At 37.6% G+C, this 57,671-nt stretch carries 47 protein-coding genes (2 of these 47 cut by a window edge); 32 read left to right on the forward strand and 15 right to left on the reverse strand.

Annotation, left to right across the window (positions count from 1 at the left end; translation table 11 throughout):
- Positions 1-131 carry the 3' portion of a ComF family protein gene (locus tag ACFIKQ_RS03695; protein ID WP_012754790.1) on the forward strand. Its footprint begins 655 nt before the window's first position, so 131 of the gene's 786 nt are visible here — the last part of the coding sequence; the start codon falls outside the window, past its left edge; the stop codon is at positions 129-131.
- A gap of 47 nt (positions 132-178) precedes the next feature.
- Complete coding sequence (gene grxC, locus ACFIKQ_RS03700) at positions 179-433, forward strand: glutaredoxin 3 (protein ID WP_273787883.1); 255 nt, start codon at positions 179-181, stop codon at positions 431-433.
- A 20-nt stretch (positions 434-453) separates the two neighbouring features.
- On the opposite strand, the gene ubiG is transcribed toward grxC, so the two are convergent.
- Entirely contained in the window at positions 454-1,197 is a 744-nt protein-coding gene (ubiG, locus tag ACFIKQ_RS03705) for a bifunctional 2-polyprenyl-6-hydroxyphenol methylase/3-demethylubiquinol 3-O-methyltransferase UbiG (protein WP_375655973.1), read from the reverse strand.
- A 189-nt stretch (positions 1,198-1,386) separates the two neighbouring features.
- On the opposite strand from ubiG, the gene ACFIKQ_RS03710 reads away from it, so the two are divergent.
- Positions 1,387-2,643, forward strand: a complete 1,257-nt coding sequence (locus tag ACFIKQ_RS03710; RefSeq protein ID WP_012754793.1) for an aspartate kinase — start codon at positions 1,387-1,389, stop codon at positions 2,641-2,643.
- Between the two features lie 2,422 nt (positions 2,644-5,065).
- Here ACFIKQ_RS03710 and nhaA read toward each other — a convergent pair.
- Positions 5,066-6,424, reverse strand: a complete 1,359-nt coding sequence (gene nhaA / locus ACFIKQ_RS03715; RefSeq protein ID WP_375635794.1) for a Na+/H+ antiporter NhaA — start codon at positions 6,422-6,424, stop codon at positions 5,066-5,068.
- A gap of 146 nt (positions 6,425-6,570) precedes the next feature.
- Entirely contained in the window at positions 6,571-8,277 is a 1,707-nt protein-coding gene (locus tag ACFIKQ_RS03720; protein WP_375647194.1) for a hypothetical protein, read from the reverse strand.
- A gap of 374 nt (positions 8,278-8,651) precedes the next feature.
- On the opposite strand from ACFIKQ_RS03720, the gene ACFIKQ_RS03725 reads away from it, so the two are divergent.
- The 8 genes from ACFIKQ_RS03725 (at position 8,652) to ACFIKQ_RS03760 (ending at position 16,875) form a co-directional block, all read left to right on the forward strand.
- A complete protein-coding gene (locus tag ACFIKQ_RS03725; RefSeq protein WP_375652837.1) occupies positions 8,652-10,424 on the forward strand; it encodes an SLC13 family permease in 1,773 nt (590 codons plus the stop codon).
- Positions 10,425-11,006: 582 nt separating this feature from the next.
- Positions 11,007-11,678 carry a tetratricopeptide repeat protein gene (locus tag ACFIKQ_RS03730; RefSeq protein ID WP_012754797.1) on the forward strand — a complete coding sequence of 224 codons (672 nt, stop codon included), beginning with the start codon at positions 11,007-11,009 and terminating at the stop codon, positions 11,676-11,678.
- A 4-nt stretch (positions 11,679-11,682) separates the two neighbouring features.
- Positions 11,683-13,107 carry a ribosome biogenesis GTPase Der gene (der, locus tag ACFIKQ_RS03735; RefSeq protein WP_375644557.1) on the forward strand — a complete coding sequence of 475 codons (1,425 nt, stop codon included), beginning with the start codon at positions 11,683-11,685 and terminating at the stop codon, positions 13,105-13,107.
- Between the two features lie 1,078 nt (positions 13,108-14,185).
- Positions 14,186-14,620, forward strand: a complete 435-nt coding sequence (locus ACFIKQ_RS03740) for an AtpZ/AtpI family protein (protein WP_375638711.1) — start codon at positions 14,186-14,188, stop codon at positions 14,618-14,620.
- A gap of 7 nt (positions 14,621-14,627) precedes the next feature.
- Positions 14,628-15,386: a F0F1 ATP synthase subunit A gene (locus ACFIKQ_RS03745; protein ID WP_375635839.1), complete on the forward strand. Its 759-nt coding sequence runs from the start codon at positions 14,628-14,630 to the stop codon at positions 15,384-15,386.
- 54 nt (positions 15,387-15,440) lie between these two features.
- Entirely contained in the window at positions 15,441-15,671 is a 231-nt protein-coding gene (locus ACFIKQ_RS03750) for a F0F1 ATP synthase subunit C (RefSeq protein WP_005773968.1), read from the forward strand.
- 131 nt (positions 15,672-15,802) lie between these two features.
- Positions 15,803-16,369, forward strand: a complete 567-nt coding sequence (locus ACFIKQ_RS03755; protein WP_375644558.1) for a F0F1 ATP synthase subunit B — start codon at positions 15,803-15,805, stop codon at positions 16,367-16,369.
- Positions 16,370-16,380: 11 nt separating this feature from the next.
- Positions 16,381-16,875: a F0F1 ATP synthase subunit B gene (locus ACFIKQ_RS03760; protein WP_375638709.1), complete on the forward strand. Its 495-nt coding sequence runs from the start codon at positions 16,381-16,383 to the stop codon at positions 16,873-16,875.
- Positions 16,876-16,999: 124 nt separating this feature from the next.
- On the opposite strand, the gene glyS is transcribed toward ACFIKQ_RS03760, so the two are convergent.
- The 4 genes from glyS to ACFIKQ_RS03780 all read right to left on the reverse strand — a co-directional run bounded on the left by glyS (position 17,000) and on the right by ACFIKQ_RS03780 (position 23,122).
- Positions 17,000-19,222, reverse strand: coding sequence for a glycine--tRNA ligase subunit beta (gene glyS, locus ACFIKQ_RS03765; RefSeq protein WP_375644559.1), 2,223 nt, complete (start codon positions 19,220-19,222; stop codon positions 17,000-17,002).
- Positions 19,222-20,163 carry a glycine--tRNA ligase subunit alpha gene (locus ACFIKQ_RS03770; protein WP_375655975.1) on the reverse strand — a complete coding sequence of 314 codons (942 nt, stop codon included), beginning with the start codon at positions 20,161-20,163 and terminating at the stop codon, positions 19,222-19,224. Before ACFIKQ_RS03770 ends, glyS begins: the two co-directional genes overlap by 1 nt.
- A 92-nt stretch (positions 20,164-20,255) precedes the next feature.
- Positions 20,256-21,950, reverse strand: a complete 1,695-nt coding sequence (locus tag ACFIKQ_RS03775) for a tetratricopeptide repeat protein (RefSeq protein WP_375635786.1) — start codon at positions 21,948-21,950, stop codon at positions 20,256-20,258.
- Between the two features lie 95 nt (positions 21,951-22,045).
- Positions 22,046-23,122 (reverse strand): polyprenyl synthetase family protein, encoded by a 1,077-nt coding sequence (locus ACFIKQ_RS03780; protein ID WP_375644561.1) that lies wholly within the window; start codon positions 23,120-23,122, stop codon positions 22,046-22,048.
- A 180-nt stretch (positions 23,123-23,302) separates the two neighbouring features.
- On the opposite strand from ACFIKQ_RS03780, the gene ACFIKQ_RS03785 reads away from it, so the two are divergent.
- The 7 genes from ACFIKQ_RS03785 (at position 23,303) to ACFIKQ_RS03815 (ending at position 30,163) form a co-directional block, all read left to right on the forward strand.
- Positions 23,303-24,091 (forward strand): tRNA1(Val) (adenine(37)-N6)-methyltransferase, encoded by a 789-nt coding sequence (locus ACFIKQ_RS03785; protein WP_375655977.1) that lies wholly within the window; start codon positions 23,303-23,305, stop codon positions 24,089-24,091.
- A 191-nt stretch (positions 24,092-24,282) separates the two neighbouring features.
- Positions 24,283-25,131: a S49 family peptidase gene (locus ACFIKQ_RS03790; protein WP_375635783.1), complete on the forward strand. Its 849-nt coding sequence runs from the start codon at positions 24,283-24,285 to the stop codon at positions 25,129-25,131.
- 240 nt (positions 25,132-25,371) lie between these two features.
- Positions 25,372-26,280, forward strand: coding sequence for a 4-(cytidine 5'-diphospho)-2-C-methyl-D-erythritol kinase (locus ACFIKQ_RS03795; protein ID WP_375655979.1), 909 nt, complete (start codon positions 25,372-25,374; stop codon positions 26,278-26,280).
- 198 nt (positions 26,281-26,478) lie between these two features.
- Entirely contained in the window at positions 26,479-27,120 is a 642-nt protein-coding gene (locus ACFIKQ_RS03800) for a ribonuclease HII (RefSeq protein WP_375635838.1), read from the forward strand.
- The gene (locus ACFIKQ_RS03805; protein ID WP_375635781.1) at positions 27,117-28,097 is read left to right on the forward strand and encodes an L-threonylcarbamoyladenylate synthase; all 981 of its coding nucleotides are present in this window, start codon (positions 27,117-27,119) and stop codon (positions 28,095-28,097) included. Before ACFIKQ_RS03800 ends, ACFIKQ_RS03805 begins: the two co-directional genes overlap by 4 nt.
- On the forward strand, positions 28,082-29,491 hold the full coding sequence (locus tag ACFIKQ_RS03810) for an FAD-binding oxidoreductase (RefSeq protein ID WP_375635780.1): 1,410 nt from the start codon (positions 28,082-28,084) through the stop codon (positions 29,489-29,491). The genes ACFIKQ_RS03805 and ACFIKQ_RS03810 overlap by 16 nt, the downstream gene beginning before the upstream one ends.
- Positions 29,492-29,635: 144 nt before the next feature.
- Positions 29,636-30,163, forward strand: a complete 528-nt coding sequence (locus ACFIKQ_RS03815; protein ID WP_012754813.1) for a DUF6101 family protein — start codon at positions 29,636-29,638, stop codon at positions 30,161-30,163.
- A 1,162-nt stretch (positions 30,164-31,325) separates the two neighbouring features.
- Here ACFIKQ_RS03815 and purD read toward each other — a convergent pair.
- Entirely contained in the window at positions 31,326-32,600 is a 1,275-nt protein-coding gene (gene purD / locus ACFIKQ_RS03820; RefSeq protein WP_375635779.1) for a phosphoribosylamine--glycine ligase, read from the reverse strand.
- Positions 32,601-32,690: 90 nt separating this feature from the next.
- Between purD and ubiA the strand changes: the two genes are divergently transcribed.
- The gene (gene ubiA, locus ACFIKQ_RS03825) at positions 32,691-33,695 is read left to right on the forward strand and encodes a 4-hydroxybenzoate octaprenyltransferase (protein ID WP_375635778.1); all 1,005 of its coding nucleotides are present in this window, start codon (positions 32,691-32,693) and stop codon (positions 33,693-33,695) included.
- A gap of 252 nt (positions 33,696-33,947) precedes the next feature.
- Here the strand turns inward: ubiA and pdxH are convergent, their stop codons facing one another.
- Entirely contained in the window at positions 33,948-34,571 is a 624-nt protein-coding gene (gene pdxH, locus ACFIKQ_RS03830; RefSeq protein WP_375635777.1) for a pyridoxamine 5'-phosphate oxidase, read from the reverse strand.
- 293 nt (positions 34,572-34,864) lie between these two features.
- Between pdxH and ACFIKQ_RS03835 the strand changes: the two genes are divergently transcribed.
- The 8 genes from ACFIKQ_RS03835 (at position 34,865) to ACFIKQ_RS03870 (ending at position 43,486) form a co-directional block, all read left to right on the forward strand.
- Entirely contained in the window at positions 34,865-35,767 is a 903-nt protein-coding gene (locus tag ACFIKQ_RS03835; RefSeq protein ID WP_012754817.1) for a DnaJ C-terminal domain-containing protein, read from the forward strand.
- A gap of 128 nt (positions 35,768-35,895) precedes the next feature.
- Positions 35,896-36,714, forward strand: a complete 819-nt coding sequence (gene fabI / locus ACFIKQ_RS03840) for an enoyl-ACP reductase FabI (RefSeq protein ID WP_375655981.1) — start codon at positions 35,896-35,898, stop codon at positions 36,712-36,714.
- Positions 36,715-36,862: 148 nt separating this feature from the next.
- On the forward strand, positions 36,863-37,951 hold the full coding sequence (aroC, locus tag ACFIKQ_RS03845) for a chorismate synthase (protein WP_375635776.1): 1,089 nt from the start codon (positions 36,863-36,865) through the stop codon (positions 37,949-37,951).
- 15 nt (positions 37,952-37,966) lie between these two features.
- Positions 37,967-39,070, forward strand: coding sequence for a 3,4-dihydroxy-2-butanone-4-phosphate synthase (gene ribB / locus ACFIKQ_RS03850; RefSeq protein WP_375655983.1), 1,104 nt, complete (start codon positions 37,967-37,969; stop codon positions 39,068-39,070).
- Between the two features lie 7 nt (positions 39,071-39,077).
- Entirely contained in the window at positions 39,078-39,332 is a 255-nt protein-coding gene (locus tag ACFIKQ_RS03855) for an exodeoxyribonuclease VII small subunit (protein WP_273787907.1), read from the forward strand.
- A 236-nt stretch (positions 39,333-39,568) separates the two neighbouring features.
- Positions 39,569-41,476: a 1-deoxy-D-xylulose-5-phosphate synthase gene (gene dxs, locus ACFIKQ_RS03860; protein ID WP_375655985.1), complete on the forward strand. Its 1,908-nt coding sequence runs from the start codon at positions 39,569-39,571 to the stop codon at positions 41,474-41,476.
- 16 nt (positions 41,477-41,492) lie between these two features.
- Positions 41,493-42,236 carry a TlyA family RNA methyltransferase gene (locus tag ACFIKQ_RS03865; RefSeq protein ID WP_375655986.1) on the forward strand — a complete coding sequence of 248 codons (744 nt, stop codon included), beginning with the start codon at positions 41,493-41,495 and terminating at the stop codon, positions 42,234-42,236.
- Positions 42,233-43,486, forward strand: coding sequence for a class I SAM-dependent RNA methyltransferase (locus ACFIKQ_RS03870; protein WP_375655989.1), 1,254 nt, complete (start codon positions 42,233-42,235; stop codon positions 43,484-43,486). The genes ACFIKQ_RS03865 and ACFIKQ_RS03870 overlap by 4 nt, the downstream gene beginning before the upstream one ends.
- Before the next feature lie 545 nt (positions 43,487-44,031).
- Here ACFIKQ_RS03870 and tldD read toward each other — a convergent pair.
- Both tldD and ACFIKQ_RS03880 read right to left on the reverse strand, forming a co-directional pair.
- Positions 44,032-45,456: a metalloprotease TldD gene (tldD, locus tag ACFIKQ_RS03875; protein WP_375655991.1), complete on the reverse strand. Its 1,425-nt coding sequence runs from the start codon at positions 45,454-45,456 to the stop codon at positions 44,032-44,034.
- Positions 45,457-45,565: 109 nt separating this feature from the next.
- Positions 45,566-46,141: an invasion associated locus B family protein gene (locus ACFIKQ_RS03880; RefSeq protein ID WP_375655993.1), complete on the reverse strand. Its 576-nt coding sequence runs from the start codon at positions 46,139-46,141 to the stop codon at positions 45,566-45,568.
- Positions 46,142-46,452: 311 nt separating this feature from the next.
- Here ACFIKQ_RS03880 and cyoE point away from each other — a divergent pair, with 311 nt between their 5' ends.
- From cyoE to rnhA, 4 genes are all read left to right on the forward strand, one after another.
- Complete coding sequence (cyoE, locus tag ACFIKQ_RS03885; protein WP_375655995.1) at positions 46,453-47,388, forward strand: heme o synthase; 936 nt, start codon at positions 46,453-46,455, stop codon at positions 47,386-47,388.
- A 181-nt stretch (positions 47,389-47,569) separates the two neighbouring features.
- Positions 47,570-48,625, forward strand: a complete 1,056-nt coding sequence (gene ispH, locus ACFIKQ_RS03890) for a 4-hydroxy-3-methylbut-2-enyl diphosphate reductase (RefSeq protein ID WP_375635767.1) — start codon at positions 47,570-47,572, stop codon at positions 48,623-48,625.
- On the forward strand, positions 48,625-49,584 hold the full coding sequence (locus tag ACFIKQ_RS03895; protein WP_375655997.1) for a homoserine kinase: 960 nt from the start codon (positions 48,625-48,627) through the stop codon (positions 49,582-49,584). The genes ispH and ACFIKQ_RS03895 overlap by 1 nt, the downstream gene beginning before the upstream one ends.
- 5 nt (positions 49,585-49,589) lie before the next feature.
- Positions 49,590-50,057, forward strand: coding sequence for a ribonuclease HI (gene rnhA / locus ACFIKQ_RS03900; protein ID WP_375635765.1), 468 nt, complete (start codon positions 49,590-49,592; stop codon positions 50,055-50,057).
- Positions 50,058-50,084: 27 nt separating this feature from the next.
- Here rnhA and ACFIKQ_RS03905 read toward each other — a convergent pair whose 3' ends face one another.
- Positions 50,085-50,963, reverse strand: a complete 879-nt coding sequence (locus ACFIKQ_RS03905) for a protein-disulfide reductase DsbD domain-containing protein (protein ID WP_375635764.1) — start codon at positions 50,961-50,963, stop codon at positions 50,085-50,087.
- Positions 50,964-51,034: 71 nt separating this feature from the next.
- Here ACFIKQ_RS03905 and ACFIKQ_RS03910 point away from each other — a divergent pair, with 71 nt between their 5' ends.
- Positions 51,035-51,619, forward strand: a complete 585-nt coding sequence (locus ACFIKQ_RS03910; protein ID WP_375655999.1) for a YqgE/AlgH family protein — start codon at positions 51,035-51,037, stop codon at positions 51,617-51,619.
- A gap of 42 nt (positions 51,620-51,661) precedes the next feature.
- On the opposite strand, the gene ACFIKQ_RS03915 is transcribed toward ACFIKQ_RS03910, so the two are convergent.
- The 3 genes from ACFIKQ_RS03915 to thrC form a co-directional block, all read right to left on the reverse strand.
- On the reverse strand, positions 51,662-54,547 hold the full coding sequence (locus ACFIKQ_RS03915; RefSeq protein ID WP_375656001.1) for an EAL domain-containing protein: 2,886 nt from the start codon (positions 54,545-54,547) through the stop codon (positions 51,662-51,664).
- Between the two features lie 400 nt (positions 54,548-54,947).
- Positions 54,948-56,222 carry a M16 family metallopeptidase gene (locus ACFIKQ_RS03920; RefSeq protein WP_375635762.1) on the reverse strand — a complete coding sequence of 425 codons (1,275 nt, stop codon included), beginning with the start codon at positions 56,220-56,222 and terminating at the stop codon, positions 54,948-54,950.
- Between the two features lie 83 nt (positions 56,223-56,305).
- On the reverse strand, positions 56,306-57,671 hold the 3' portion of the coding sequence (thrC, locus tag ACFIKQ_RS03925) for a threonine synthase (protein WP_375635761.1). 32 nt of this gene lie beyond the right edge of the window; only the last 1,366 of its 1,398 coding nucleotides appear in the window; its start codon lies off the right edge, out of view; the stop codon is at positions 56,306-56,308.

Genomic DNA, 57,671 nt, shown 5'->3' on the forward strand with positions numbered 1-57,671 from the left:
ATGATGTATTTACAACAGGTGCAACAGTTACAGCAGCAGCTGCTGCATTAAAATATGCAGGTGCGCGACAGGTTGATGTGCTAACATTTTCGCGTGTTCTCAAAGAAGATTCTATTTTTCCCTCCTCGTAAGAGGAATTTAAAGTGAATATTATTAAAAAATATTGGAGGATAATACTATGAAAGAGATAATAATTTATACACGCCCTAACTGCCCTTATTGCACAAAAGCACGTGATTTGCTTAATAAAAAAGGCGTAAAGTATACAGATATTGATGCTTCCACATCCCTTCGCCAAGAAATGGTACAGCGTGCAAATGGACGTAATACATTTCCACAAATTTTTATAGGTGATTATCACGTTGGCGGTTGTGATGATCTTTATGCTTTAGAGGCTGAGGGAAAGCTCAATTCTTTATTACAAGGCGTATAATATTTGTAAATTACATATCCTTAAGACCGTTTTGCGAGAAGGAGATAGTTAACGCTCATGTCTTTTGAGCGATTCCAGCTGTCGTTTAATGGGTTATAAGTAATCCCTATCTCATCAATGATAGTTAGGGCGTTTTTTGATAAGAAATTTTTAAGTTCTAGAGGTTTTAGGAATTTTTTATAATCATGTGTTCCTTTAGGAAGCCAATGTAGAATATATTCAGCGCCTACAATAGCAAGCCCCCATGATTTCCACGTGCGGTTGAGTGTTGAGACAAACATTAACCCTTGTGGTTTCAACATTTTTGCTGTAGCTGCTATGAAGAGATTAACATCAGCGACATGTTCAACAACTTCCATATTAAGGATGATATCAAATTTTTCTCCTTCATTGGCAAGAGCTTCTGCTGTCATCGTGCGGTAATCAATGGAAAGATCATTTTGAGCTGCATGGGTTTTTGCGACTTCAATATTTGTTTGTGCAGCATCAACGCCTACGACCATAGCGCCAAGACGTGCCATTGGTTCACATAACAAGCCTCCTCCACAGCCAATATCAAGAATTTTCAAATTATCAAAGGGCGTAAATGAACAAGGGTCACGATTAAACTCTAAACAGATTTTTTCTCTGATGTAAGCAAGGCGTGTTGGGTTAAATTGGTGAAGAGGTCGAAATTTTCCTTGTGGATTCCACCATTCTGTAGCAATACGTGAAAAATGATCAATTTCACTTTGATCAATAGTTGTTTGTGTTTCATCTATCATGTTGCCTGCCTTTTATTTTTAATGATCAAGTCCAGTAGATTTTATACAAAGTCAAGAGAAATTAATATAATCATAATGAAACTTGCACAAATGATAGATATTCGCTATGTCGAGAAAATGGTTAGTTGATACAGCATCTAATTCTCATTACCGTTTGAGATAAAAGATGTAAAGGTAAGAGTGTTATTAATGGCGCGCATTGTCATGAAATTCGGTGGAACATCTGTAGCAAATATTGAATGTATTCATAATGTTGCACGGCATGTCAAAAGAGAGATTGATGCAGGCAATGAGGTTGCCGTTGTCGTATCTGCGATGGCTGGTAAAACCAATGAGCTTGTTCAGTGGACGTGTGATGCTTCCTCCAAGCATAGAGATGCTCGTGAATATGATGTTGTGGTTGCTTCTGGTGAACAGGTTACTTCAGGTTTGTTGGCTTTGACACTTCAAGAAATGGGTGTGAATGCACGTTCATGGCTTGGTTGGCAAATTCCTATTCATACAGACAATGCGCATGGACGTGCACGTATTACTGATATTGATGGATCTTTTTTAATCGAGTGTTTTCAGGAAGGTCAGGTTGCCGTTATTGCTGGTTTTCAAGGGTTAGCTCCAGATAACCGGATTTCTACCTTAGGGCGTGGGGGATCAGATACAAGTGCTGTTGCTATAGCCGCGGCTGTACAAGCTGATCGCTGTGATATTTATACGGATGTAGATGGTGTTTATACAACGGATCCACGTATAGAACCGAAAGCGCGTCGTTTACCAAAAGTAGCTTTTGAAGAAATGCTGGAAATGGCTTCTCTTGGTGCAAAGGTTTTACAGGTTCGTTCTGTTGAATTGGCAATGGTTCATAAGGTTCGTACCTTTGTGCGTTCAAGTTTTGAGGATCCTGATGCGTTAGGCATGGAGGATCCAATGAGTTCTTCTGGAACACTTATTTGCGATGAGGATGAAATCGTGGAACAACAAAATGTTACTGGTATTGCTTTTGCTAAGGATGAAGCGCAAATTTCCCTTCGTCGGCTTGCCGATCGTCCAGGGATTTCGGCAGCAATTTTTGGTCCCTTGGCTGAAGAGCGCATTAATGTTGATATGATTGTGCAAAATATTTCTGAAGATGGCTCAAAAACTGATATGACTTTTACTGTACCATCATCAGATGTAGAAAAAGCCGTTGCACTACTTGAGAAGAATCGCAAAGAAATTGGATTTGATGTTCTCCAATTTGAAAGTGATCTTGCCAAGGTATCTGTGATTGGTATTGGAATGCGTAGCCATGCAGGTGTTGCCGCTACAGCATTTAAGGCTTTGGCTGAAAAGGGTATTAACATTCAAGCAATTACGACCTCAGAAATTAAAATTTCTATTTTGATTGATAGTGCTTACACTGAACTTGCGGTTAGAACATTACATGCTGTTTATGCACTTGATAAGGGATGAGCATTTTTTAGTTTTAACAAAGTTTCAATAACATAAAGCTTTAATATATATTAATAATTTTTGTTAAGGACAATTTATATTTTTAACTTAAATAGAATATTTAATACAGCAAAACTCTCTCATTTTAAACTTGTTCATGATGAATTTAAAAATGGTTGCTTATACATGACAAGAGAAAGATGTTTAGGTAAAAAATGTTTAAGAAGGGATATAAAATATGCCGTCTATAAACGTTTTAAAGCCTATAGAGAGGGATAGTGAAGTCTTCACAATAAGCTTTAATAGAATAAGGAACAATGGCACTGCGTTTATTCAAAGGATGCATGTGACATGAGGGACAGCCTTGTGAATACAGATTTAATATTATAAATCTTAGAGAAATTTGAGCTCATTGGATTAGTGACGGAATTATCAAAAATAGAATCGAAGATGTATTTCCTAGAAATATTTAGCTTGTCTCAAATGGTTGTTTATAGCTTTATGTGTATCTTGTAAATTTATTTTTTTCCGTATTATGAGGCAATAAAAATATATCTCTATAGACAATATTTATGTTGCGCTATAAGTTGTAGAATTACTATATCTTATGCGTTTACGGCTTATAGCTCTTCGGAAGCACTTTTCATAAAATCATGTAACGATAGATCAAAATTAAATGATAATGTTATAGCGTGCTGCTTTCATGATTTCATTACTTAAATTTTTTCTCATGTCTATTTATCTTTTTTTGAATTATGACTAATATTTTCAGAGTTTTCGATACCTCTATATGTTCTTTAGGTTAACTTTCTTCCCTTAACTACTCTATTACAAGTATTTTCTTTGTCATACTGCCACTCACGCATGAAATACATTCTTTCGTTTGTGCCGTATATCGTGCTAGTTTCTTATCATGTTTACATATTTTTCAAATGGTTGTTTTTGTAATTAAAACTCTTCTTGTAAGAAATATAGCCATTTTTATTATTCTAATTTTGTTAAATATTTTTTCTCACAATTTGTTTTTATTCAGTATATGAATGTGAAACGTATTCTCTTGTTTTGTAATTACTTTTTAATAGCATAATGCATTCGAATGGGGATATCCATTTGAAGTGAATATAAGATATGTTATCAAAGTGCAGTAATTAATACACTTATTCCCAATAAATCTTTTGTTTTTTGTTACCTGTATCAATATCTAATGTCAGCGCAGATGCACGTTTGATGATATATATATTGAGACGGATAAGGGGACTACGAGCAACTCCTGTTTTTGTATGCCAGATAGGAACAAGGGTGTTGCGTATACTTGTTGGGGGAACCTCTGAAATGGAGATAAAACCTAATTGGGGGAGAATATGAAGCCATAAAAGTGAAAACCAGTTTCCATTTTACAACTTCCTTTTAATTCTGCTTTACAACTTTCAAAGATATTGACAGAAATATCTTTGAAATAATGGATATTATATATTGATTCACGTTTTGTTTATTGCGTTATTTAAATCGTATATGCCTTTCACGTAAAACAAAACGCTATTATATTGCCAATTTACGCGCTTGTTTTAAATAAATATTTCTCCCCAAGCCCATTACGGCGCTTGTGGATGGCGTAACGTAAAATTTATTGGGGACCATCTCCTTTACTTAGATCAAAGGTGTCAGTTGGTCGTCATCATTTTATTTTTAGTTTTCGTGTTGAACAGCTCTTGTGTTGATATGAAGCATTCTTATTTCTTTCTTCAAATAATGTGACTCCATATTCCTCCTTGGCTGGTGACGTGTAAGGGAATAGTCTTGATTGATTGATCATGTACAGATTTGAAATGAGCAAATCTTACGATATTTGGAGTCCATTCAAGATTTATAATGATAAAGTATCATTATAAATCGAATATTTTTACCAAAAAATAATGTGCCTTTTAAGAAGATAAAAATTAAAGTTTTTAGAATACCGGCAATAATCAGTAACGAGGAGGGTGGTTTATTGGGAAAAAATAAGCCATGGAATTACTTAACTGATTACGGAATTTTGCTTATTCTTATCTGTTTCGTATAATTAAAGATAAGATATTGATTTATAATAATTAAATTTTTCTTTATAGTGAATAACTTCCCGACGAAAGGCCGCTTCTCTGAAACCACGAAGCCTTTTATATTGAAACAATTAAAATCATTCTTGTGTATATCACGATTGGAGTTAGTGTATGAATAAAAGATTATTGAAGAAAGGAATAAAAATATTTCTTATGAATCTTCTTAAGTGTCAAAGGTGTTGCGACATTAGAGACTAGTAAATAGTATGATGATATTAGTTTTCTCCTTCATAAGTGTAAAGATGAGGTGAGACAACGGATTTCACATTAAATATTGTCCGAATCCAACAAATGAGCAAAATCACTTTTTAAGAGTTTTGCATAAAAATGTATTTTCAGTTAGTTTGTTAGGAACTATGAGAAATTCCTTTATTGCGCTTAATATAAATAAATCCATATCCCAGACCGATAAGAGCAGATAAACCAGAGCCACAAAGGACCCCAATTTTTGCAGCATCAAGCAGAATAATATCTTTAAAAGCGAGCATTGAAACAAAGATAGACATTGTAAAGCCAATTCCTGCTAAAAAACCAATGAGTAAAACACCTGTCCATGTCATATGAGGGGGTAGGCGGCATAGCCCTGATTTTACGGCTATATAACTGGCTGTGATAATACCAAGAGGCTTACCAACGAAAAGACCAATGACAACACCCAAAACAATCAAGAATGATTTGTCAGAAGAAAGATCAAAGTTTGCAAAACTTACTCCTGCATTTGCGAAGGCAAAGACCGGCATGATACCGTATGCAACCCATGGATGCAACGCTTTTTGAACGCGTGTTACTGGAGCAATCATGGCCCGTTGTCCTTTGCGCATTTTTTTCAATGCGGTTGAAATATGATGCAGATCTGTTTTTGTATTTTTTTCTTGAAGAATTTGCATAGCGTTACTGAGCATGGTGAGTGGCGCCACAAGAGTACGGGTAGGAAGAACGGGAGTCATCATTCCTAAGATTACACCAGCAAGTGATGGGTGAACACCTGTTACCATTAAACCCCACCAGATGATTGCACCAGGTAAAATGTAAAGCCATGCTGATGCAAGTCCGATCCACTGAAAAAATAGCACCAAAGCAATACCTGCTCCTGCAATCATTAAACCGCTAGGATCAATGTTTGTTGAGTAGAAAAAAGCAATAATAAGAACAGCGATAATATCATCAATAATCGCTAATGATAGAAGAATAATATGAAGATTAGAAGGAATTTTTTTTCCAAGAAGAGCAAGAATACCTAGAGCAAAGGCAATATCTGTTGCTGTTGGCACAGCCCAACCGCGTATATGTCCCTCGTTAAAGTTGAAGATAAAGTAAATAATTGCGGGAACACAAACGCCTCCTATTGCGGCAACAATTGGTAAGATTGCTTGTCTAAAATCGGCAAGAGCACCTTCATGAATTTCGCGTCGAATTTCCATTCCTGCGACGAGAAAGAAAATAGTCATAAGAGCATCATTAACCCAGAAATGTAAATCCCATGAAAGAGTGAAATGACCCAAATTAAAGCCAAGAGGTGTATGCCAAAAAGATTCATAGAAAGCAGCATATTTAGAATTGGCAAAAATAAGTGCAGCAGCAGCAGCTAATAAAAGAACAATACCACTAAGAGCTTCAATATGGAGAAAACGCTCGATCGCAGAAAGCGCTTGATTGGTGACACGAGAAGCGCGATTAGGTAGGCGATTTGAAGATAAATCAGACATGAACAACTCCAAGCATCGACAATTTTAGATTCTATATTCTCTGTGTAAATGACTTTGTATGATACCTTCTGTATCATATAAAAGCAAAAAGAGGAATAAAGTTCTTAATTTATAGACAAAATCATCATATTTAAAGCACAAAATGTTTAAGGTGATGCTTCATTTTTAATAGTGAGATGTACTTTGTTTAAAGCCTTGGATAGATCATTTTGTAGAGCAGATTCGAGATCAACCATCGTGAGCGCTTTATTATCTTTTGCTTTAATTTTAACAATCAATGTTTGTGGATTTTTAGCAAATTCCCCTAAGGATTTTGAAATTTTTTCTGCTTCGTCATGATTTTTTAGAAGCATTTTTGGGGTCTGCGTCATCATTAGATAGAAATCGTCATAGAGCTCCTTTTTAAGATCATGTTGGTTGTCATTAAGATTTTGCGCAAGATAAGAAAAAAGCTTCTCAATGAAACCTGCATCCCTATATTGCACATCAATTTCATTGATGCCAAAGTCTTGAGAAGCAGCAATCATTACATTTTGCTGACCAGAAAAAAGCTTTTCATCAACATCAATAACCTTAGCTGATATGTTCCCAGATCCAACGTCTCTCATATTGAAAGACATTGCATCAAGAAGGAGCATACGTTTTTTTTCATCGTAAGAAATATCAATTTTTCCTGAAATGTCAAAGCGCTCAAAGTTCAGATTTTTGAAGAACTCTAAGTCTTTTTCATTCATTTTTTTAGGTAAAACAGAAAGGTTATTGAGAGAAAGAAAAAGCTTTTTGGGGATAGGTTGTTTCCACAAGGTTGGTTTAAATTGGAGTGATTCGAGTGTTGCTTTCAACTGCGGTATATCAACGGTGATATTATCAATTTTGGCATCCGCTGAGGTAATGGCGAGCAGTATGTTTAGAAGAAGACCATTTTGTGCTATTTTTTCAGCGATTTTATTATTCTCTTTTCTTGCATTAAGATAAGCTTTGATCAATTTTTCAGGAGTTTGTTCAAGCGGCTTCATTTTTAAACCAGATGTTTTAAACTGTCCGAGGAAGAAAGAACTGCTTTTTTCCGCTTCTTCTAAAACATCGACACTTACATTATTCAGAGAAATGGGGCCAGTGACGGTTTTACCTTGGTTGAGAGCATTGTTTTTTCCAAAAATGATAGAATAGGCATAGTTGATGTCGATATCATGGGCTTTTATTGTATCACTTTTAGCCATAAGCTGCATCTGTTTGGCACCATTTACTGCAACTGTTTTAAGATCCATATTTTTAATACTAACTGAATGGATATGGCCATTTTTAAAATCAGAAAGCTGGAAATTCTTGACTTCAACCGTTTCTATTCGGTTGTTTTTATTTTCTATAGAAAGTTGTATATTGGGAGCAATAATTGAGGAAAGCTCAATACGCATCATTGATTGTAAAAGCCGTGATGTTATCGTTCTATCTTTTTCTTTTAAGGATACACTCCGAAGAGAAATTTGGGGAATTTGCACATGAATATTATTATGCTTTAAATCAACATTATAAAATGTAAAAGTTCCGGGAATAAAGGAAAGGGGAGGACGGGCAGAAATGGCACCAATTCTAAGTGATGTACCAGCTGGAACAGGTAATGTCACATTCTTCAAATTGACTCTACCTAGAATGCTTACTTCAGATGTTCGGGCTTTTATGCCACGACGGGCTATTTCTTGTTTTACAAAACTGTCAAGATAGGGTTTTGCGATATAAAATCCACCAACAATTATAATTGCCAAAATAGCAACAAATCCAATAATGCAAGTGAGCCAATATCTGAGGTTACTTTGATACCCACTATTAAGATTGAGCATTCTTTCTTCTTTCATTTTTATCACTCTTTGAATTGAGAGTGAAGATAAATTCTTTTAAGCAACGACAAAGGTTTAAATATAGCGTGTACCAGTTTCAACAATTATCTACTCTCTATATTAGAGTTATTCTCATCTTTTTTGCAATAGAGCTTTATCAACTTTTATCAATTTTCTTTGAGTTTAGCTCTTTATAGAAAAGAACGCATAATAACGCATAATAACGCATAATAAGGAGAGGTAAGTTTATGCGCATCATAATTTTTTATCATTTTAAAATTATCCTAAAATATTCCGATGTCTGTTTTTATCTTGCTGCTGTTTATAGGAATATTTAAAACATAAAAAATATGTTTTTGTGCATTATAATTTAATGGGGAGAGGTGAGTGTTATGACAGAAAATCAAATAATGGCTTTTTCGATCATTGGTCTCATGATGGTTGTTTTTATTTGGGATCGATTTCGTTATGATCTTGTTGCTATTTGTACGTTATTAATAGCTTGTGCTCTTGGTCTTGTCAGTCCGAAGGAAGCTTTTAGCGGTTTTAGTAATGATATTGTTATTATCGTGGGGAGTGTGTTTGTTGTCAGTACGGCCGTATCGCGCTCTGGTATAATGGAATTTATTATTCAACGGATATGGCCAGATGTGAAATCTGTGCGTCTTCAATTAGCCTTTTTAGTTCTTTCTGTTGTCGTATTATCAATGTTTGTTAAAAATATTGGTGCTTTGGCTATTATGCTTCCGATAGCTTTTCAGTTTGCACGTCGGTCTCAGGTTTCTCCTTCTGTCTTTTTGATGCCCATGGCCTTTGGTTCTTTGTTGGGGGGGCTTATGACACAGATAGGAACATCTCCCAATGTTGTTATTTCAGCGATGCAAGAACGTTTAGCAGGAACACCTTTTACTATGTTTGATTTTACACCAGTTGGTGCGGTTATTGCGGCGGCTGGTGTTGTATATTTAGTCTTTTTTTATTGGCTTTTGCCTGTACGTGTGCGTTCAGGTGTATCATTTGATGATGCCATTGATATTCGTAATTATGTTGCAGAAGTGCGTATTCCAATAAATTCACCGATTATAGGGAAAAATATTGTTGATTTGGTTAAGCCATCAAGTGGTGACGTTATGGTGATTCAAATCATCAGAAACAAAGTATCTATTTCACCGTTACCAGATTTTGTTTTGTCTGAAAATGATATTATTTTGCTGGAAGGGTCGCATACAGGGTTAGATAGCGTGATGAACTCTGCTCGTTTAGAGTTTTCTAAGGGGCGAACTATTGCTGCAGGTGATAAGGACAGTGACATCGATATTATTGAAGCAGTCATCACCCATAATTCACCTCTTATTGGTATTAGTGCGAAAGAGTTTTCCCTATTTGATCACTATAATGTAAATTTGCTTGCATTAAGTCGTCAACATGAAAGGGTGCGGGGAAGACTTGATGATATTATTTTCCATCTTGGCGATGTGATTGTTTTGCAAGGACAGGATGCAGTTATTCCAAATTTATTAAGAGAATTGAAATGCCTGCCCCTAGCAAAACGAAATATTGTGTTTGGAAATTTACGACATGGTTTCATCTCTTTAGCTGTTTTATTTATAGCAATTATTTTTACAGCTTTTCATATTGTTCCCGTTGCGTTTTCTTTTTTTTCTGCTGCTGCTGCAATGGTTATCTTTCGCGTTTTGCCCGCGCGTGATCTGTATCAGGCATTAGATGGCCAAATATTAGTACTATTAGCGGCTCTTATTCCAGTAAGTGAAGCGTTAGAGAAAACAGGATGTACGGATCTCATTGGTCAATGGCTGAGCCAATTGGCAATATTTTTCCCGCCATCTGGTGCCTTAGCACTTATGTTGGTGACAGCTATGTTGGTCACGCCATTTTTGAATAATGCAGCAACAGTGATGATGGTAGCACCAATTGCGTCAAGTTTTGCTCATTCCCTACATTATAAGCCTGAAGCTTTTTTGATGGCTGTTGCAATTGGTGCGGGCTGTGAGTTTCTTACACCTATTGGACATCAAAGTAATATGCTCGTGATGGCACCAGGAGGATATCGTTTTAGTGATTATCCACGTTTGGGTGCTCCATTGGCGGTGTTGATCATTATTATTGCTGTTCCAATGCTTATGTGGGTTTGGCCCCTACAATAGGATATTTTTAGAAACTTTAAGGATCAATTACAAAAGGTTGTTAATCGTATAAAGATAAGTTGAAGGGATACATTTTGTATAAAGAGCTTTAACTGAAGATTTGAAATTATACCACACTTTTATTATGGTACTTCGGTATTTTTGATACAGATAAGATTCATCTATTTGGTTTTAGTAGGTGTTCGTGGAAATTTATTTTTTGTTCAAGTTTTTAAAAGAATTGTCTTTTCTATTATAATTCTATAATCCAATATTATCAACGATTGCGTTGAAGACTTTAAAAGATTATCTCTCTATATAATGGGGAGAAAGTCCGCTTGAGATGATAGGCAATCATGATAAATATTAAAACAGTGAATTTTTTATAAGACTCAAAACAATATATAAAAGCTGTAATGTGAACAAACAGGGCGGTTACATCATTTTCGATTAAGACTGTTGCAAAAATCCGATTGATTTGGCTACTGTTGATTTAAAATAAATAAACGAGCAATTTAAAGATTTTTAGTTAATTAGGACTACCATCTTTGTCCATTTATGCGTAAAAGCACAGGGAAAGTAACTTTTTTCAAGGTATGATATATGTCGTATGATAGTTTTATTGCTGAAGTGAATGCAGAATTTCGTCAGGAAAAGGCGCTTGCTTTTTGGAGGCGGTATGGTTTTTCAATTATTGGAGCAGCTATTCTTTTTATACTCATGATAGTTGCTTATCAAATTTACCATCATCAGCAAATAAAGAAAGCCGGTTATATTGGTGATGCATTTGTAAAAAGTCTTGATTTTGCGGATACACGTCATTTTGATAAAGCGATAAAGCAATTAGAAACTGTTAAAACCTCTCATTTTGGGGGGTATCCTTTTCTTGCTCGTTTACGTGAGGCTTCTTTACTCATGGAGAAGGGTGACATTATTAAGTCAGTGGAGATTTTTGATTCTGTTGCAGCGGATGAGAAAGCACCAGAGATTTTGCAGAAAGTTGCAAAAATTCGGGCGGCTTATATCCTAGTTGATACAGGGACATTAGCTGATGTTGAAAAGCGTATCAAAGATATGACAAGTGATACCGATCCTATGCATATGTCTGCAAGAGAGGCTTTAGGTTTAGCTGCTTATAAGGCGGATAAAATGGATGAGGCGGTTTATTATTTTAAGAAAATTTCTGAAAAAGGTGCTTTGGGTTCAAAAATAACAGATCGGGCTCGAATAATGCTTGAGCTGATACAAGCTGAGGGCAAGGCAAATAAGGAATAAATCGATGAGCCTTACCATTGCTATCGTTGGTCGTCCCAATGTTGGGAAGTCAACACTATTTAATCGTTTGGTTGGGAAAAAATTGGCTTTGGTTGATGATAAGCCTGGTGTAACACGTGATCGACGCATTCATGCGGCAAAACTTCAAGATCTACGTTTTGATGTGATTGATACGGCTGGGCTGGAAGAAGCAGGTGATCATACACTTGAGGGGCGTATGCGTTCTCATACAAAAGCTGCGATTGATGAAGCGGATCTTATTTTATTTGTATTTGATGCAAAGAGCGGGATAACACCAAGTGATTTAAATTTTGCTTCATTGGTTCGCAAATCAGGAAAGCCAATTGTGCTTGTTGCTAATAAGTCTGAGTCAAGAGCGGCAACAGGAGGAGAGTATGAGGCGTGGTCATTAGGTTTGGGGGAGCCGTGCCTAATATCGGCTGAACATGGTTTGGGACTTAGTGATCTGCGTGATGCAATTATAGATGCTGTGGGGTCAGAGCATGCTTTTGGCAACAACAAAGAAGAAGATATTACGATACAGCTTGCATCTGTTGGTGATGATGTAAACGATTTGGAAGAAGAAGAGCTTATTTACGATGAAAGTAAGCCCATTAGGATTGCAATTGCAGGGCGTCCCAATACAGGAAAATCCACTCTTATCAATAGTATGTTGAAACAAGAGCGCTTGTTAACAGGACCAGAAGCAGGACTTACGCGTGATTCTATTTCTGTAGATTGGGAATGGCGTGGTCGTCATATTAAACTTTTTGATACTGCAGGTTTACGTCGAAAATCGAAAATTCAAGAAAAATTAGAAAAACTATCTGTTGCAGATACTTTACGTGCTATTCGTTTTGCAGAAGTGGTGGTCATTGTTTTTGATGCAACGATACCTTTTGAAAAGCAAGATTTACAAATTGCTGATCTTGTGATTCGTGAAGGGCGTGTTCCAGTTATTGCTTTCAATAAGTGGGACCTTATTGAAAATAGTCAGACCACATTGATTGATTTGCATGAAAAATGTGCGCGATTTCTTCCTCAAGTTCGTGGTTTGAGAGCTGTTCCTTTATCAGGACAATATGGTCAAGGGATTGATAAACTGATGGAAAATGTCATGATGATGCACCGTGTATGGAATCGTCGCATTTCGACGGCTAAATTGAACCAATGGCTTGGAACTGTTGTTGCACATCATCCACCTCCTGCGGTTTCTGGACGTCGACTTAAGGTTAAATACATCACACAGGTTAAGACACGTCCTCCTGGATTTATGATTTCTTGCTCGCGCCCCAAAAGTATGCCACAGTCGTATTTGCGCTATCTTGTCAATGGGTTACGTGAAACATTTGATATGTCTGGTATACCCGTTCGCATATCATTACGAGCCTCTGATAATCCTTTTGCGACACGTTCCAAAAAGAAATGATAACTCTTTAATTTTTTTAAGTGATGAAATCTATACTTGAGAATCTTAAAAATAAGTTTTTTCAATGATCGTTCTTTTCATAAAAGAAAAAATTTTTATTTGCTAAAGTTTTAATTTTATTGATAATCATTTACCATGAGCGCTATTGAATAGAGTTCTCTCATCTTGATAAAGATCATTTATTTGCATGTTATGAGAAGAGTTTAATAGGGAGTATTTAAGAAAGAGTACATCATCCTCTTAATGGGTTATTTAAATGCAAGAATAGATGCAAATATGAGGGTAGGGAAATACAATTATGATGCTCGTTTGAAAAGAAGCATTAAATTATCGTTTTATAAAAATAAAGATTATGAATAAGCGCTTTTGCTTACGATAGTTTGTCTAAATAAAAAGCAAAAATATTTGCTGAATCTACCGATATTCAATTGTAAAGGGCGAAATTCAAAAAAGTGGATTAAAATTGTATAAAGTAGTATGGTGATTTTATTTAAATTTTATTGTGTTCTATTGGCTTGACCTATTTGAAATTTTAGATTTATCGTATTTAAAGGAACCTCTCTTAATACCCTCAAGCTCATTGAGTGATGGGTTCTGTGATGGCATATGTAAAATACTTTGCGAATAGGATCATATAAAAACCATTAATCATTTTCATAAAATAAAAAGTGCAAGTTTATTTGAATAAAAGGAACAAAACAACGCTCTCATACTGTTTTTAGCTTTCTATGTTCTCTTTCAAAACTAGAATTGATATAACATTGGGAGCTGGAAAATAAGATGGTATCAGTTTACACCTTTTGTTAAGCGTAAAAGTGGCTGTTCTATGAGTTTTATATCATTCACGGGAACTTTTCGTTATACATTCACGGGTGCTGTCGTGAAATCGGTTTAGGTGCTCAGAATATCTTTTTAAGAAAGATGTAAATTAAAAAATACGTTATTTATACAATAAAATTTATACGATAATTTGTGATAGATTTCTTTTAGTATCTTGACGAATAAATTCGGGAACAATATGATGCACACGGTTTTATGAAATGCATTCTTACTTTGCTTTTTAATTAAGGAGCCAATGATGGCGATGGGCGAGAAACCCGTTATAAGCCGTAAGGAGGCTGAAGAGGAAAAGCAAGGAGAGTGTCTTCATTCAGAGGATTTGGAATGTCGTAGTAGGAACTTAAGCGTAGCTTTAGTGCGCAAGCGGGCATTAAAGAAGCGGGAGCATAAGAATAAGCGAGAAAAATCACAAGGAGGGATGGCAAATGCAATTAAGCTTTCCAGTGAGTTTCTGGCGAGTGTTATAGTTGGTGTTATTTTAGGGTTAGGGTTTGATAAGTTAGCAGGTTCGTATCCTTGGGGATTGGTATTTTTTCTCTTCTTTGGATTTGCTGCTGGTGTAGTGAGTATTCTTCGGTCTGTGGGGTATGTTTCCTCCAGTCAATTAGGAAAAAAAGGCGTATTGCGCCAAGATAAACAAGATAAAGGGGCCAATGAGAGGTCCGATAAATGAGGTTGAAGTGACAGCGCACGCTCCAGATCCTATTCATCAGTTTGAGGTTTCAAGGCTGATTAAGATTTCCATAGGAAATATGGATTTATCGTTTACAAATGTATCATTGTTTACAGTTCTCACGGTTGTTATAACTTCTATTTTTCTCTTCATTTCATCATCAAGTCGTGGATTGGTTCCAACGCGGATGCAGTCTCTTTCGGAAATGGCATATGAGTTTGTAGCATCGACTCTGCGGGAATCATCTGGTGTACAGGGAATGCAGTTTTTTCCTTTAGTTTTTTCTCTGTTTACTTTTATTTTGGTTGCTAACTTTATTGGTCTTTTCCCTTATTTTTATACGGTTACATCACAGATCATGATCACGTTTTCGTTAGCAATGGTGGTAATTTTGACGGTGATTGGTTATGGCTTTTATAAGCATGGGGTCAGTTTTTTGAAACTGTTCGTTCCCAGTGGAGTTCCTGTTGTGGTTTTGCCTCTGGTGACAATGATTGAGGTTATTTCTTTTCTCTCCCGTCCAATTAGTCTTTCTCTTCGTCTTTTTGCGAATATGCTTGCTGGTCATATTACGCTCAAAGTGTTTTCTGGGTTTGTTGTTTCAATGATTGGGGTAGGACTCGTAGGTGTGGGTGGTTCGGTTTTACCGCTTATTATGACTGTAGCGATTACTGCTCTTGAGTTTTTGGTCGCATTTCTTCAGGCTTACGTCTTTACGGTTTTAACTTGTATGTATCTTAATGATGCAATTCATCCAGGACATTAATAGAACTGGCGGTTTTCCGTCGAATAATGCAATTTCGCTTTAAAGGAGAATAACATGGAAATGGTGCTTGCAGCAAAATATATTGGCGCTGGTCTTGCTTGCTTTGGTATGGCTGGAACAGCTTTAGGACTTGGTAATATTTTTGGTAGCTATCTTTCTGGTGCATTACGAAATCCATCAGCAGCGGATAGTCAGTTTGGACGTCTTGTCTTTGGTTTTGCTGTAACAGAAGCTTTGGGAATTTTTTCACTGCTCATTGCTTTACTACTTCTTTTTGGGGTTTAATCATCATCAAAAGGGTATATCTGTTCTTGCATGAGGAAAGATTTACCCTTTTAGCTCTTAACCAGAAAGATGTCAGTCAGTTATCATCGGTTATAGAGGGCTTTAATAAGCTATTTAAAGGATGAAAGAAGATGTTTGTTTCAAGCGCTTATGCACAGAACACTGAAACGTCGATAGAACATATTAAAAAGGTGGCAGAACATGCAAATCGCGTGTTTCCGCCTTTTGATTTTGTACATTTTGGTTCGCATTTTTTCTGGTTGGCGATTTCTTTCGGACTTTTTTATCTTTTTATCTCTCGTGTAATTGTATCACGTATTGGTGGTGTTATTGAAACGCGGCGAGATCGAATCGCATCTGATTTAGATCAGGCAATGCGCATGAAGCAGGAAGCAGACATTGTTGTTGAAACTTATGAGCGGAAATTAGCAGAAGCGCGTTTGAAAGCGCATGCTATAGCGCAGGTAGCTAGTGAAGAATTAAAAGAAAAAGCAGAGCTTGAACGGAAAGAAATTGAAGAGAGTTTAGAAAAAAAACTCGCAGATGCTGAAAAACAGATAGCAAAAATTCGGGATAAAGCGATGCAAAATGTTGGTTCTATCGCTGAAGAAGTGGCTCTTGAAATTGTGAAAAAATTGATTGACGTTGATATCAGCAAAGAGGCTGTTCGTTCAGTTGTTAAAACTGCGGATTATTGAGGAAGACAAAAATGACTGATACTTTTTGGGCATTTGTTGGGTTAGTTCTTTTTTTAGCTCTTTTAGTCTATTTCCGAATTCCACAGAGGGTTATACACCATCTTGATGCGCGCGCGAAGCGTATCAAAGATGAGCTGGATGAGGCTCTGCGTCTTCGTGAAGAGGCACAGGAAATATTGGCTGAATATCAACGCAAACATGCAGAAGCAGAAAAAGATGCGCAAGAAATTATTGCAGCAGCAAGACATGAAGTTGAATCTGTTATTGCTGAGGCTCGTACAAAAGCAGAAGAATATGTAAAAAACCGCAATAAATTGGCAGAGCAAAAAATTGCTCAAGCAGAAGCGGATGCGATACGCATGGTTTCTTCATCGGCTATTGATTTGGCAATTTCTACAGCACGTATCCTTATTGCAAAGGAATTAGATTCTAACAAGGCAGATGAACTTATTAAAGAGTCTCTTGAGAAAGAATCATTTATCAAAATGAAAACATATCTTAATTAATGATATTTGAGAGATAAAAAATGTCCTCTTTGGTTGCATAATTTTCTCAATATTAATTAATAAAAGTCATAAAAAAGAAAAATTTATCTTCATTATTTTTATCAATTAATAGGACATTTTGATTCTAAATGACAAGTTTTGAAAAGTCCGCAATCGATTGTGTAATAATGTGAATACGTTTGAGAAGAGCAAGACGGTTAGCACGAACATCGGGTTTTTTATCATTCACCAATACCTTTTCGAAAAATATATCAATCAATTTTCCAAGTGGCGCTAGCACACTGAGTGCAAATGATAAATTTGTCGCATTGATGGGAGCTAGAACCTGTTTTTCTACTTCACAGATTGCACGATAGAGCTGCTTTTCTTCTTTCTCGACAAAGAGCTCAGGATTAATTTCATTCGCTATTGTTGTGCTTTTTTGAAATTCATTTTCAAGAATATTGGCAGTACGTTTTACAGAGGCTACAAAGTTCATTCCATCATGGGTATTGATAAAAGCGATAAGCGATTCGACACGACGTGCAACCAATAAAAAATCATCAGAATCTTTATTTAAAACGGCTTCAAGGGCATCGTAACGAGCACCTTCCTCTTTTAGATAGATTTTCAAACGGTCATGAAAAAAGAATAACAGGTCTGATAAAATATATTCTGTTTTTTCTGGAAGCAGATTCAGCAATTGTGAATTTTCTCTTTGAGAGATTTCATATTTATTTTTTTGTTGTAAGAAAAGATTCATTGCTAACTGAAACAGTGGCATAAGATTGATTTTCCAATCTCGCGAAAGTACAAGCCTAATAACTCCCAGTGCTGCTCGTCTTAACGCATAGGGATCTTTTGAGCCCGTTGGTTTTTCATTAATGAGCCAAAAGCCAACGAGCATGTCAATTTTGTCGGCGAGCATAACGGTTATAGCAAGCGGTTCTTGTGGAAGACGATCTGTTGGTCCTTGAGGTTTATAATGGTCCTCAATTGCTACAGCTACGCGAGGATCTTCCTCTTGAAGAAGGGCATATTTTTGCCCCATAACCCCTTGTAGTTCAGGAAACTCTCCGACAATTTCTGTTTGCAAATCAGCTTTTGCAAGGATTGCTGCACGTTTTGCTAAAAGAGGATCTGTCTGTATCAAAGGTGCAATTTCTTGTGCGAGTGTAGCAATGCGTTCTATTCTTGCACCTTGCGTACCTAATTTAGCATGAAAAGTTACATTCAAATGATCAAGTCGCGCCATTCTTTGATCGAGAGGTTTTTTTATATCAAGATCAAATTTTTTTATAGAAGATTCTAATTGTTGAATATCAGGCAAATCACGCTGATCGGTTTGCCAAAAATAAAGTGCATCAGAAAGACGGGCACGGACAACCTTACTATTTCCTTTTGAAATTTCTTTGCCTTCATCATTTGAAAGAATATTAGAAACGAGAATAAAATGATGAGAAAGTTTTACTTTTTCTCCTTGTTTACGGGTAACAAAACATTTTTGATTGGCTCGAATGGTCAAGCGAATAATTTCTGGAGGAATATCAAGGAATGATTGGTCAAAATCACCTATCAGGATAACAGGCCATTCAACAAGACCAGCAACTTCTTCTAGGAGGGGATTGTCTTGAACCAGTTCTAAACCGTTGGCAAAGCAGAGATTTTGGGCATCAGCTAAAATAATATTCTTTCGTCTCTCGGCATCCAGAATGACTTTATGGGTTTCAAGTTGAGTAACATAATCATCAAAGCGGCGCACTTGAAATGGCTTTCCATCACTTAAGAAACGATGACCATAAGTTAAATTATTGCTTTTAAGAGAACCAATTGTAAACGGAACAACATGTGTTTCACCAATTTCTGGTCCGAAGACGCAAAGAATGTTTTGTAAAGGTCGAATCCACTTCAGAGCACCATTTTGTGCTGAATCTTTTCCCCAACGCATAGATTTCGGCCACGGAAAGTTGCGGATAATATTCGGTAAAATATCGGCAATAATTTCTTCTGCAGCTCGACCTTTTTTAACAATTTTAGCAATATAAAAATGACCTTTTTTATCATCATGTCCAATATGTGCTTCAGAAATATCGTTTAATCCTGTTGCACGTAGAAAACCATCAATTACATGCTGTGGTGATTTTATACTAGGACCTCTTCGTTCTTCATGGATATCTTTTGAGCGTATAGAAAGTCCGCGTATGTCCAATGTTAGCCGACGAGGTGTCCAATATTCACGAGCAGCTTCATAGATCAATCCAGCATTCACAAGTTGATCTGTAACAGATTTTTTGAGATCAGCAGCAGCTTTTCGTTGCATACGTGCGGGGATTTCTTCACTGAAAAGTTCAAGAAGAAGATCAGACATTAGGCTTCTCCAGTATATATTTGTCCAGCTTCTGTGAGTAAGAAGGCTTCCCCACAACGGCGCGCGAGATCACGAACGCGAAGAATGTAATTTTGTCGTTCGGTTACAGAAATAACGCCACGTGCTTGCAAAAGATTAAAGATATGGCTCGCTTTAATACATTGATCATAGGCAGGAAAAACACAGCGATGTAATATATTTTCTTTATTTGGTTTTCCAGCATCAAGAAGTGCGCTACATTCGCGTTCTGCATCGATAAAGTGCTGATGTAGCAATTTTGTATCAGCAAATTCGAAGTTGTAATATGAGTATTCCTGTTCTGCCTGTAAAAAAATATCTCTATAACTTATTTTGTTTTCTCCCTCCAAACCATTAAAATTAAGGTCATAGACGTTATCAACCCCTTGGATATACATCGCTAGACGCTCAAGACCGTATGTAAGCTCCCCTGAAACTGGAGCACATTCAATGCCGCAAACTTGTTGAAAATAAGTAAATTGAGAGACTTCCATCCCATCGCACCAGCATTCCCATCCAAGCCCCCAAGCACCAAGGGTGGGACTTTCCCAATCATCTTCAACAAAGCGAATATCATGCATTTTTGTATCAAGCCCGATAGCTTGTAGCGACTTTATATAAAGTTCTTGTAGATTGAGCGGAGAGGGTTTGAGAAGCACTTGGAATTGATAATAGTGTTGTAAACGATTTGGATTCTTACCATATCGGCCATCTGTTGGACGTCTGGAGGGTTGGACATAAGCAACTTTCCAAGGGCGTGGACCTAGGGAGCGTAATGTTGTTGCTGGATGAAAAGTCCCAGCTCCGACTTCCATATCGTAAGGTTGCAAAATTGCACATCCATAGTGTGCCCAATAATTTTGCAAAGTTAAGATTAGTCCCTGAAAAGAACGTTTAGGGTTAAGATGTTCAGGCAGTTTCACGCTTTATACTCTTTATATTGGACTAAACAAAAAACCAAAGTAATTTTAGTTTCTCTGTTTATTATTTCATGTGGTTTATGGTTAAGCATCGTTTATTGCAAACCAAATTTCAACTTTTCTTGAATTTGTTCAGAATTTTCTGGTTTTCCGTCAATTGCGTGGTTCCATTGAAAGATTGCTTCACGTTTACGTCCAACTTTCCAATAGGCATCACCTAAATGATCATTCAGTGTTGGGTCCTCAGGTTGTAATCTGACAGCATTTTCTAATATTTGCACTGCTTTATTATATTCTTTTAGTTTATAATAAGCCCACCCTAAAGAATCGAGAATATGACTGTTGTGAGTTTGCAAAGCGGAAGCTTTTTGCAGCATACGGAGCGATTCTTCAAGCTTCTCACCACGTTCTACAAGGGAATAGGCTAAATAATTAAGAACCTGCGGCTGGTTTGGAAAAAATTCAAGCGATTTTCTCAAATCAATTTCTGCTTTTGGCCATTGCTTTAAACGTTCAAAAGCAATACCACGCTGATAAAAGAGTTTCCAATCGTCCTGCTGAAAGTTTTTTATCTGGGCAATAGCGGTGTCTAGAGTTTTAATGGCCTCAAGAAATTTATTGTCCTGCATATAAAAAGCAACGAGCGTTATCAAAATATTACGATCATTGGGAAATTTTTCATTTAACAATGTGAGTAATTTTATTGCTTCTTTGTAATTATTGTTATTGGCAAGAAGGAATGCAAGATGAAGTTGTCCATCTTTATAATAAGGAGATTTAGGGGATAAAGCGCGATAAAGTTTAATTGCTTTATGAGGATCACTCAATTTAGCAGAAATGTGTGCGAGCTGAAACAGTGTTGCGTCATTTTGAGGGTATAAGGCGAAAGATAATTGCTTAAAAATACGTGCAATTCGCCCTGAGTTTTTGTGGTTGAGGGCTGTTCCAAAATTATATAGTACCTCGGCTGCTCCTTGTTGAGGTGTTTTAATAACTCTCTCTAAGAAAGAGTTTTTTTCAATTTTTTCTCGAAAGTTTTTAAGGACTTCTCGACCTGACAACATTTGTTCGCCATGTTGGATTGTTTGAAGAGCTTGGTTACGCATATTATGGCGCAATTGGAATGAGGCATAGGCTATGATAATACGTTCATAGGTATTAGGAGCGATAAGAGTCCCCTGTTTGTTACTAAGTGCTTTAATGAAATATTTTTTTGCATCCTTTGGCTGTTCTGCAAGGTCGCTCATAAGTGCTAGATGATAAGATATAAAAAGGTCATACCAGACAGGACCTTTGAGTTTCTTAAGATCAGCGATTGCTTGAGATTTTTGTCCAGATCCAAATTTAATCCAAGCACCGATGAGTTCAGGTATTGGATTATTGGATTTCGGAGGTTCTTTTGATTGTAGAAGAAAATTGGCATTCTTATAGTCTTTTTTGATGAGACTTTCTACTGACAAAGTTAAGGAAACAAAGGGAGTTATAACATCTTGCTCTTTGAGTTTTTGGGCTTGTTGGACAGCTTCTTTAAAGTTTCCGACCGAGAGCATAGCTTCAAGGAGCTCTTTTTGTGTTTCAATGTTATCAGGTTGATAAACGAGTGCTTGTTTAAAGTAATTGATAGCAAGTTCTGTTTTATTTTCATGATTTGCAACCCTTCCAGCTAAATAAGCACCTGTAAATGAGCTTGTATGAATTGCGGTGCTTATTTTACTGTAGGTGGGGAATGGCATCAGCATGATACCCACGATAAAGAGGGTAAAAATTCGGGATACCGTTGCAGAGCACATGGAGCTAATCCTTTTCAAGATAATCAATCGATGGTGTTGTTTATAGATCATATCTCATTACTTTATTGAGAAATACTGCGATTCTTGCAAAGAATTCAGTTTACGCGCGCAATACAAAATTCAACAGTCTCAACGAGAGCATTGTAAGCAAGATTTTCGTTCATGGGAATAAGAGCATCAATTGCATGTTTTCCGTAGATGCGTGCTTGTTCTATTGTATCTGTGATACTATCATACTTTTCTATTAAGTGTTGCGCGTATGCGAAGGCTTCATTATTGTTATTGCCATCTTCAAGTGCTTGTTTCCAGAAATTTTTTTCTACTATATTTCCACGTTCATATGCGATAATAACAGGCATTGTTATTTTTCCTTCTCTAAAATCATCCCCTATATTTTTTCCTAAGCTTTGAGCACTACCGCTATAGTCAAGTGCATCATCAATCAATTGGAAAGCTAAACCTAAAGATGTTCCATATTCACGTAATGAAGAACGCTCTTTATGTCCATAGCCAGCAACAATCGGTCCTACTTCAGCGGCTGCTGAAAAAAGTGCGGCTGTTTTGGCATTGATGATTTTGAGATAGTCTGAAGGGCTGGTTTTGATATTTTTTGCAGCAGAAAGTTGCATAACTTCTCCTTCAGCAATAATTGCAGCAGCGTTCGCTAGGACAGAGAGCGCTTCTATGGAACCGACATCGACCATCATTTTAAAAGCCTGACCCAACAGGAAATCACCAACAAGTACGCTTGCTTGATTCCCCCAAATCATCCGTGCCGTGGATTTTCCACGTCGCAAATTACTTTCATCAATCACATCATCGTGTAGTAATGTTGCTGTATGCATAAATTCAACAGCTGTTGCGAGTTTTATATGCCCGTCACTTTGATAACCGAACATATGAGCAGAAGCGAGCGTAATCATTGGGCGTAATCGCTTTCCACCTGATGAAATAAGATGGTTGGAAATTTCAGGGATCATCTCAACCTCTGATTTTGCCATAGAGAGAATAAATTGATTTACGCGCTCCATATCTTTTTGAGTAAGATTGACAAGAGATTGAAGAGAAATTTGATTATTTCTTATTTGTTCTGGTTTGATAGCTGCGCTCAATGTGTTTACTCCTAGAGTATTGCAATGGACATATATAAAATTTACTTTATTTACTAGCATAAAGGGGGTTTGTGTTTGACTCAAGCTTTTGATGGCGCTTTGAAGTGTAAGCTTGGAATGTTATTGGCAATAAATGTTCTTTAGCGAGTGTAATCTTGTTGTTATGAAATAATAAAAAAATTTAAAATAGCAGCTGAATGGCAAAAATGCAGTTTATAAAGGTGAACATTAGGCTTTTAAATGGATAAAACAACGAATCAGAGTGGTGAAACAATTGATAGTTTTCACCGCGGGAAATTTTATTTGGTTCAACCCCATAAATATGGTCATCGTTCTGGAATGGATGCGATGTTATTAGCTAGTTTGGTTCCAAGTAATTTAAAGGGCAAGGTTGTTGATTTAGGTGCAGGTGCTGGAGCTGCAGGGTTGGCTGTTGCTTCGCGTTGTTTGAAAGTTCATGTTACCTTAGTTGAACGTTCAGCTTTTATGGTATCTTACGCTCAAAAAACGCTTATGCTAAAACAAAATAAACAATTTGCTAGCCGAGTTTGTTTGCTAGAAGCAGATGTTACCTTCAAAGGGAATGCCCGTATAAAAGCAGGTTTGATAGATAATAGCTTTGATTTTGCGATTATGAATCCACCTTTTAATAATCCGACTGATCGCAAGACACCTGATAAACAAAAATCTGAAGCACATGTTATGTCTGAAGCGATGTTTGATAACTGGTTGCGGAGTGCAGCGGCCATTGTTAAGCCAAGTGGATACTTAGGGCTCATTGCACGTCCACAATCGCTGACAGATATCTTGCGTGCTTTAGAAGGGCGTTTTGGTGGTATTTGTATAATTCCTGTGCATGCACGTGCGAAAACAGCAGCAATTCGTCTTTTATTTTACGCAAAACGAGGAAGCAGAGCAGCTTTATCTATTTTACCGGCATTGGTTATACATGAAGGTAATGACCATACTTTTTCACCCCAAGTTGATGCAATTAATAATGGATATATAAGCTTGTGGGAACTTTTCTAATAGTATCTTGTGTTTTTTAGTTTATTATTTAGAGTCGAAATTTTGTTGTTAGGGAGATTTGACTTTGGGTGAAATTATATTTCTGCTTGTAATGTGGGGATTGATTGGCGCTTTTGGATATTATCGCGTTCTTCCTCTTTGTTGTCCTTTCCTATTTAATTGTTCTTAATTTATAAGGAGATTTTGTTTTGATGGATTTTATTAAAAGTTTTATTCCACGTCGTTTTTCTTCCGATAAACTTGAAATTCCTGTGGTGCGCCTTCAAGGAGCAATTATGGATTCATCAGCGTCGATATCTCGTACCCTTTCCCTCAGTAGGTGTGCAAATCTTTTAGAGAAGGCTTTCGCACACAAAAAGTCACCGGCTGTTGCACTTATTATTAATTCTCCTGGTGGTTCACCTGTACAATCGCGTTTTATCTTCAAGCGTATTCGTGACTTGGCAGAAGAAAAAAATAAAAAGGTTCTTGTGTTTATTGAAGATATTGCAGCGTCCGGTGGTTATATGATTGCTTGTGCGGGGGATGAAATTTTTGCAGATCCTTCTTCAATTGTTGGTTCCATTGGAGTGGTTTCAGCTTCCTTTGGTTTTCCGGAACTTTTGAAGAAAATTGGTATCGAACGGCGTGTATACACAGCAGGAAAGAACAAAGTTACATTAGATCCATTTCAGCCAGAAAAAAAGGCGGATATCGAGCATTTGAAATCTCTCCAACTTGAAGTGCATCAAACTTTTATCGATTTGGTTAAAGAACGCCGTGCTGAAAAATTATCAAATGATTCGAATCTCTTTACAGGAATGTTTTGGAGTGGAAAACAAAGCGTTGAGCTTGGTCTGGTTGATGGATTAAATGATGTACGTTCTGTTATTAAGGAGCGCTTTGGTAATGATGCAAAACTTCGACTTATTATGCCTCCAAAAAGTTTCTTAGGACCTAAAACGCCTTCAGGAGTGACGGCACATACGGTTTATACAGTCGTTGACAGTGCATTGATGGCAGCAGAAGAGCGAGCACTTTGGCAGCGTTATGGTCTGTAATGGAAAGGATCATTCAAGCCAGAGGGATTGTTATCTAAAAACAGATTCTAGAAGAAAAAAGGCTTGAAATGATACGAATGAGAACATGTCGTTTATTTTGTATGAGTGCTCTTTATATTTATTGTTTGTTTAGAAAACGATTAAGAATATTCCAAGCTGTTTATAGGGTTTGTGCTAATAAAAGTATGGATAAAAGGGGGAATTCGTAAAAGAACCCTATGTAGGTGAATATTACGTCATATGATATCAAATGTACAAGCTTCGTTCCAAGGACATTCCTATTTATTTACACCTATTAAATTGAATTTAGCTCTACATGTTGTGGGGCAACGTTCTGATGGGTATCATTTAATAGAAAGTTTGGTTTATTTTAGTCTTAGCGGTGATTGTCTACACTATGCACCTTGCGAAAATAATCAATTTGTTTTGACGGGACCGTTTGCAAAAGGCCTTGTGTCTCATTTAGATAATTTGGTTATTCGCGCACGGGATTTTATGCATAAGACTTTTCCTGAATGTGCTCAACCTGCTTTTTTTCGGCTTGTAAAAACATTACCTGTTGCTTCAGGCATTGGTGGTGGCTCAGGTGATGCAGCTGGGGTTATAAGCATGTTGCGTCAACAGTGGAATCTTGATTGCTCTTACGGAGAATTAGCAAAAATGAGCTTAGTTCTTGGTGCTGATGTTCCCATGTGCCTTTATGCATTAGAATATCAGCAGCCACTTTTGGTCAAAGGAATTGGTCAAGAGATGATACAACTAAAAGGAGCCTGTTCTCTTGCAATAGTATTGGTTAATCATGGACAAGAGATTTCAACACAAACTGTTTTTAAAGCGTTAGAGAAGCGTCATAATCCTTCTTTGAAAATTAATACAGATTCTTTAAAGAGTGTTGATTCATTGGTTGAAGCTTTACAAGAAACGCGTAATGATCTTTTTTCTTCTGCATTAAAAATAGCACCTCAGTTAGCTGAAGTGTTATCTATATTAGATGAATGTGGGGCTCTTTTTTCCCGTATGTCTGGAACGGGAGCAACTTGCTTTGGCATTTTTAAAAATAAACAAACGGCGCAACAAGCGGCTCTTTTTATCAAATCAATGCACCAAAATTGGTTTGTAAAACCTATCATGACTTTAGGAAATATTTGATAAATAAATATAAAAGCTTTTATTTCGTCCTGATTTTATTATACACAGTGAAAGAGGGTAACCAAAGAAATGTATTTTTTTATCTTTTGTGCAAGAATTCGCATAATGTTTGGAGAGCCATTTAAAACTGTAATGCTTGCAAAAAATGATCAGGCTACAGAAATAGATGTATGTTTGTTGTATTGTGATTTATCAAAGATGTTTAATGTTCCGCTTCAACCAAATTTTTCGTGCGAATTGGATTTGCAAAAACAGGGTTTTTTTCATATAGCAGGTGTTGATGAAGTAGGACGGGGGCCTCTCGCTGGACCTGTGGTAACGGCAGCAGTTATCTTGGATAAAGACCATATTCCTAATGGGTTAAATGATTCAAAAAAACTTTCTTTTCTCCAACGAAATAGACTTTATCATGAAATTTTGCAAAGTGCATTAGCGGTTTCAGTCGCTAGTCTTTGTGCTCGTACAATTGATCAATCTAATATTAGAAAAGCAACTTTAGAAGCAATGCGTCGCTGTATTATAGGGTTAGCCATTCCAGCCCACTATGTCCTTGTTGATGGACGTGATATTCCTTCTGAGTTGTCCTGTCCTGCAATGGCGTTGATTAAGGGCGATCAGCGTTCGGTTTCAATTGCAGCCGCATCTATTATTGCGAAAGTAACGCGTGACAGGATGATGGAGTGTGCAGGACAAGTTTATAAAGGGTATGGTTTAGAGAAGCATGTAGGTTATGCAACACTAGCACATCGTACAGCTCTTGATAAATATGGACCAATTATAGGATTACATCGTTATAGTTTTGCACCACTAAAAGAGTGTTATAGAAATGGTGTGTCATGACGATTCTACCACTCAATAGTGCTTCGATAAGAGAGGCAATAGCGCTTCTTAAACAAGGGAAGTTAGTAGCATTACCAACGGAAACTGTTTATGGATTAGCGGGCGATGCAACCAATGGGAGGGCAATTTCTTCTATTTTTTCTACAAAGAGTCGTCCGCAAATTAATCCTCTTATTGTGCATGTCAGCGGCATCGAAATGGCGGAACGTTATGTGAAAATTGACTTTCTTTCACGCCAATTAATGGAGGAATTTTGGCCAGGGCCTTTGACATTGGTTTTGCCTTTAAAGGAACAGCATAATATTCATCCTTTAACAACCTCTGGTTTGAATACCTTGGCTGTTCGTTTTCCAGACAGTCGTTTTGCGGAAGTAGTACAACATTTTGGCCGACCACTTGCTGCTCCTAGTGCGAATCAGTCGGGGCGTCTTAGCCCTACTTCAGCTGAGGCTGTTTTTGCATCTTTGGGGGAATCTGTTCCTTTGATATTGGACGGAGGACCTGCTAAAATAGGGCTTGAATCAACGATTATTAAGATTTGTGATGAAAATATTTATCTTTTGCGTCCAGGGGGGCTTGCGGCTGATAAAATTGAAGAAATTGTGGGGAAGTCTTTAAAACGGATAGATCAAAGGGCGGCGATTGAAGCTCCAGGGATGTTAAAGTCGCATTATGCTCCCAATGCTACGATTCGTTTGAATGTAGAAAAGGTGGAAAATGGTGAAGCGCTTTTAGCATTTGGTTCAAAGCGCGTTATGGGGGCTGAAAATGCCGTTTCTATTTTAAATCTTAGCGAAGATGGAAAGTTGGAAGAGGCAGCCTTTCATTTATTTCAATATATGAAGGAATTAGATTCATTTAAAGTGAGATGTATCGCAGTAGAACCTATTCCATCATACGGATTAGGGGAGGCGATCAATGATCGTCTTATACGGGCTGCGGCTCCAAAGGAGAAACAAACATGGAGCAGAAATTAATTGAGGGGTTTAGAGAAATTGTTGGTGCTAAGCATGCTATAACAGATCAAGCGTTGATTGCACCGTATTTGCTTGAAGAGCGTGGGCTTTTTCATGGAAAAACACCTTTACTTTTACGTCCATCTTCTTGCGCAGAGGTCTCATCGATTATGCAGCTAGCGAGCAAAACACGCACACCGATTGTGCCACAGGGTGGAAATACAGGGCTTGTGGGGGGACAACAACCAGATGAAAGAGGAGGGAGCGTTCTTTTATCCATGGAACGATTAAATAAGATTAGAACTATAAATCTTGAGGGAAATTTTGTTGTTGTAGAGGCAGGTGTTATTTTACAGGATTTACAGAAAAAAGTGGATGAATCAGGTCGTTTTTTCCCTCTTTCTTTGGCTTCTGAAGGTTCTTGTCAAGTAGGGGGAAATCTTTCGTCGAATGCTGGAGGGACAGCTGTTTTAGCCTATGGCAATATGCGTGATCTTTGTCTTGGTTTGGAAGTTGTTTTACCGGATGGCCGTATTTTAGATGATTTGCGTTTTGTTAAAAAAGATAATAGCGGTTACGATTTGAAAAATCTTTTTATTGGTGCAGAAGGCACATTAGGTGTTATAACCGCAGCCGTTTTGAAGATGTTTCCAAAAATAAAAGGAAAAGCTGTTGCTTTGGTGGGATTATATAGTCCGGCGAAGGCTTTAGAGTTTTTATCTCTGGCTCAAAAATATGGAGGAGGGATGTTGACAGGTTTTGAGCTCATGGGAAATCTCAGTTTGCAAATGGCTTTAGATTATAAGATGTGTGAGAAGCCTCCTCTTCAGCGGAAGCATGAATGGTATGTATTAATGAACATTTCATCATTGCAAGGCGATGATGAGGCGTTATCAGTACTGAGTATTATTTTAGAAGAAGCTTTAAAGAATGCGGTGATAGAAGATGCAATTGTTGCACAATCTTTAAAACAGCAAGATTTTTTTTGGCAGTTGCGTGAAAGTATATCCTATGCACAAAAGTTAGCAGGAGGGTCCATTAAGCATGATATTGCGATCCCACTTGCTTCTATTCCTGATTTTATTGCTGAGGCAGCGCTTATTGTTGAAGATATTGCTCCAGGAGCACGGGTGATTTGTTTTGGACACATGGGCGATGGAAATTTACATTATAACATTACACAACCTGTAGGAGCTGATACGATGGTGTTCTTGCAGTTATGGTCAAAAATGAATCATCGCATTCATAGTTTAGTGATGGATTATAGAGGTGCATTTTCTGCTGAGCATGGAATTGGTCAGCTTAAGCGCGAAGAACTTCGTTCTTTTAAATCGCCTGTCGCATTGGATATTATGCAAGGGATTAAAAAAACGCTCGATCCTTTAGGGATAATGAATCCCGGAAAAGTATTATAATTCAAGAATAGTGATCATGTATTTTTGTTTAGATTTTAATAACCAAAAAAGAAACCAGTTGTTTTTTATTCAAACTTTTAATAATCCAATGAGAAAAAGCTGCTAAAGGGTGTATGTTATTTAAGATAAATTGGGATAATGTATATGGCTAATCAATGCTTTAATCAGGCAAAAGCGGTGCTTGAATTTCGGTTAGATCCGTGCCATTTGCCACAAACGACGACATATTTTTCATCCAAAACGGGTAATCAGGTTATTTGTTCGTTAAATGAGCGTGGTGTTTCTTTTAAAACGGATATGCCTTCAAGCTTATCGCATTTAATACCCCCTTATCATTTCCAAGGAATTGCAGCACGTACCGTGAAAACGCGTTCAGGAGAAAGAGCTGTTGCATTAGAATTACTTCATGCCGATGAGGAAGCTTGTATACCGCTTTTGGTTTCCAGAGATTTGAATAATGTTCTTCTGGATTGGCGATTATGGGCGGATACTTATGGACTCCCCATGCTTATGATCAATGAAGATAATCGCATTCTGGTTGTAAAAGATCGTTCTGATTTACATCGTTTTTTTGGTACAACAGCACATTCTAAACAAAAGCGTTTTTTACTTCGTTATAGCAATCCGTTAGGCTTGCGTTTGGTGATTGCGAATCGAATTGCACTCCAGTAATATTAATATGCATTCATTTTTGTACTACCGTAAGCATTTATCTTGTTGTGCCGTAAAACATCGTTGTTTGGGGCGGTAATATAAGGCGTGTAAACTTCACACATGAAGTATTTTTAGAGGACATGGCGAATATTCTTAAGTTTGCTTGTCGGTCTTTGTGTAAGTGAAGCATATGAGTAGGAACCAAGAGGAACCCGCTCAATGAGAATCCTGACGTTTACAGATGGGATTTGGTGTGACTTTTGGTTCTTTAAGGCAAAGAGGAAGTCAATGATTGTAAATGAGAGTTTTTTGACACCATACATTGGCAGCAGGAATCGGTTATGTTAAATGCTTTTCTCGGAGAGGTAAAAACGGCTTTCATAACAATAGAAACCGTTTTTTTGGCGGTGTAATTTTTGGTTTTTGCCACATCATTAAAACACGAGCAGATTGCTGGAAGTGTTTTTTACTTTTTTATAAATCATTTCTCCATGTTGAATGAGAGCTTTGAATATTGCAAAATATTCTTACTTCATCTCTCTCCTATAATCAAAATCATTTTTTTGCACGTTATAAGAAGGGGTAGAGTGTGGATAAAAATCATTAAAAAAGAGTAAACACTCTCTGATAAAGCGTTTAGATAGAAAGGGTTATCGTAATATTGGGAGTTGGAAAATACAATGATAGTATCGGTTTGTATCTTTATTTCAGAAAGATGGCAGAATGGATTTATACTATTTGCAGGTAGTGTCGTAAAATGGGAGTGACGAGCATGAGAGATATTGTTTAAGAATTTGTACGTGAATAACATCAGTATCTTTTTTTTGGCATTTTATTTTTCGTAAAAGCGGAATTTCATTAAAAAACGCAATAAATAAGAGAAATGATAGTATATATGTTTTTCTTCAGGGTTTTATAAGAAAGAAAGTATTTATAAAGATGATGAGAAAATACGTTTAAATTAAATACAACAGTAAAATGATCAGTTTATATCACAGTGTTATATTCAGAGAAATTTCCTATTTTATCATGGGTAGATATCCTATTTACAATATTTGATTGTTCAAAGGAAAGCACACTCATTTTTTCAAAATTATGGTCAACGTAAAACAGTAAGAAAATTTGTGTATCATGCTCTTATATAAAATAATCAAATCGGAAAAAAGAATATTCAAAGGATTTAGTTTTCTCGCGCAATGGCTCTCCATCCGATATCACGACGAACAAAACCTTCTGGCCAATCAATACAATCAACAGCTTCATAAGCACGTTTTTGTGCGTGCGTAATCGTTTTTCCTGTTGCTGTTATGTTGAGGACACGTCCACCATTTGCAATGAGTTCTCCATCACGCAATACTGTACCAGCTTGAAAAACTTTCACATCGGGAAGATTGTTTACTTTATCAACGTTACGGATAACAGTACCTTTTTGGGGAGAGTCTGGATAACCATTGGCAGCCATAACAACGGTGAGAGCAGTTTTTTCAGACCACCGAAGAGGCTTATTTTCAAGTTTTCCTTGAGCTGCAGCAAGAAAAATTGGCAAAATGTCATCTTTGAGGCGCATCATTAAAACTTGACATTCAGGATCACCGAATCGTACGTTAAATTCAATTAATTCGGGTCCTTTTTGCGTTATCATTAATCCGACGAAGAGAATACCTTTAAAGGGGGCGCCCATTTCTTTCATGCTTTTTAAAGCTGGTTCAACAATTTCTTTGAGGGTACGATTCACTATTTCTTGGGTCATGATGGGCGCTGGTGAATAAGCACCCATACCACCGGTGTTTGCTCCAATATCGCCATCACCTACACGTTTATGGTCTTGAGCAGAACCAAAAGGAAGAGCAACTTTACCATCACAAAGGCAGAAGAAGCTTGCTTCTTCACCTTCAAGAAAAGATTCTACAACAATTTTGTTTCCTGCATCTCCAAATGCACTTTTGAAGCAGGCATCGACTGCGTTAAATGCTTCTTCCATAGTTGTTGCAACCACGACACCTTTGCCAGCTGCTAAGCCATCAGCTTTAATAACAATGGGAACACCTTGTTGATGAATGTAAGCTTTAGCTTTAGAGGCATCATTAAAGCATTGGTAACTTCCTGTAGGAATGTTATTCTTACGACATAAATCTTTTGTAAAAGCTTTAGAACCTTCTAGTTGAGCAGCTTTTTGAGTAGGACCAAATACACAGATGTTAGCGCTATTAAGAGAGTCTGTTATACCCGCAACCAATGGTGCTTCTGGTCCTACAATCACAAGATCAATAGAATGTTTTTTACAAAAATCAATAACAAGGGGATGGTCATCAATGTTTAAATTAATATTTTCACCAAATTCTGTTGTTGCAGGGTTTCCAGGAGCACAATATAACTTTGTTAGCAGTGGTGATGCAGCTATTTTCCATGCTAAAGCATGTTCTCGTCCACCTGAGCCAATAAGAAGAATATTCATTGCTTGCTCCTCTCATAAAAGATGATTAATCTCATCTCCTTCTCATAAGAATGAAATGTCTCTATCGCAAGACCAAAGGTAAATCATTTGATGAAAAAAAATAAAAATATCGCGCATGTTCAATCCTGTGAGAGTCAGGGACGGGTTATGGATGCATCTTCCAAACAATGGGTTTACAATTTCCTTCCCTGTTCTTTATGGTTTTATGCGCAATTGGCGCGTTGGGATCGGCCTATCGGATGGCAATTGTTGATGTGGCCTTGTTTTTGGTCAACAACAATGGCTTTTTTCTCTTATAACATGCATTACGATACTCTTTTATCAATGTTTCTTCACTGGGTTTGGTATCTTTTTCTTTTTTTTCTGGGATCTATTGCTATGCGAGGGGCAGGATGTACTTGGAATGATCTTATTGACCATAAAATTGATGCTCAGGTAGAAAGGACACGTTCTCGCCCATTGCCGACAGGTCATGTGAGTCGGTTTCAAGCAAGAGTTTTTATACTTATGCAATGTTTGGTTGGTTTAGTCGTTTTATCACAATTTAATAGGTTTAGTTTTTTTCTAGGTATTTCGTCATTGATAGCTGTTGCATTTTATCCTTTTATGAAACGCGTAACATATTGGCCGCAGTTTTTTTTAGGCGTTGCGTTTAATTGGGGGGCATTAATGGGGTGGGCTGTTGTCTTTGGAAGTTTAAGCTGGGCACCAATCTTGCTTTATGTGGGATCAATCTTGTGGACCATAGGATACGATACAATCTACGCACATCAAGATAAAGAAGATGATGCTACTGTTGGTGTCCGTTCTACGGCCCTTCTCTTTGGTAAAGGAACCAAGCGTGCTTTAGTATTTTTGTATGGTGGTTTTGTGGTGTTCGTTAGTTTAGCATTTTATTTAGCTGGAGTCCCTGTTCTTAGTTTTTTGGGGATTTTTGTGGCAAGCATCCATATGTTTATTCAAATTAAAGTCATTGATATAGATGACAGTTCACAATGCCTCAGGCTTTTCAAATCTAATTCGCTTATTGGTTTTGTGATTTTTGCTGGTTTGGTATGTGGGGGTATATGGACGATATTTTATCCTGCGGTCTAAAAATAAGTTAGCTAAAATCATAGTTTCTGCTGAATACAGTATTTTCTTTTAAATAAGCTTGTTGCTAATCTGTTTTAAGCAATACAGTAGAAAATATTACCAATCAACTTTTACAGTGAAAATGAATTACAGTGAAAATGAATTTCTTCTATTTAAATAAAATAAATCATCTTCTTTTAGAATTTTTCAAATAAAAAATACTTGTTTAACTGTTGGGAAGAAAAAATCTTTATAACGATGAAGTTTGAAGGATTAGGGATAAAGTTTTTGTCTTTTCCAATCGCTGTGTTCAACACAATCGCGTGTAAAAAGCAGACGATCATGTAAACGAAATGGGCGATCGCACCAGAACTCTATAGAAAGGGGGTTAACACGAAACCCAGACCAATAAGGTGGTCGTGGAATATTGCCTAGAGCATAACGCGCAGTATATTGAGCAATTGCTTTTTCGAGCACAAAACGATTGTCTAAAGGTTGAGATTGTTTAGATGCCCATGCACCAATTCGACTACCACGTGGTCGCGATTGGAAATAGGCATCGGCTTCCTGTTGACTTACTTTTTCAACAATTCCTCTAATTCTGACCTGACGACGGAGCGATTTCCAATGAAAACCTAAAGATGCTTTCATTGATTTTAAAATTTCTTGTCCTTTACAGCTTTCATAATTGGTATAGAAGACGAAGCCTTGGGGACTGTAGTCTTTGAGGAGAACCATACGAACATTAGGGAGTCCTGTTTCGTCAACTGTTGCTAATGCCATAGCATTTGGATCATTTATTTCACTTATCGTTGCCTCTTCAAGCCACTTTGCGAAAAGTTCAAAAGGTTTTTGCATTTTCATAAAATGATCATCTGTTGGTATTTTGTTGCTCATAGTTTCTCCAAATATCAGTGAGTATGGGCGAGGCATTTTCTCATTTACTTTATCATCAAAAAGCCAATGCTATTGTGTATTTCTATGGTAGTTTAATTATTTTTACTTTAGCATAGGCTACAATGAGCTATATTAAATAAATGTCTCATTTTATCTGGTATTTTAGTTTATTGATAGACATATAAAAAGGAAAGAAGAAATTATTCTCTAGAATAGACTGATGAAGATATAAGGGATATTGAGCAACGGATCAGTTGATATTTTGAAAACGAAAAAATTGAAAAGAGGGCAATATGCGTGATCCCTACACGATTCTGGGTGTGGCACGTACCGCAAAATCGCAAGAGATTAAATCGGCATTTAGAAGATTAGCAAAGAAGTATCATCCAGACCATAATAAAGATGATACAAAGGCTAAAGAAAAATTTGCTGAAATTAATCAAGCTTATGAAATTATAGGTGATAAGGATAAAAAGGCACAATTTGATCGCGGTGAAATTGATATGGAAGGAAAACCGCTTTATCAAGCTTATGGTACTGGTGAAAATTTTAGCAATAAACAAAATCCCTTTTCAGGAAGAGCAAAGGGATTTGATTTTTCCTCTTCAGGTGGTGCAGGTTTTGATGCGAGTGATATTTTTCGGGATCTGTTTGGAGGAGGTAGTAGCTTTTCGAATTCCACACACTATAACCGTCCCCAACAAGGAGCACATGTTCGTGCTAATCTTGCCATAACATTAGAGCAGATGGTTGGCGCAGAAAAGGTGGAAGCTGTTTTTCCAAATGGAAAAAAGTTAAAAATTAAACTTCCAGATTATATTGAAGACGGACAGACTATTCGTTTAAAAGGTCAGGGAGAAGAGGTACCTCTCGGGCAAGCAGGAGATGCGTTGATAACCATTCAGATTCAAAAACATCCTCGTTTTCGGGTTGAAGGAAGAGCACTTCATCTTGATTTACCAGTTTCTCTTAAACATGCTGTTTTGGGAGCAAAAGAAGAAGTTGAGACGTTGGAGGGACGTGTGGTTTTAACGATTCCTGCTTGGTCAAGTTCTGATCGCGTTTTACGGTTGAAAGGAAAAGGGCTTCGTTTAAAAAATGGTACAAGAGATGATCTTTATGTGCATGTTCGCATTATGTTGCCGGAAGGTGAAAATGCCGCGCTAGAACAGTTTTTGCAAATGCAACAAGATTAATTTTAAAATTTTTTATATACAAAAGCGTAGTTTTTGTTTGATTTTAAACCAATTGCTTGAAGAAAAAGTTGACCTGTGTCATAGGCAGATGAATAATATTAATTTTAAGTAACAATGGGGCAGTGCTGATGGCTAAGGGTAATGGTTTGTTGTACGGTAAGCGTGGTTTAATTTTGGGGTTGGCCAATAATCGCTCCATCGCTTGGGGAATCGCTAAAGCAGCAAGTAGCGCAGGGGCAGAGCTTGCTTTTACCTATCAGGGTGAAGCAATGAAAAAGCGTGTTGAGCCTTTGGCTGAAGAATTAAAGGGGTTTGTTTGTGGACATTGTGATGTTTCTGACAGTGTCTCTATTGATACGGTCTTTAGAGAAATAGAGAAGAAATGGGGAAAACTCGATTTTTTAGTTCATGCTATTGGTTTTTCTGATAAAGACGAATTAAGTGGTCGTTATATTGATATCAGCGAATCAAATTTTATGATGACCATGAATATTTCCGTTTATTCCCTAACAGCTCTAACGAAGCGTGCAGAGAAATTGATGCCAGATGGTGGGGCAATCTTGACACTGACCTATTATGGTGCAGAAAAGGTTGTTCCCAATTATAATGTAATGGGGGTTGCCAAAGCAGCTCTTGAAGCGAGCGTGAAATATTTAGCGGTAGATTTAGGTCCTCAAAATATTCGTGTTAATGCTATATCTGCTGGACCAATTAAAACGTTAGCGGCTTCTGGTATTGGTGATTTTCGTTATATTTTAAAATGGAATGAATATAATGCTCCATTACGTCGTACGGTAACAATTGAAGAGGTTGGTGATTCTGCGCTTTATTTTCTTTCAGATTTGTCTCGTTCTGTTACCGGTGAAGTCCATCATGTCGATTCGGGTTATAATATCATAGGTATGAAAGCAGTTGATGCACCAGACATTTCTGTCGTTAAAGAATAAAGTTTGGTTTATGGGATTTTATTGGACAGCAGTAATTTGACCAAATTTAAAGTGGCTAAGGGTATTTGGGAGCAACGAGCTACCTTGTGTATAGCACACAACATACGTTGTCGTTGTATATATTTGACAGAGAAACGGATCTTTTTTCATGTCGCATAATACATTTGGTCATTTGTTTCGTGTAACAACATGGGGTGAAAGTCATGGTGCTGCTCTTGGTTGTGTCATTGATGGTTGTCCACCTGGAATTATTTTTACTCTTGCAGAAGTTCAAGCTTATCTTGATAAACGCAAACCAGGACAATCAAAATATACAACGCAGCGCCGAGAACCAGATGAAGTAGAGGTCCTTTCAGGAGTTGTTGTTCAAGACGATGGGACAACATTGGTGACGACAGGTACACCAATTTCTCTGTTGATTCGAAACACAGATCAGCGTTCGAAGGATTATAGCTCGATTGCTCATCAGTATCGTCCAGGACATGCGGATTATACTTATGATATTAAATATGGCATTCGTGATTTTCGAGGTGGGGGACGTGCTTCAGCACGGGAGACGGTAGCACGTGTTGCAGCTGGTGCATTTGCTCGTAAAATCGTTCCTGGTTTGATTGTACGAGGAGCAGTGATAGCAATTGGTCCTCATAATATTAATCGTGATCGGTGGGATTGGTCAGAGGTTGATAATAATCCTTTTTTTACAGCTGATGCAGAGATGGTTCCCATTTTTAGTGATTATATCAGTAAACTCCGTAAAGAGGGAACATCTGTTGGTGCGGTTGTTGAGATCGTTGCAGAAAATGTTCCGGCAGGTTTAGGAGCCCCTATTTATGCAAAGCTTGATCAAGATATTGCATCGTTACTTATGTCGATTAATGCGGTAAAAGGTGTGGAAATTGGTGATGGTTTTGCGGCAGCCCGCCTGAGGGGAGAAGAAAATGCCGATGAAATGCGAATGGGAAATGATGGAAAACCGCTTTTTTTATCCAATCATGCTGGTGGTATTTTAGGGGGAATATCGAGTGGACAGCCAATAGTTGCACGTTTTGCTGTAAAGCCTACTTCATCAATTTTAACGCCTCGTCGCTCCATTGATGTTGATGGTCATGATATAGATGTTATAACGAAGGGACGTCATGATCCATGTGTTGGGATTCGTGCCGTTCCTGTTGGTGAAGCGATGGTTGCTTGTGCTATTGCTGACCATTATCTAAGACATCGCGGTCAAATTGGGTGATTGAAAAGGTGAACAATGGCGTATGATGAAAAAAAAATTGTTTCTGCACTTAAAGCTTTTGAACGCGGTGAAATTGTTGTGGTGACAGATGATGATGACCGTGAAAATGAGGGTGATTTAACTGTTGCTGCAGCGTATTGTACAGAAGAAAAGATGGCGTTTATTCTTCGTCACACAACAGGTATTGTGTGTACACCTATGCCAAAAAAAGAAGCACAACGGTTTAATCTTGCTCCTATGGTACCAGATAATAACTCTGCACATGGGACGCAATTTACTGTTACTGTGGATTTTAAACATGGGATAACAACGGGTATTTCTGCACATGACCGCACATTGGCAGTTCGTAATCTTGCTAATCCAAATGCTGGTGCTCACGATTTTGTCCGTCCAGGACATATTTTTCCTTTGATTGCGCATGAAGGGGGGGTGCTCATGCGTTCAGGTCACACGGAGGCCGCTGTTGATTTATGTAAATTAGCTGGTTTGCCACCAGTTGGTGTTATTGGTGAGTTGGTCAATGATGATGGCAGCGTTAAACATGGCGATCAGATCATGAAATTTGCACAAGGACATCGGTTACATATGATAACGGTTGCAGATTTAATTGCTTACCGCCAACGTAAGGAAATATTGATCAAGCATGTTGGAGAAATGCCTATTGAAACATCTGTAGGTCCCGCTATTGTTCAAAGTTATCAATTTCCTTGGGAAGCCGTTCAGCATATTGCAATTGTTTTTGGTGATGTCCGTGAGGGTGAGGATATTCCTGTGTATTTACATCATGAAAACATTATAAATGACGTTTTTTGTCAATCTTCAGATATTATGGTGGTGATGCGGCGTATGATGGAAAAAGAAAAACGTGGCGTATTTATTTATTTGCGTAAAGGATCTGTTATGCAATCAACTATTGATATTCAAAATATGGCAAGAGACAGTTCAGAAAACCATGTGCAGGCGATTGAACGCGAAGAAGAATGGCGCAAAATTGGTTTAGGATCACAAATTTTAAAATATCTAGGAATAGGCTCTGTTATTGTTTATGCTGCTAAAGAGCATCATCATGTAGGTTTAGAAGGTTTTGGAATTCGTATATCTAGAACAGATATTTTTTGAGGTTCATATGAAAAAAGAGATACAAGAGGGGGATATTACGACCTTAAGCTTTGAGCAAGCGCTTAAGCAACTTGAAGTTATTGTCGAAAATTTGGAACGTGGCGATGTGCCTTTGGAACAATCCATTGATATTTATGAACGCGGTGAAGCGCTTAAAAAGCATTGTGAAAAACTCTTAAGAGTTGCTGAAGCTAAAGTTGAAAAAATACAGCTTTCAGAAGACGGTTCTCCAGAAGGAGTAGAACCACTTGATGCTAAATAATATTAAATATTTTGGATATTTATTGTGAAACGAGGAGATATAATAACCTTTTTTATAGAAAATTAAATCGATTGATTTCTTTTTTATAAAATAAGTAAAAAATGAGGAAAGGATAGCTCATCTCAAATAGAAAAGAGCATTTTTCAGTAAAAAAGATGCAAAACTGTAAATAAGAGTAGAGAAGATATATTTTTATCGTTTCGTTTTCTTAAGTTAAGATAATAGAAAGGTTTTTTTTGTCTCAGGTCTTAACACCATTGCTTGACCGTATTTGTTTTCCGCAAGATTTGCGGGCATTGCCTGAGTCTGATTTGGGACCGTTGGCTGATGAGTTGCGAACTGCAACAATTGATGCGGTTTCTGTAACAGGTGGTCATCTTGGGGCGGGACTTGGTGTTGTTGAGCTCACTGTTGCATTACATTATATTTTTAATACACCAGAGGATAGGATTATTTGGGATGTTGGTCATCAAACCTATCCACACAAGATTTTAACGGGGCGTAGAGAAAAAATTCGCACATTACGTCAAGAGGGCGGATTATCAGGTTTTACAAAACGTTCAGAAAGTGTGTATGATCCATTTGGAGCGGGTCATTCGTCTACTTCTATTTCAGCGGGGCTTGGCATGGCGGTGGCAAGTGCTTTGAAAGCAGAGACAAGACGCAATATCATAGCTGTCATCGGTGATGGTGCAATGTCTGCGGGCATGGCTTATGAAGCAATGAACAATGCTGGTGCTTTGGATGCACGCTTGATTGTTGTTCTTAATGATAACGATATGTCTATCGCACCACCTACAGGTGCTATGAGAGCACATCTTGCACGATTAGTATCTCGTCCTTCTTATCGTCATTTGCGTGAACGCGTAAAGATGTTGAGCGAAAAATTGCCAAAGTTTTTTTTGGATAAGGCGCGTCGTTCAGAGGAATTTGCGCGTGGACTTTTGGTTGGGGGAACTTTATTTGATGAGCTTGGCTTTTATTACCTTGGCCCCATAGATGGGCACAATTTGGGGCATTTATTGCCTGTTTTAAAAAATGTTCGTGAATATCCTAGTGGTCCTGTTTTGGTGCATGTTGTCACACATAAGGGAAAGGGATATCCACCTGCAGAAGCCTCACCTGATAAATATCATGGTGTTAATCGTTTTGATGTCATGACAGGAAAACAGGTTAAAGCATCAAGTAATATTCTACCCTATACCAAGGTATTTTCTAAAGCTTTAATAGAAGAAGCTCGCCATGATGATAAGATTGTTGGCATAACAGCAGCGATGCCAACAGGGACAGGTCTTGATTCTTTTGCGAAAAAATTTCCTGAAAAAATGTTTGATGTTGGTATCGCTGAGCAACATGCCGTAACTTTTGCGGCAGGTCTTGCTTGTGAAGGGTACAAGCCTTTTGTTGCAATTTATTCTACTTTTTTACAGCGTGCTTATGATCAAATTATTCATGATGTATCAATTCAAAAATTACCGGTACGTTTTGCTATTGACCGTGCAGGTTTTGTGGGGGCAGATGGTGCAACACATGCTGGAAGTTTTGATATTGTTTTTTTGTCCACTCTTCCTAGGTTTGTTGTTATGGCACCTTCTGATGAGCTTGAACTGATGCATATGGTGCGTACAGCTGCAGCTTATGATCAGGGACCAATTTCTTTTCGTTATCCACGTGGTGAGGGCATTGGTATAGATTTACCGCAACGTGGTGAGTTATTAGAAATTGGAAAAGGGCGTGTTCTGCGTGAAGGAAATAGGATCGCTTTGGTTTGTTTTGGAACGCGGATGTCAGAAGTGTTACAAGCTGCTGATGCATTGGAGGCTGAAAGATTATCTACGACGGTTGCAGATGCACGGTTTGCGAAACCTTTAGATAAGGATTTGATGTGTCGTTTGGCACGTGAGCATGAAGTATTGGTGACAATTGAAGAAGGGGCAATCGGTGGTTTTGGAGCGCACATATTACAATTTTTAGCGCATGAAGGGCTCTTAGAGCATGGTTTGAAAGCTCGTACACTAAAACTTCCTGATGAGTATTTGAATCATGGTGCACCAGAAAAAGTTCTTTCACGTATCGGACTTGATGCTATGGGTATTGTCAACACGGTTTTTGCTGCTTTAGGCCGCGAGATTCGAACAGGATAAAAAATTCGAGTATGATATGGCTGCCAGAAAAAGGCTCGATATTCTCTTAGTTGAAAAAAACTTTTTTACGACACGTTCACGCGCACGTGATGCTGTTATGCGTCAAACTGTTAAAGTTAACGGCGAAATCGTTTTTAAAGCTGGGCAAATCGTTTTTGATGATGCAGAGATTGCTGTTTGTGATCCAGCGCAGAATTATGTTTCTCGGGCAGCGTTAAAATTGATTGCTGCACTTGATGCATTTCCGATTATAACAGATAAAGTGACGGCCATTGATGTTGGTGCATCAACAGGTGGTTTTACACAAGTTCTCTTAGAGCGTGGATCGGCTCATGTAATTGCCGTTGATGTTGGGCATCATCAATTTGATAAACGTTTATTGGGCAACAGTGCTATAACGTTATTAGAAGGCTTGAATGTTAGAGATTTTCAACATAAACATTTAGGTGGGCGAGAAATTGATCTTATCGTTTCAGATGTTAGCTTTATTTCTCTCAAACTTGCATTGCCTCCCGTTTTGTCTTTAGCCAAGAAGGGTGCCCAAGCTGTTTTACTGGTAAAGCCTCAGTTTGAGGTTGGTCGTAAACGCTTTAGCAAGAGGGGAATATTAAATCCATTAATAGCTAAAGAAACTGCTGAGGCGCTTTTTGTTTGGTTAAATACACAAACAGGGTGGAGTGCAAAAGGTTTAATTTCTTCCCCTATTACAGGTGGTGATGGCAACGTGGAATATTTACTATTCGGAGAAAAACAAGAGTGAGTGACAATGTCATAATCGACCATATCGGAGCAAATGGGTATGGTACTTCTAGGACGTCTCACGGCTTCGTTTATGTTCCTTTTACTTTACCAAGAGAGTGTGCTGAAATTACTGTTCATGGAAAATATGCAACATGTATAGCATTAAAAGAAAAATCATTAGAACGCATTGATACTCTTTGTCAGCATTTTGGAGAATGTGGAGGGTGTACTCTTCAGCATTGGCATATGGATGCTTATCGCGTATGGAAACAACAATTGGTTGTTGATGCGCTTAAAAAGTATGGACTTAATAATGTTGTTGCGCCTTTAATAGAATGTAAACCTTATAGCCGACGGCGGATTACTCTAACAGCATCTATGACCCCACAGGGGCAAAAAGTTGGTTTTAACCGTTATCTCTCTCATGAGATTGTAGCTCTTGAGGAATGTCCAGTAAGCCGTCCAGAGCTTATTTCTCAGTTGCATAATATTAGAGAGCTCTGTGCTTTTCTAAGCAGCTCTGCCAAACGGTTTCATGTTACAATAACACGTGTTGAAAATGGTTTAGATGTTGCTTTAAGCGGTTGCATTGTACACCATGAATCACTTCGTCAGAAAATGATCAGTGCTGCTCTTTCATATGGGATTATACGTTTATCTGTTGACGGTGAAGTTTTGGTTGAACGAGAAAAACCAGAGATTTACTTTGGAGATGTCCGTGTTGAATTTCCTTCTGGTGGTTTTCTTCAAGCAACTTGCGAAGCTGAAAATATAATGGGCAATATTATTTTGACTCATTTACAAAAAGCAAAGAATGCTGTTGATTTGTTTTCAGGGATAGGAACATTTACCTTGCGTATGGCAAAAAAGATGAATGTTCATGCAGTAGAAGATAATGAAGATGCATTAAGAAATCTAAATACAGCAGCACGTTTTGCAACTGGTTTAAAAACGGTCACTTGTGAAAAACGTGATCTTTTCCGACATCCCCTTTCTGTAAAGGAACTTGAGTGTTTTGAGAGTGTTGTTTTTGATCCTCCCCGTGCTGGTGCAGAGCAACAAGTACGTGAATTAGCGAAGACAACAGTATCACGTGTTGTGGCAATTTCCTGTAATCCTACTACATTTGCTCGTGATTTATCTCTTCTTGTTGCAGGGGGGTATACAGTAGAAAAAATCATACCGATTGATCAATTTTTATGGTCACCACATGTCGAAATTGTTGCTGTTTTGAGCAAAAAGAAAAAAAAGAAAGCTTGGAAGCTTTAGCCTAAAATTTTTTAATGCCATGAAGACTTTTTTAAAAGTTTACTTGAGTATTATTATAAAAATCTCTCCAAAATTTCTCTATAATAATAACCTTTTGCTCGTTGAATTAAGAGCACTGAATGTAGAAAGTGTTTTTTATTTTAAACTTTTTTATTATGAAATATAAAAGGTAAATTATCCCACACAAAAGACTAATGTATTACGAAGAAGATGTATCTGAACAAGCCGGTGCTAGTGTTATATTTGCCATCTCTCAATGTTTCTACAACTCTTGGTACTTGAGAGGGGACATAAGAGGAATCTTTGGTCCTGTCTTTTACAGTTTTTATTCATATAACTCCCCCACCTGTAACGTACAAACGAAAGATTTTGATTGATTCAACATGGAACAGATTTGAAATGAGAGAATCTTATGGAATTCAAGGTTCTAATTCAATATGAAAAACGATAGATTATCTTTATAAATCAACGCATTGTACCCCCCCCCCTCACAAAGTGGTCGTGATAGACGAGAAGGAGGCAATATTGGGAAGGAATGAGAACGCTTATTCCTTTATAAGCGCAGTTCCACCGATTGTCATATTATTGATTCGAAGATGAGGTTGACCAACACCAACAGGGACATTTTGGCCAGCTTTTCCACAGAGACCGATACCATTATCAAGTTTACTATCATTACCAATCATTGTAATACGTTTCATAGCATCCGGTCCATTTCCAATAAGAGTTGCGCCTTTGATTGGTGCTACAATTTTACCATTTTCTACTCGGTATGCTTCAGTACATTCAAAGACGAATTTTCCAGAAGTAATATCAACTTGTCCTCCACCAAATGAAACAGCATAGATACCATGTTTGAGTGAAGAAAGGATTTCTTCAGGTGTTTTATCTCCTCCTAGCATGATTGTATTGGTCATTCGTGGCATTGGTGCATGAGCATAAGATTCACGCCGTCCATTTCCAGTTGATTTACCTCCCATAAGCCGTGCATTAAGCCTGTCTTGCATAAAACCAACGAGCTTTCCATCTTCAATAAGGACGTTATATCCTGAAGGGGTCCCCTCATCGTCGACAGTGAGAGAGCCACGGCATTGTGGAATTGTTCCGTCATCAACAACTGTAACACCTTTTGCTGCAACTTGTTGTCCTAAAAGTCCAGCAAAAGCGGATGTTTTTTTACGGTTAAAGTCACCTTCTAAACCATGACCTACGGCTTCATGGAGCATAACACCAGGCCATCCATTGGCTAAGACAACATCAAAAGATCCTGCAGGTGCTGCTTCTGCTTCTAAATTTGTTAAAGCCATACGTAAGGCTTCATTCGCAGCTTTTTTCCAATTGTCTTCATGAATAAATTGGTCAAATGCTTGTCGCCCTCCACATCCATAAAAACCATTTTCACGTCGATTGCCTTCAGCTGCGACTACAGATATAGAAAGCCGCACAAGGGGACGAATATCACGAACCAAATAACCATCTGCACGTAAAATTTCAACATGTTGTAGCGAGCCGGAAAGAGAAGCAGTCACTTGATGCAATTTATCATTTTTAGCACGTAAATAGGCATCAATTTTTTGCAAAAGAGCACTTTTTTCTTCAAATGATGGAGCATCAAGGGGATTATGCGGTTGATAAAGTCTCTTGTTTGTTTGTTGAGGTGCTATGCTATAAGTCCCTGCATGATTATTATAGGTAATAGCTTTAGCTGCTTCACTGGCACGTTTGAGTGCAGCAGCTGATAATTCACTAGAATATGCATATCCGGTAGCTTCTCCAGCAACGACACGCAGACCAAATCCCATATCTTGATGGAAAGAGCCGTTTTTAAGCTGTCCATTATCAAATAAAAGAGCTTCGCTTTCTGTATACTCAAGGTAAAGCTCACCGTCATCAGCATGATGAAGCGTTTCTTGTACAAGTGATTGCACTTTAGAGGAAGTAATATCAAAATGATCAATCAGCGATTTCATAAGAATTATCCTATTTTTATGGGGACTTAGAAGATTTTTATTAATCTAATTTAAGAAGCTTTCAAAATATACGATGAGATTTTAATCGTATAAAGTGTATCGATTTCATTCATGTAGGTAAGGTTGCATAGGCGTCGCCAAGACCATGAAGGTCAACGAAACCTCCAATCCCTTGTTCAGGAGTTGTAAAAATAAAATAAGTTGCCATTTTTCCTTTTAAAAAGAGCTGCAATATGTCTTCTTTAAGAAAGGCTTCAGCAACACAATTATCACCAAGACAACGACGATATTCCATTCTGCCCATATTTTTATCGTCAATTTTAATTCCAACACCAGGACGTAATTCAACGCGAATCGGAACAAAAACACGCATCAAAGCACCTTGCTTTTGAGGAAGTTTATAAAATGTAACGCGCAAGGTAATATCATGACGACCTTGTGTATGAACGTTTTGTACAACTTCACACTGCATGTTAGGTGTACCTGGCGGTAGAGTACAAACTTTTGTCCATGCACCATAGGTTTGTGGAGCAGGGACATTTTGCGCATAGGGTGTTTGTGCAAATGCATGATTGATAAAACTACTATAAAGTGTGTAAAGAACAGCACCAATAAAAAAACTTTTTTTGAGTAATTTATGAAGTATCACAGAAAATCCTATCCGACTCAACACACACACAACCATGCATAGATTTACATAAAAAAATGAATTCCCCACATAAAAACTATAACACAAAATCAGTATTTACCCAAATATATTAATCCATAGGATATATTTTTATGATACATTTGTAATGTAGGAGAGAATGTTGATTGAAAAAATGTATTTTTGTTGCCAATATTTCCATCTATTTTTAGGGGATACGTGCGAACGAGGTATTTCATATTTTCTCAAAAATACGATTGGTCTTAATTGATCATTTCCATACGCTAGATAATATTTGTCAGATAATATTGGTTTGTGAATGACAGAAATGGAAAAGGGCTTTGAGCGGAATGTCAGTTTCAGGAGAGTTATCGGTTGTGAATGGTAAATCAACGCCACCAAAATCCGGTATTGGTGATTATATCACGTTATTAAAGCCACGTGTTATGTCTCTTGTGGTCTTTACGGCTCTGGTTGGTTTGCTTGTATCGCCTGTTCCTATCAATCCGTTGTATGGTTTTTTAGCGATTTTATGTATTGCTATCGGTGGTGGCGGTGCGGGAGCACTGAATATGTGGTATGATGCTGACATTGATGCCGTGATGGAACGGACCAAAAAGCGTCCTATTCCTATGGGTAAAATCAGTTCCCGAAAAGCATTTATTTTTGGCATGGTTCTTTCTATGCTTTCGGTATTGGTTATGGGGAGCTTCATTAATTGGTTTGCGGCATTTTTTCTTGCGTTTACGATTTTCTTTTATGTTGTTATCTATACAATTTGGTTAAAGCGTACCACACCACAAAATATTGTTATTGGTGGTGCTTCTGGGGCTTTTCCACCAATGATTGGATGGGCCGTGACAACAGGGACAGTGAGTATTGATAGCTTTTTATTATTTTTAATCATTTTTATGTGGACCCCCCCTCATTTTTGGTCTCTTTCTTTATTTTCATCTCTTGATTATGAGGCAGCAGGTATCCCTATGATGCCTAATGTACGAGGTGAACATTCAACAAAAAAACAGATTTTATTTTATACTATTTTGATGGCATTATGCGCAGCTGCTCCTTGCTTTACTGGTCTTGGTGGAATTTTTTATGGTATTTTTTCAACAATTTTAAGCATTATCTTTGTTTATTTTGCCTATCGTTTGTGGAAAGCTGATACACATAATGAAACTATTTTGATGGCAAAAAAACTGTTTTTCTTTTCATTACTTTATTTGGCAGCTATCTTTGGAGTTCTTTTGATTGAATCTCTTGTTTGGTATTTTATCGCTCTTTAGTCGCGTAAAATGAAAGAACAAATTTTAAAAGAGCTTTGTTGCAAGAACATATTGTAAGAAAACACGATAGAGTGTGTTCTTATGCAAAAGATGGTATTGCAGTTTTTTTACATTGCTTATTCGTGTATAACGATAGGTTGTTTGAATATATAGCTAAAACTGTAGAGATTAAGGATGATTTATGTCTGGACTTCCCCCTTTAACGATACGTCTTTGTGGTCCACGTGGATTTTGTGCAGGGGTTGATCGTGCTATCCAGATTGTTCTCCTTGCATTAAAAAAATATGGTGTTCCAGTATATGTTCGTCATGAAATTGTACACAACCGCTACGTGGTTGAGGGATTACAACAACGGGGAGCCGTTTTTGTTGAAGAACTTGATGAGATTCCGGAAGAACATCGCAATCAACCGGTTGTTTTTTCTGCTCATGGTGTACCAAAATCTGTTTCAGAAGAAGCACGATGCTATAATTTGTTTTATCTCGATGCAACATGTCCGTTGGTCTCGAAAGTTCATAAACAAGCGATACGACATCAACGTCATGGTCGTCATGTTATATTGATTGGTCATGCTGGTCATCCTGAGGTGATAGGGACAATGGGACAGCTTGAAGAAGGGGCTGTGACGCTTATTGAAACGATAGAAGATGCTTTGCATTACCAACCCAATGATCCAGATAAATTAGGATTTGTTACACAAACAACGCTTTCTGTTGAAGATACTGCAGGAATTCTCGATATATTACAACAACGTTTCCCTACATTAGCGGCCCCAGCGGCTGAGTCAATTTGCTATGCTACAACGAATCGACAAGATGCGGTTAAGGCAGCAGCAAAGGGGAGTGATTTGTTTTTGATTGTTGGAGCGCCAAATTCTTCTAATTCACGACGTTTAGTAGAGGTTGCCGAAAAGTCTGGTGCGCGGCAAGCTATTTTAGTTCAGCGCGCTGATGAAATTAATTTTGAAAACCTAAAAGCTCTTTCTATTGTCAGTCTTTCAGCAGGGGCTTCGGCTCCTGAAATTATTATTGATGAAATTATTTCAGCGTTTCGTGAGCGTTATGATGTCACAATAGAATTAGCTGAAACAGCGGTAGAAACGGAAAAATTTTTAGTGAGTCGCGAATTACGTGACGTCATTTTAACGTCTCAAGATATGGCTTTCGTCAATGGTCAAGCAAATAATGCAAAAAATGAAAATCAGAATACAGACATGTCTACAACGAAAGCAGAATAATGGCCGTTTATACAGATATTCATTCAAATGATTTAAAAGTGTTTTTAACACGTTATGCAATAGGGTCACTTTTGTCTTATCAAGGTATAGAGGAGGGGATTGAAAATTCTAATTTTATGTTAGAGACAACACAAGGGCGATTTATTTTAACACTTTATGAAAAACGTATTTCAAAAGATGATTTACCTTTTTTTTGTCGCTTGATGCAGCATTTAGGACAGCGTGGAATTCCTTGTCCTCAACCTGTTATTCAAAATGATGGAATGATGATCTGTGAATTAGCAGGACGCCCTGCTGCTATTATTACTTTTCTGGAAGGAGAGTGGGTCCGCCAGCCCACTATAGATCATTGTGGTGAAGTGGGGACGGGGCTCGCACAATTACATTTAGCAGGACAGGATTTTACACTCAGTCGTAAAAATACTCTTTCTGTTATGGATTGGCAGGTATTGTGGCAACGTTGTCAAACAAAAGAAGATGCATTATTAAAAGAATTTGGACAAAAAATTGAGTTGGAATTGGCTTTTTTACAGGAAAATTGGCCGCTCAATTTACCAATAGGCATTATCCATGCAGATTTATTTAATGATAACGTCTTTTTTGTGAATCATCGTCTTTCTGGGATGATAGATTTCTATTTTGCTTGTAATGACTTTTTTGCTTATGATTTAGCGATCTGTTTAAATGCTTGGTGCTTTGAGCCTGATCATTCCTATAATCTGGCCAAAGCACGTAAGTTATTGGAAAATTATCAAAAAATAAGACCATTGATCCTTTTAGAATTGGACAAGATTGTTTTGTTAGCTCGTGGTGCGTCTTTACGTTTCTTACTCACACGTCTTTATGATTGGTTTAATACACCGCCTAATAGCTTTGTTATTAAGAAAGATCCATGGGAGTATTGGCACAAGCTTTGTTTTTTCAGTAATGTAAATTCGCTAAGTGAATTAGGTTTTTAAATTTTATGGCAACTCAACAAAAAGTCGTTGAAATTTATACAGATGGTGCTTGCTCAGGGAACCCTGGAATTGGAGGATGGGGAGCAATTTTACGCTGGAATGGTCATGAACGTGAGCTTTATGGCGGTAAGGTCCATACGACAAACAATCAAATGGAAATCATGGCGGCAATTTGTGCATTAAAGGCGCTTAAAGAGCCCTGTTTGGTCGACCTTTATACAGACTCAGTTTATGTGCGTAACGGTATATCTAAGTGGATTGAAGATTGGAAAAAGAATAATTGGCGCACCGCATCAAAAAAGCCTGTTAAAAATATGGAGCTATGGCAAGCTCTTGAGGATGCTTGTTCTTGTCATACAGTCAGATGGCACTGGGTAAAAGGGCATGCGGGACATCCAGAAAATGAACGCGCAGATGCCCTTGCTCGCAAAGCAATTACTCAATATCGCGAAAATGGACATTTTACAGCATAATTGCTGTTTGATAGCTTTTTTCTTTTATTACGGAGTCACAAGAGGGGTTGGCTGCGTATGGAATATGAATGTTCCACTTAAGGCGTAATCTTTAAAAGAAACTGTATAAAAAATTTTTTGGTTTATTTCTTCTGGAGCGAAATAGAGTGGAGCACTGAAGAGTGTATATTCTGCGTTATCACTGACTTTTTTTGCTGCTCCAATTTGCATTTCTCCTCCATCTAAAAAGAGAGAGGAAGGAGTGGTTTTGTTGTTATTTTGTATTTTTATAAGAAGGGTACTGTTATTTTTTTCGGCACTTATTTTTAGTGCATTCTGCATCATGCGGGGCAAAGAATCTTGGGCATTTTTTAAGAAGGAAGCAGGAAGATGTTTATTTTTAAGAGCAGATGGCGAAAAATCAAAGTTAACAGTAAATGGAAGACAGATTTTATTACATAATCCAAGAGTGAAAGCACCACTTAAATTTTTGCTTGAACCAGAAAGATTGAAGGGCAATATTACTTTATCTTTATAGCCTAATGACCAATCATTTTCTGTTTCAAAAAGCTGTGGGGTAGGATAAAAGATTTCATAAGAAACCTGTTGGTTGAAATTAAAAAACGGTGCCATGCCAGAATTACCTGGATTACGCCAGTAAGTTTTCCATCCTGGTTTAAGCACAATCTCAATAATGCCTTCTCTTATTCCAGAAAGAGAAGGTTCGGTGATCGCTAATCGGATACGACCACCATCTGATTCATACCAAGATGTTGCGAAAAGCTGGAGTTTTTGTCCTTTTTGAGCATTTACAGGAATGTTAAGTAATTCTAAAACTATGAATGTTAAGCTTAAAGTAACTAAAAGATTTTTATAAAAGAAAGTTGCGATATTTTGTAAATTTGTAAATATATGACTTTTTTTCATTGGAGTTTTATTTTCCTAGTGTACTAAATGAACAAACTTTTATCATGTAAATTATGGAGAATAACAAATTAATGAAGCGGTGTAATGGCTTTTTAGGTGGACAATTACTCATAGCAATGCCTAGGATGAATGACAAACGCTTTATTCGTTCTGTTATTTACATTTGCGCGCATTCTGATGCCGGTGCGATGGGCATTATTCTCAATCAATTGCATCATATTGATTTTCCAGAGCTTTTGCTTCACTTGGGAGTCATAGACAGTGGCCAAAAAAAAAGTCTTTCTGAACCAATAAAACAGTTTCCAGTTCGCTATGGTGGTCCTGTTGATCCTTCGCGTGGTTTTGTCCTTCATTCAGATGATTATGCTTGTGAAGAAACTGTTTTTATTGCAGATAAGGTCTGTTTTACTGCGACAATTGATATATTAAAAGCGATCAGTTGCGAACAAGGTCCGCAACATGCACTGGTAGCATTAGGTTATGCTGGATGGAAAGCGGGGCAACTTGAGGCAGAAATTTCTACAAATGGTTGGCTAATCAGTTCTACATCACCTAGTTTTCTTTTTGAAAGCGATTTAAGCTGCAAGTATGATAAAAGTTTAACACGCATGGGTATCGATCCAACTTATCTTGCTTCTGAAATGGGACACGCATAGAGTTTTTTCTAAGTTTTTTAACTTTACACGTTATTTTATCCCTTATGTTTTTACTTTATAAGGGAAATGGCTCTGAACGAGCGTAATTAATTCTTCTATGGCAATCGGTTTCGTTACAAGTGTGCTTTGAACATATTTACAGCCTTCTTGACGGAGGAAGATCGCTTCTTTTTCATTTTCAACACCTTCTGCGATAATTTGCAAATTAAGATCTGTTGCCATATTAATGATAGACTTGAGAACAATTTTCTTCTTAAGGGAGTCGATTGAAATAAGTGAACGATCAAGTTTAACCATATCAAATGGATAACGTACGAGATAGGTCAGAGACGAATAACCTGTTCCAAAATTATCGAGTGCGAGATTCATTCCAAGTGTTTTAATTTGTTCGAGAAAGTGCGCTGATTGTTCAGGATTATTTCTTAAGACAAATTCAGATATTTCAATCATCAAACGCCCTTTGTGGAGCGGATGACGAAGCAAAGCGGCGCGCAATTGACTGATAAAACGAGGATGAATCATTTCTGCGCTTGGTAAATTAATTGAAATAAAGAAAGATTGTTGGGAAAACTTTTCTTGTACATTTATAAGATCGATAATGGCATTATCGATGATAAATTGTGACAAATTCATAACAATTTGTTCGTTTTCTACGATTTTTATGAAATCAGAGACATTTAAATTTCCATAAGTGGGATGATGCCATTCTACAATTGTTTCAAAACCAATAATATGTCCGTCTGATAAATTAAGAATAGGATGGTAGAGGATTTTTATCTCATTACGTTTTATGGCATAATGAACATCTTTCTCCAGAGTATTATGTTCGAGACCCAAAGTGCGAAAATTAGGACGAAAAGGTTCAATATGGTTTCCACCCATTTGTTTTGCACGAATCATCGCTAATTCACTATCATTAAAAATATCTTTAGCCGTCGATCGGCTTTCACTCCATGTAACCAATCCGATAGACGTTGAAAGGATTATTTTGTTTTCTGAAAGTGAAATAGGTGCTGAAATTGTTTTGTGCAAATGATCTGCAAATGCTGCAATTTTTTGTGGTTCAGTTTCACTGAGTAAAATAATTGCAAAGCGGTCTGCTGAAAGGCGCGATAAGGTGTCTTGAAAATTAATGAGACGGTTTAAACGACGTGCGATTATAAGCAGTACAGTATCCCCAACTGCTATGCCTAATTTGCGATTAATTTGGCGAAAATTGTCAAAATCAATCATAAAGACAGTCGGTCTAATTTTGATATTTGCTTTCGCCAAAGAGGTATAATTTTGTAGTCTATCGAAGAAAATTTGTTGGTTAGGAAGGCCGGTTAAGCTGTCGTGGATTGCATCATGCAATAAGCGTTCTTCGGATTTTTTGTGGTTAGTAATATTGACAATGGTTCCAATGACACGTGTGATTTTCCCATCTTTTTGCATAGCCGGACGTGCACGAAGAGAAAACCAATGATAATAACCACCACCGGAAGAAAGCCGAAAAATTTGATCAATGCGCCCTTTTTTATTTTTAAGAATGATATCTAATACGGCTTGAAAGCGTTCACGATCATCATGGTGCAAGGCTGAAATCCAGTTGCGCATAGGTCCATTGAGGTTATGAATTTCAGTACCAAAAAGGGTTGCCATGTTTGGATGTACAACAATACGGTCACGCTCAATATTCCAATCCCAAATAATATTTCCAGCTCCCTTTGCTGCGAGTACTTGTTGTTCAAGATCGGAAAATATTCCTTCATGGAAAGCGTCATTAGAAAAAGTTTGTTGCAGGACAGTAAAGCTGATGAGAAGAACAATGAGCACTAATCCTCCCGCTAATGCTGGCTGGATAATATCATTGTTTAAATATCCAGCTATGCAGGCATAGGCTCCAATACACCAAAAGCTAATGAGCAACCATGTTGGGATAAGCATAATGGCGCGGTCATAGCTTCTGATTGAGAAATAGATGATTAATATTATACCAAGCACAGCGGTAAGACCAAAAGACAAACGCGCAATTCCAGCTGCTCTGATTGGATCATAAATAGCAAAGGCTCCTAGACTGCAAAAGGCAATGGTCCAAGCGATAGCACCGTAACTAAAATGATAATGCCAGCGGTTAAGGCTGAGATAGGTAAAAAGAAAAATGAAGAGTGTAGCAGTAAGTGCTACTTCTGTACCAGCACGCCAGATTGGTTGTGTTGTGAGTGTAACTGCAAAGAATTTATTTAAAAAGTTGAAGTCAATACCAATATAAAAAAGCACAGCCCAAGCAACAGCTGCTGTTGCAGGAAACAGCCCTGTTCCACGGACGACGAAGAGAACAGTTAACAAAAGCGCTAAGAGACCAGATATACCAAGAAGAATACCATGATAAAGCGTATAAGAATTAATTGCATCTTTATAAGCTTCAGGTTGCCATAAATAGATTTGCGGTAGATTTGCAGAGTTAAGTTCGGCCACAAATGTAACAACAGCACCAGGGTTAAGGGTAATACGAAAGATGTCAGAGTTTGCACTAAGTTGACGATCGAGGGAAAACCCTTCGCTTGGCGTTATGGATTGAATCCTTTCTGATCCAAGATCTGGCCAAAAAAATCCAGAACGCGCCATGCGGTAATGGGGGGCAACGATGAGACGATCGACTTGTTCATCTGTTGGATTTGCAAGAGAAAAGACTGCCCAATTTCCGGAAAATTTTTCATTTTTTGCCTGCACTTCAATACGCCATACAATACCATCTGGTCCTGGCGCTGTACTTGTTTGAAAAATAGAGCTGTTTGTATGGTGAATTTCAATTGCTTTTGAGAGATCAAGAGCAGCATCCTGAGAAGAAATTTTAACTGGCTCAATTGCTTGTGCTGATGTAAGATGGACAAGAAAACTAACGACTACAATGAAAATGATATCAATTATTTTACGCAAACTCTTCACAATGTCCCACTCTCAATATTTTAGGATGTTTAATTTTCATTTCGATTTTTGAGAAAAAACGTCCACCTTTTATAATTTATTTACATAATAAATTGTTATCACTTTTTCTTAAGTTATGTGGTTTTGTATACAAATAGACCACATGTCCATTTGCTTCAATGGAACTTGAAGCGAATGAAGTTTTATATGTTAAAAGGGCAAAGTTAAACCATGAATTTCCAGATTTCATGGATATACCTTCACTCATTAGAATCTTTATCACATGAAGTATGAATTGGGTAGTTTTGTACGCTTCTTTGCCCAATATTTCCAAAACTTATTTAATGAGAAGAGCTTTTGTGGTAAATTTTACGATAAAATATGTGTATGTTATTGTGATGCTGTTTTGAAAAGAAGTTTTTTACTTTAGCTTGTATGAAAGAGTTGACGTTAAATCATCAAAATTTATGAGGGGTCCTACAGGTCCGACAGCAGTTAGTGTTGGAGTGGAATTTGTAAAAAGACGATGTGCTAAATCAGTTAATCTTTTAGGAGTGATGAGATTGAGGCGTTCAATTGTTTCCGATATTGGAATTGGTCGACCATAAAGGAGTATTTGGCGAGCAATGAGATGTGCTTGACTAGAGGGATTTTCCTGTGACATTGTCAGATTCGCACGATATTGCGTTTGTGCTCGTTGCAGTTCATTGGCGTGAATGTTTTTACTGACCTTGGAAAGTTCATCAAGAATCACGGGAATAAGTTCTTTGAGCCCTTCTTGTCCGGTAGCTGCGTGAACACCAAAAAGACCAGTATCTGAAAATCCCCAATGAAAAGCATAAATAGAATAGCATAATCCACGTTTCTCTCTTACCTCTTGAAAAAGACGTGAAGACATACCACCACCAAGAATGATTGAAAGAATTTGGGCCGCATAAAAATCACGCGCGTGATAAGCACGCCCTTCAAACCCCAGAACAACTTGTGTATCCATTAAATCGCGATATTCACGAAAGTCGCCACCAACATAATTTGCAAGATTAGTAAGAGGTGCGGTTGAATGGGAGCGAAAAGTACCAAGACGACTTTCAACTTCTCGCAAGAAACTTTCGTGTTTTACAGCTCCTGCAGCAACGACAATCATACGATCTGCACTATATTGTTTATTGATGAAATCATGGAGATCAGTAGATGTAAATGATTGGATAGTTTTAGCTGTTCCTAAAATAGAGCGTCCAAGGGATTGATGACGAAAGGCTGTTTCTGTAAAGTGATCAAAAACAATATCATCAGGAGTGTCATGAGCGGCACCAATTTCCTGAAATATTACTTGTTTTTCTCGTTCTAGTTCATTGTCGTCAAATTTTGAATGCATTAAAATATCGGCTAAAATGTCTATAGCAAGTGGGATATCGCTTTTAAGTACACGTGCAAAGTAAGCTGTTGTTTCAATACTGGTGGTGGCATTGATTTCACCGCCAACATCTTCAATATCGGTTGCAATTTGAAAAGCAGTGCGGTTTTCGGTTCCTTTAAAAGCCATATGCTCAAGAAGATGAGCAATACCATGCTGTGTGGAGGTTTCATTGCGTGAGCCCACTTTAACCCATATTCCGAGGGCAACACTATCAATTTGTTGCATTGTATGTGTGGCGATAGTCAAGCCATTACTAAGGCGACATATATCTACATCCATGTATTTACAACTCCATTAAATAAGTTAAATACCTCATTGTAAGGGTATTAGAATATTCTTGATTTAAGTTAATGCAGCTAACTTTAATAAGATGCATGCGATTTTAAAGAGATATAATCTTTTACTATTTTTTCATCATTAGCAAGACTTATAAAGTGTTCTTTGCGTTTCATTACATCATTGAGATGAGATGGCCATGGGGCATGAAGTCCACAAGCACTTTTAATAGTATCAGGAAATTTAGCTGGATGAGCCGTGGCAAGGACGATCATTGGAATATGCGGTTTTTTGTTTTTACGCGCTACTTGAAGAGCGACGGCTGTATGTGGATCAACAAGATAGCCACTTTCCTTATAGACACTATTAATTGTTTGAGCTGTTGCAGCCATGTTGCTTTTCCCAGCAGAAAATAGGGAACGAATATTTTTGAGTTGCTTTTCATCAAGAGTAAAACGTCCTGATTGTTTCAAGTTGTCCATTGCATTGCGAATCCACATTGGATCACGATTACCACTTTCAAAGAGCAAACGTTCAAAATTAGAAGAGACCTGAATATCCATAGAAGGTGATGTTGTATGGACTATTGGTTGTGTTTCGTAAGTACCGCTGGTCAATGTACGTGCAAGGATGTCGTTATCATTCGTTGCGATGACCAGTTGAGCAATGGGTAATCCCATACGGGCTGCAACATAACCTGCAAAAATATCACCAAAATTTCCAGTAGGAACAGTAAATGAAACAGCTCTATCAGGAGCCCCTAAGGAAAGTGCAGATGAAAAATAGTAAACAATTTGCGCCATGATACGCGCCCAATTTATAGAGTTAACACCTGAAAGCGCTCTTTTTTTACGAAAATTGTGGTCATTAAACATTGCTTTGACAAGAGCTTGGCAATCATCAAAATTTCCTTCAATGGCAATGGCATGAACATTTGAACATTGATTGGTTGTCATTTGCCGTTGTTGAACAGGTGATACACGTCCTTTAGGAAATAAAATAAAAATATCTGAGTGTTCTTTTCCAGCAAAAGCTTGTATCGCAGCCCCTCCTGTATCACCTGATGTTGCAGCAATAATCGTTGCACATCTATTTTTTTCAGTCAAAACATAATCCATCAGTCGAGAAAGAAACTGCATTGCGACATCTTTAAAAGCTAAAGTAGGACCATGAAAGAGTTCAAGGATAAATTCATCTGCTCCAGTTTGTCGTAACGGACAGATTGCTGGATGGTGAAAGGTTGCATAAGATTCAGCGATCATATTTTCAAAAGCTGTATATTCGATTTCGTTATTCACAAAGGGCCACAGAATAGTTTTAGCAATTGTTGTATAGGACTGACCACGAAGTGCTCGTAACGCATCAAATGATAGCTGAGGAAATTTATCTGGCAGATAAAGTCCCCCATCAATTGCCAATCCTGTCATGATCGTTTCCGTAAAGCTTAAAGCA

Source organism: Bartonella sp. MR63HLJHH, from assembly GCF_042194155.1.
GTDB lineage: Bacteria > Pseudomonadota > Alphaproteobacteria > Rhizobiales > Rhizobiaceae > Bartonella > Bartonella grahamii.

Bases quoted from the DNA above. Each gene is read 5' to 3' on its own strand.
- grxC (WP_273787883.1), top strand. From the start codon at position 179: ATGAAAGAGATAATAATTTATACACGCCCTAACTGCCCTTATTGCACA.
- ubiG (WP_375655973.1), bottom strand. From the start codon at position 1,197: ATGATAGATGAAACACAAACAACTATTGATCAAAGTGAAATTGATCAT.
- ACFIKQ_RS03710 (WP_012754793.1), top strand. From the start codon at position 1,387: ATGGCGCGCATTGTCATGAAATTCGGTGGAACATCTGTAGCAAATATT.
- nhaA (WP_375635794.1), bottom strand. From the start codon at position 6,424: ATGTCTGATTTATCTTCAAATCGCCTACCTAATCGCGCTTCTCGTGTC.
- ACFIKQ_RS03720 (WP_375647194.1), bottom strand. From the start codon at position 8,277: ATGAAAGAAGAAAGAATGCTCAATCTTAATAGTGGGTATCAAAGTAAC.
- ACFIKQ_RS03725 (WP_375652837.1), top strand. From the start codon at position 8,652: ATGACAGAAAATCAAATAATGGCTTTTTCGATCATTGGTCTCATGATG.
- ACFIKQ_RS03730 (WP_012754797.1), top strand. From the start codon at position 11,007: ATGTCGTATGATAGTTTTATTGCTGAAGTGAATGCAGAATTTCGTCAG.
- der (WP_375644557.1), top strand. From the start codon at position 11,683: ATGAGCCTTACCATTGCTATCGTTGGTCGTCCCAATGTTGGGAAGTCA.
- ACFIKQ_RS03740 (WP_375638711.1), top strand. From the start codon at position 14,186: ATGGCGATGGGCGAGAAACCCGTTATAAGCCGTAAGGAGGCTGAAGAG.
- ACFIKQ_RS03750 (WP_005773968.1), top strand. From the start codon at position 15,441: ATGGAAATGGTGCTTGCAGCAAAATATATTGGCGCTGGTCTTGCTTGC.
- ACFIKQ_RS03755 (WP_375644558.1), top strand. From the start codon at position 15,803: ATGTTTGTTTCAAGCGCTTATGCACAGAACACTGAAACGTCGATAGAA.
- ACFIKQ_RS03760 (WP_375638709.1), top strand. From the start codon at position 16,381: ATGACTGATACTTTTTGGGCATTTGTTGGGTTAGTTCTTTTTTTAGCT.
- glyS (WP_375644559.1), bottom strand. From the start codon at position 19,222: ATGTCTGATCTTCTTCTTGAACTTTTCAGTGAAGAAATCCCCGCACGT.
- ACFIKQ_RS03775 (WP_375635786.1), bottom strand. From the start codon at position 21,950: ATGTGCTCTGCAACGGTATCCCGAATTTTTACCCTCTTTATCGTGGGT.
- ACFIKQ_RS03780 (WP_375644561.1), bottom strand. From the start codon at position 23,122: ATGCTAGTAAATAAAGTAAATTTTATATATGTCCATTGCAATACTCTA.
- ACFIKQ_RS03785 (WP_375655977.1), top strand. From the start codon at position 23,303: ATGGATAAAACAACGAATCAGAGTGGTGAAACAATTGATAGTTTTCAC.
- ACFIKQ_RS03790 (WP_375635783.1), top strand. From the start codon at position 24,283: ATGGATTTTATTAAAAGTTTTATTCCACGTCGTTTTTCTTCCGATAAA.
- ACFIKQ_RS03795 (WP_375655979.1), top strand. From the start codon at position 25,372: ATGATATCAAATGTACAAGCTTCGTTCCAAGGACATTCCTATTTATTT.
- ACFIKQ_RS03800 (WP_375635838.1), top strand. From the start codon at position 26,479: ATGTTTAATGTTCCGCTTCAACCAAATTTTTCGTGCGAATTGGATTTG.
- ACFIKQ_RS03805 (WP_375635781.1), top strand. From the start codon at position 27,117: ATGACGATTCTACCACTCAATAGTGCTTCGATAAGAGAGGCAATAGCG.
- ACFIKQ_RS03810 (WP_375635780.1), top strand. From the start codon at position 28,082: ATGGAGCAGAAATTAATTGAGGGGTTTAGAGAAATTGTTGGTGCTAAG.
- ACFIKQ_RS03815 (WP_012754813.1), top strand. From the start codon at position 29,636: ATGGCTAATCAATGCTTTAATCAGGCAAAAGCGGTGCTTGAATTTCGG.
- purD (WP_375635779.1), bottom strand. From the start codon at position 32,600: ATGAATATTCTTCTTATTGGCTCAGGTGGACGAGAACATGCTTTAGCA.
- ubiA (WP_375635778.1), top strand. From the start codon at position 32,691: ATGAAAAAAAATAAAAATATCGCGCATGTTCAATCCTGTGAGAGTCAG.
- pdxH (WP_375635777.1), bottom strand. From the start codon at position 34,571: ATGAGCAACAAAATACCAACAGATGATCATTTTATGAAAATGCAAAAA.
- ACFIKQ_RS03835 (WP_012754817.1), top strand. From the start codon at position 34,865: ATGCGTGATCCCTACACGATTCTGGGTGTGGCACGTACCGCAAAATCG.
- fabI (WP_375655981.1), top strand. From the start codon at position 35,896: ATGGCTAAGGGTAATGGTTTGTTGTACGGTAAGCGTGGTTTAATTTTG.
- aroC (WP_375635776.1), top strand. From the start codon at position 36,863: ATGTCGCATAATACATTTGGTCATTTGTTTCGTGTAACAACATGGGGT.
- ribB (WP_375655983.1), top strand. From the start codon at position 37,967: ATGGCGTATGATGAAAAAAAAATTGTTTCTGCACTTAAAGCTTTTGAA.
- ACFIKQ_RS03855 (WP_273787907.1), top strand. From the start codon at position 39,078: ATGAAAAAAGAGATACAAGAGGGGGATATTACGACCTTAAGCTTTGAG.
- ACFIKQ_RS03865 (WP_375655986.1), top strand. From the start codon at position 41,493: ATGGCTGCCAGAAAAAGGCTCGATATTCTCTTAGTTGAAAAAAACTTT.
- tldD (WP_375655991.1), bottom strand. From the start codon at position 45,456: ATGAAATCGCTGATTGATCATTTTGATATTACTTCCTCTAAAGTGCAA.
- ACFIKQ_RS03880 (WP_375655993.1), bottom strand. From the start codon at position 46,141: ATGGTTGTGTGTGTGTTGAGTCGGATAGGATTTTCTGTGATACTTCAT.
- cyoE (WP_375655995.1), top strand. From the start codon at position 46,453: ATGTCAGTTTCAGGAGAGTTATCGGTTGTGAATGGTAAATCAACGCCA.
- ispH (WP_375635767.1), top strand. From the start codon at position 47,570: ATGTCTGGACTTCCCCCTTTAACGATACGTCTTTGTGGTCCACGTGGA.
- ACFIKQ_RS03895 (WP_375655997.1), top strand. From the start codon at position 48,625: ATGGCCGTTTATACAGATATTCATTCAAATGATTTAAAAGTGTTTTTA.
- rnhA (WP_375635765.1), top strand. From the start codon at position 49,590: ATGGCAACTCAACAAAAAGTCGTTGAAATTTATACAGATGGTGCTTGC.
- ACFIKQ_RS03905 (WP_375635764.1), bottom strand. From the start codon at position 50,963: ATGAAAAAAAGTCATATATTTACAAATTTACAAAATATCGCAACTTTC.
- ACFIKQ_RS03910 (WP_375655999.1), top strand. From the start codon at position 51,035: ATGAAGCGGTGTAATGGCTTTTTAGGTGGACAATTACTCATAGCAATG.
- ACFIKQ_RS03920 (WP_375635762.1), bottom strand. From the start codon at position 56,222: ATGGATGTAGATATATGTCGCCTTAGTAATGGCTTGACTATCGCCACA.